This window comes from Stenotrophomonas sp. BIGb0135, assembly GCF_024810105.1.
Taxonomy (GTDB): domain Bacteria; phylum Pseudomonadota; class Gammaproteobacteria; order Xanthomonadales; family Xanthomonadaceae; genus Stenotrophomonas; species Stenotrophomonas maltophilia_AB.
On record NZ_JANUDX010000015.1, the window covers coordinates 1 to 52,817 of the forward strand.

Genomic DNA, 52,817 nt, shown 5'->3' on the forward strand with positions numbered 1-52,817 from the left:
GCGGGCCCGGGCCTTCCCCATACCTGGGGGGTTTGTTGGGCCCCACCCCCCCCCCCCCCCGGCCCCCCCCCCCCCCCCCCGCCCCACCCCCGGACAGTTGGCTGGTGACGGATGGGACGGCGAAGCCGAAGCCGGAGCCGAAGCCGGAGCCGGATCCAGAGCCAGAGCCGGAGCCGGAGCACCCAGGGCACGCCTTGAACCCATGTTTGGGGGACAGGGGCACCGCCACCCCACCCCGGCTCCCCCTGGACCGTTGGCTGGTGACGGATGGGACAGCGAAGCCGAAGCCTGAGCTGGAGCCGGAGCCGGAGCACCCAGGGCACGCCTTGAACCCATGTTTGGGGGACAGGGGCACCGCCACCCCACCCCGGCTCCCCCCGGACCGTTGGCTGGTGACGGGCGGGGAGGCCGAAGCAGGGCAGCCAGCGGAGGTCCCGGCCATTGGCCGGGGCGAGGCTCGGTACTGACCAGGTGGCGGCAGGTGTCGGACGTGGCTCGGCCACCAGCGTAAAATGGGCGGATGAATACCCCCCAGGACTCCAGCCTCGGTCGCGAGGTTGCTTACCCGTCGCAGTACGATCCCGCGCTGCTGTTTCCCATTCCGCGCCGTGGCGCGCGTGAAGAGATCGGGCTGGACGAGGCGGCGCTGCCGTTCGTCGGGCACGACCGTTGGCAGGCCTATGAGCTGAGCTGGCTGGACCGGCGCGGCAAGCCTCGGGTGGCGGTGGCCACGATCAGCGTGCCGTGCACGTCGCCGAACCTGATCGAATCCAAGTCGTTCAAGCTGTACCTCAATTCGCTCAACAGTACGCGTTTCGATGATGACGAGGCGGCGCGGCTGCGCATGGTGACCGATCTGTCGACGTGCGCAGGCGCGGTGGTGACGGTGCGCTTCGGGGTGCCGGTGCTGGTGGAGGATGCCGAGGGCGAGTCGCTGGACGACCTGGACGTGGCGATCGAGTGCTACGGCCCGCCGGCGCCGGGGTTCCTGTCGGCGGATGCGTCGCAGATCGTCACCGAGACGCTGAGCTCGGCGCTGCTCAAGTCCAATTGTCCGGTGACCGGGCAGCCGGACTGGGCCAGTGTGAGCCTCCGGTACCACGGGCCGCAGATCGACCGCGAGGGGCTGTTGAAGTACCTGGTCAGCTACCGCGAACACGCCGAGTTCCACGAGCAGTGCGTGGAGCGGATCTTCAGCGAAATCACCCAGCGCTGCGCACCGCAGTGGCTGGAAGTGGAAGCGCGCTACACCCGCCGCGGCGGCCTGGACATCAACCCGTGGCGGGCCAGCCCGGGCATCGATCTGCCGGCCCGCACCGTGCGCGACCTGCGCCAGTAACCGGCTGCCGGCCAGTGGCCGGCAACGGGCCGCCGCCGCCCCGGCCCGCCCGGGGCTGGGGGACCGCCACGCCCTGCGTGGCTGCGTGGGCGGCCTGACCTGATGGGTCCAGTCACACAGGGCGTGGCGCCGCCGTCGCCCCTCGTTCCGCACGTCTTCACATCCACGCCATGTCTCATTAACACGGGCTGTGACACCGTGCCTCCCATGTCGTCAATGAAGACGGGAGCGTGTGGATGAGTACCGATAAGAAAGCCGATTTCTCCGGTGTCACCTCGAGCGTGGACAGTACCGCGCAGAAGGTGGAAAAGGCTGATTTCTCCGGCGTCACCTCATCGGTGGATACCACCGCCGAGAAGGTGGGAGGCACCTACACCGTACAGAAGGGCGACTCGCTGTCGAAGATCGCCAAACAGGAGCTGGGCGACGCCAACGCCTGGCAGAAAATCTTCGAGGCCAACCGTGATGTGCTGGACGACCCGGACAAGATCTTCCCGGGCCAGACCCTCAAGTTGCCGCCCAAAGGCTGAGTCGTTCCACTTGCATTCCACAGATTCCCAGGGAGGAATTCCATGAAGAAGACGTCCATCAGTACCGCCGTACTCGCTGCCTTGCTGGCCACCGTTGCGCTGGTCGGTTGCAAGAAGAAAGAAGACACCGCCGACAATAATGCGCAGCCCGCCGCGGCGACCACGCCGGCTGCGCCGGAACCGATGACCCAGGCCGCGCCGCAGCCGATGGCCGCTGCTGCCGGGGTGACCGTGTCCACCGTCACCGTGGGCAAGACCGCTGCCGCCGACAAGAGCGTGGCCACCACGGCGCTGTTCGCCCCGAAGGACGACATCATCGTGTCGGTCCGCACCGACGGTGCCGCCAGCAACGCCAATGTCGGCGCCAAGCTGACCTTCCAGGATGGCCAGGTGGCCGGTGAGAACTCGCAGACGCTGAACACCACGGCGGCCGAGACCACCAACATCACCTTCAAGAATGCCAAGGGCTGGCCGGCGGGCAAGTACCGCGCGGAAGTCACGGTAGATGGTAAGGCGGCCGGAACGCCGCAAGAGTTCGAGGTCAAGTAAGCCCGCGCCGACTCTCTCCCGGCAACAGGCTCACGATGGACGCAGCCGCGAGGCTGCGTCTTTTTTATTTGAACTAGTAGTTGCGGTCGGAACTGTGTTAAGTGTTGCTCTCAGGTAAGAGCTCTCAGGAAGAGAAAATGAGTGTTGCTAGGTTGCTGCCGCTTCTGATGGTCCCGGTAATTTTTCCGGCAAATGCTCAAAAAGTGACGTACATACATACCGATGCTTTGGGTAGTCCGGTCGCAACTACGGATGAGCAGGGCAATCTACTCGAGCGATTCGCATATGAGCCTTTTGGCCATCCCGTTGGCGACGGTGATTCTGATGGGCCTGCATTTGCGGGCCATGTACGAGATGGTTCGACCGGCTTAAGCTACATGCAACAGCGATACTACGCACCTGACGTAGGGCTGTTTCTCAGCGTGGATCCTGTCACGCCCCATGGTGGCCGGCCGTCCCAGTTCAATAGATACCGCTACGCGAATGGGAACCCGTATTCCTTCACGGATCCAGACGGGCGCGTTGCGATCGTAACGCGCATGAAGGATGGATCTATAAACATAGATTTTCCTACCAAATTCACCGGCGCTGCCGCGTCGCCAGAGAACGTTGCGACCTTCAAGGAACAGGTGTCTTCGATGTCTGGCACATACAGCGTGGATGGCAAGCAAACCCGCGTCACAGTGGGGGTTTCGGACATCACCAAAAAGACGCCGCGCTCAGCTAGAAATGAGGTCAAGCTCGTTGAGGGTGAGACATCTCACCCAACAGGCAGAAGTTTCGCGGAGCTTGGTGGAAAACGCAGTGAGATCAACGTTCTTGATCGATTTTCAAGGGGTGTTGTTCCTCATGAAGTAGGCCATCTTGGCGGCGTGGATGACCTTTATGACAAAACTACTGGTCGGCCTGACCCAGCCCGAGGAAATGGGGTGATGAATAGAGTTCCTGGAATCGTCGATGATTTCCTGATTAACGGAATGATCGAGTCCAGTTCAAATGTTCAAAAACGGGAACGATAGGTATGAAGAGCTTCTATCGCTACGTCAGTCTTATCGCCGTCTTGGCGCCGCTTTCATCCTCCGCGCAAGATGCAAACCTCTGGGCCTACAGCTGCGACCACTTTCTCCATGGCGCCTGCTTGCGAATTCCCAGTGGGATGTCAGTGAATTACGAGGCGCCTGCGGACTTTGGACTCCATCGCGTGCAGGTGGAGGGGCGTGAGGTCGTACTTGTATACGAGGGGGATGCACCCAGTAGACGGCCAGCAGACACCCCCGCAGATCTGAAGCTGACTGCTCCCGGCTATCAGCTCTATGCGTTCAAGGTGAGCGAGGGAAAATCAGTTCGCTACGACCTGCACGTTTCTTCCGCCAAGTCAGAGGTGATGCCGTTGCACTTGGTGGCAAGAACGACAGGCGCAGTGGAGCAAGCTGCCTTGGCTGCAGTGCTTGGTGGCTTCCGTGTATGCAGTTTCAAACGAAATCGCACCGATCAGACGCTTGTGTGCCCCAGGCGCAGTATGTGGGGACAGGCGCTTTCCGAGTGGGCAACTGGCAAAGCTTCCGCGAAGGCGCCGACGGACTGAGTCTCCGACGATACACGCACACATCCAAGCCTGCACCGAACCCGGTCTGACGCCACTTTCGCGCCCGCCGCCATCTGGCCGCCAACCGCCGCGTAGATCGATGTGTTCCAATACGTTTGCGTATGGTCCGGCTTTGCTCCCGAGAGCTGAAAACGCGACAATGCGGGGGTTTCCCGCCGCACGCACCGCTGGGTGGCGCGCTCCTCGGGGAAAGTGCGGGCCACGCTCTGCGGTGCCCTGCGCGCGACACGGTTGCACGCGGCCCGGCATCGCCGTCGGCCATCATTCACGAGATCCGCAAGAGAGCCCTGATCCCCCATGTCCAGTTCGCCCAAGATTCTCTACACGCTCACCGATGAAGCCCCGTTCCTGGCGACCCAGTCGCTGCTGCCGATCGTCGAGGCCTACACCGCCACCGCCGGCATCGCCGTTGAAACCCGCGATATCTCGCTGTCCGGCCGCATCCTGGCGCTGTTCCCGGATTACCTGAAGGACGACCAGAAGGAGGCCGACCACCTGGCCGAGCTGGGCCAGCTGGCGACCACCCCGGACGCCAACATCATCAAGCTGCCCAACATCAGCGCCTCGGTGCCGCAGCTGAAGGCGGCGATCAAGGAACTGCAGGACCAGGGCTTCGCGTTGCCGAACTACCCGGACGTGCCGACCGACGACGTCTCGCGCGACATCAAGGCGCGCTACGACAAGGTCAAGGGCAGCGCGGTCAACCCGGTGCTGCGCGAAGGCAACTCGGACCGCCGTGCGCCGCTGTCGGTGAAGAACTACGCGCGCAAGCACCCGCACCGCATGGGCAAGTGGTCCACCGAATCCAAGTCGCACGTCTCGCACATGGACGGCGGCGATTTCTACGGCAGCGAAAAGTCGGCCACGCTGGCCAGCGCCGGCAGCCTGAAGATCGAGCTGCAGCAGGCCGATGGCACGACCGTCGTGCTGAAGGAAAAGACCGCGGTCAAGGCCGGCGAGATCGTCGATGCGGCGGTGATGAGCCGCAACGCGCTGGCTTCGTTCGTGCAGGCGCAGATCGCCGATGCCAAGGCCAAGGGCGTGCTGTTCTCGCTGCACCTCAAGGCCACCATGATGAAGGTCTCCGACCCGATCATGTTCGGCGTGGTCGTCGAAGAGTTCTACAAGGACGTGCTGACCAAGCACGCAGACGTGCTCAAGCAGGCCGGTTTCGATCCCAACAACGGCATCGGCGACCTGTTCGCGCGCCTGCCGCAGCTGCCCGACGCCACCCAGGAAGCGATCAAGGCCGACCTCGCAGCCGAGTACGGCAAGCGCCCGGGCCTGGCCATGGTCAATTCCGACAAGGGCATCACCAACCTGCACGTGCCGAGCGATGTGATCGTCGACGCCTCGATGCCGGCGATGATCCGTGACTCGGGCGGCATGTGGAACGCCGAAGGCAAGCTGCAGGACACCAAGGCGGTCATCCCGGACCGTTGCTACGCCGGTGTGTACCAGGCGGTGATCGATGATTGCCGCACCCACGGTGCGTTCGACCCGGCCACCATGGGCTCGGTGCCCAACGTGGGCCTGATGGCGCAGAAGGCCGAGGAATACGGCTCGCACGACAAGACCTTCCAGATCCCGGCCGATGGCACCGTGCGCGTTACCGACGAGGCCGGCAACGTGGTCTTCGAGCATGCCGTGCAGACCGGCGACATCTGGCGCATGTGCCAGACCAAGGACGCCCCGATCCAGGACTGGGTCAAGCTGGCCGTGAACCGCGCCCGCCTGAGCAGCACCCCGGCGGTGTTCTGGCTGGATGCCAGCCGCGCCCACGATGCGCAGGTGATCGCCAAGGTCGAAACCTACCTGAAGGACCACGACACCACCGGCCTGGATATCCGCATCCTGGCCCCCGTGGAAGCGACGGCCTTCTCGCTGGACCGCATCCGCAAGGGCGAGGACACCATCTCGGTGACCGGCAACGTGCTGCGCGACTACCTGACCGACCTGTTCCCGATCATGGAGCTGGGCACCAGCGCCAAGATGCTGTCGATCGTGCCGCTGATGGCCGGTGGCGGCCTGTTCGAGACCGGTGCCGGTGGTTCGGCGCCCAAGCACGTGCAGCAGTTCGTGGAAGAGGACTACCTGCGCTGGGATTCGCTGGGCGAGTTCCTGGCCCTGGCGGCCTCGCTGGAACACCTGGGCAACCGCTACGACAATGCGGGCGCAACCGTGCTGGCCAAGACCCTGGACCAGGCCAACGGCCAGTTCCTGGACAACGACAAGTCGCCCTCGCGCAAGCTCGGTGGCATCGACAACCGCGGCAGCCACTTCTACATCGCGCTGTACTGGGCCCAGGCCCTGGCCGCGCAGGATGACGATGCCGCGCTGAAGGCCCGCTTCGCTCCGCTGGCCAAGGCACTGGCCGACAACGAACAGAAGATCGTTGAAGAGCTGGCCGCGGTGCAGGGTAAGCCGGTGGACATCGGCGGTTACTACCGTCCGGACGTGGCCAAGGCGGCGGCGGCGATGCGTCCGAGCGCGACCCTCAACAGTGCGCTGGCCGCGCTGTAAGCTCCGCCTGCCGCACACGCGGTGATGGACGAAGAACCCGCGCCTCGGCGCGGGTTTTTTGTGCGCGGCGCACTAGCGGCGGTGCTGGCGCGGTGGCGTCGGGAACAGGGCCAGGATGCTGTCCACCGCGACGTCCAGCTGGTCCACGTCGCCCCCTCGACGGGCCACCTCGGCGCGGATGTACGCCTCCAGGTCCGACGGTGCGCACATGCCCGCCATGCAGAACTGGTCCATCAACGCGCTCCCTGCCGCGCAGTCCAGCCCGCGCCTGCACGCCGCGATCTGCCACGCATGACCCGCCACCTCGCCGCGGGTGAAGTCCACGGCCTCGTCCCCACCAGCCTCGTGGCGCATGTCGCCCAGGTAGAGCATCGCGGTGGGATCATCGGCCGCCACCACCTGTTCGATCAGGGTCAGGTAGGCGGCGTGTGTGGATCGGGTCCGGTTCGCCCCGTTGCAGCCAGATGATCGAGGCGACGTCGCCGTTGAGGGCGGCCATCGCCCGCCACCTCGGCAAGCGTGACGATGGTCGTGCCCGGGTCTCCGGCATGAAGGCCGCGTCAACGCGAATGGAACGGAACTTGCCTTGTCGCGACGGCGTCCGGACGGCCGCGCACGGTGCGCAAACGTCAACTCAATCTGTGCGATCCATCACTTATAGGCCGATATCGATGGCATAGCCTATCGACGATCTTTTCTGCAGTAAGTGTGAACTCTCACAGCGCAGGGGAAGGCGATGGCCAGGGTGCTGGTGGTTGGATCGGATATCCAGGGGGAGCACGCCTTGCTGCAGCGCCTGCGTGCGGCGGCGGCGTTGCCGGCCGATACCGTGCGCAGTTGCCGCGATCTGGACGATTGCGACCTGCTGGTGATCAAGGACACGCCCGCGCTGCGCAACGCGGCGATGCGGATGGTGCGCGAGCGGCCCAGGATCCAGTTCTGGATCGAAGACCAGCATGGCCACCTGCGGCATGGGCAGGGCGATGAACATGCCGTGCTCGACGACCACGCGATCGAGCATGCACTGCGGCAGATGCCGGCGGTATCGGCGCCGATCGAGGAGCCCATTGCGGCGCGCGCGGCCAAGGCCATCACCCGCGCGCTGCGCGAGAGCCTGCAGTCGCGGCATGGGCATGCCGTGCTTGCCCTGGATGGGTTGCCGTTGCTGCTGCTGGACTTCGAGCAGGACCAGATGGTGGTGCCCGATGGCAGCGGCAATGCCGAACTGGCGCAACTGCTGTCCGATGACTTCGAGCGCCTGGCACTGCACGGTATTGCGGCCAAGCGCTACCAGCAGCTGGCCGGCGACCTGCCGCGCCAGTCCTTGCGCCCGCTGTTGTGGCAATGGGGCCAGCACCCGGCGCACTGGGACGACCTGGATGCACGCCTGCAGCGGCACGCGCGCGTGCGCCTGTTGCGCTGGCCGGATTTCCGCGTACTGGGCCACCAGCACGACAGCTTCCGGCTGTGTTCGCTGCTGCTCAAGCGCGCCTGCAGCGTGGACGAATGCGCCTCGCTGCTGGACATTTCCGGTGCCGCGGTGCGTGCGTTCGTGCACCCGGCCTACCTGTGCGGCTACGCCGCGCTGGAGCCGGCGGCAGAGGGCAGCCGGCTGGCCAGCGTGGCCAGCGAAGGCGGCGGGCTGCTGGCCCGGATGTGGCGCAGCGTGCGCCAGCGTGGCGGGGGCTGAGCATGCGCGAACACAAGATCGTGGTGCTCGGCAGCATGGGCAGCGGCAAGTCGACGCTGGTGCGCGCGATCGCGGCCGGCGCGGTGATCGACACCGATGTGCACAACAGCGACCGCCAGGGCGCCGACAAGGCCTCGACCACCGTGGCCATGGACTATGCCGACATCGACCTGCCCAACGGCGACCGGTTGCGCCTGTACGGCACGCCCGGGCAGCAGCGGTTCGACTTCCTGTGGCCGATCCTGCTGCAGGGCGCGAGCGGGGTGGTGCTGCTGCTCGACGCCACCCGCGGCACGGCGATCGCCGAGCTGGAGGCCTACCTGGGCGTGCTGCTGCAGCACGCCGCGCAGGTGCCGGCGGTGATCGGGGTATCGCGGCTGGACCTGGCCCCGCAGTTCGACCTGGAGGCCTGCGCGGTCCGGGCCGGGCGCGAGGGGCGCTGGTTGCCGGTGGTGCCGCTGGATGCGCGTGACCGCGAACAGGGGCTGTGCCTGATGGACGTGCTGATGAGCGAGATGGAAGCCGGGGCACTGGTGGCGGCGCATGGCTGACGGACACGAGGTGCGCGGCCTGGATGCCGCACTGCGGACGCGCCTGGCCGGTCACCTGCAGCGCTTTGCCGACGACATCAACGGCGTGCGCAGCGTGGTGCTGGCCAGCGTGGATGGCTTCGCCCTGGTGCCGGCGGCCGGCACCCATGGCAACGGCGAACGGTTGGCGGCGATGACCAGCGCGATGTTGGCCCTGGCCGCGGCAGTCGGGCGCGAGCTGGCGCTGGGCGAGCTGGAGGTGCTGATGCTCGAGGCCGACGGCGGCAAGGTGCTGATGCTGGCGTTGCCTGCCGAGCCGGCCCCCCTGCTGCTGATGACCGCCTGCGATGCGCGCTGCGTGATCGGCAAGGTGCTGTGGAATGCCAAGGAATGTGGCCGGAACATCATGGCCGAACTCAGCGGATCACGAGCCGATCCGCAGGGGAAGACGGGGCTCGACAACCAACGGGGTGCAACATGGCAGGACTCGACGATACCTTGAACGCGCTGATGACCATCGATGGCGCCCAGGCAGTGGCGCTGGTCGATTACGAGAGCGGCATGCTGCTGGGGGAGGCCGGCTCGGGGATGGACATGGAAGTTGCCGCAGCGGGCAATACCGAAGTGATCCGCGCCAAGATGAAGACGGCGGCCTCGCTCAACCTCAACGACACCATCGAGGACATCCTGATCTCGCTGGGCAAGGCGTACCACATCCTGCGCCCCGTCTCGCGCAAGAAGGGCCTGTTCCTGTACCTGGTGCTGGATCGCAACAAGTCCAACCTGGCGCTGGCGCGGCGCAAGGTGCAGGACGTGGAGGCCGAACTGGCGCTGTAGCCTGCCGCCGCCGGGCGTGGCGCAGTGGCGTCCGGCGGCGCGTCTGTCCGTCCGGTGCAGCCGACCCACGGTCGGCTCTACCCGGGGCGGGGCCGGCTGTCGTATGGTTGGTGCAGGTCTTATGGGTCTGCCCGCATGCGTGGTGCCGATGGTGATGCTCGACTGCTGGCAGGCCTGATCCGCGACGGCTTCGAGGCCTACCACGCGCGCTTCGCGGCAGTGACGCGGCGGGCGCGCGGACGCTTCCAGCGCCGTGACTGGGCCGGTGCGCGGGCCGACGCGGTGGAGCGGATCGGGCTGTACGACCTGTGCATCGCGCAGACCGTGGATGCGGTGCGCCGCGCCGCCGGCGACAGCGTGGGCACCCGCGCGCTGTGGCTACAGATCCGCCCGGCCTATGCGGCGCTGCTGGACGGGCTGATCGATGCCGAGCTGTACAAGACCTTCTACAACACCCTGGCGCGGCGGCTGTTCGCCACCGAGGGCGTGGATGCGGCGATCGAGTTCATGGCGATGGACGTGGAGCCTTCCGACGCCATCACCCACCCGGTGGCGCGGCACAGCTACACGCTGTCGGCCACGCGCCCGGCCGAGGCGATCGTGCGGGTGCTCGGCGACTACCGCTTCGACATCCCCTATGCGCACCAGTTGCGCTGCGCGGCGGCCATCGCGGTGCGCCTGCAGGACGACCTGGCCCACTGGGGCGATTACCCGGTGCGCAGCATCGAACTGCTCGATACCGTGTTTTACCGCGAGCGCCGCGCCTACCTGGTCGGCCGGGTATTTGGCGAGCACCGTTTCTCGCCGTGCGTGATCGCGTTGGTCAACGATGGACAAGGCCTGCGCGCGGAAGCGGTATTGACGGGCCGCCGTGACGTGGCGCATCTGTTTGGCGTATCGCGCAGCTACTTCCAGGCCGACCTGGCCACGGTCGGTGACGCGGTGGTGTTCCTGCGCAGCCTGCTGCCGGCCAAGCCGATCGACGAGATCTACACCGTGCTCGGCCGTGCCAAGCAGGGCAAGACCGAGCGCTACCGCACGTTCTTCCGGCATTTCCAGGAGCAGGCCAGTGAGCAGCTGGTGCATGCCGATGGCACCCCCGGCATGGTCATGGCGGTGTTCACCCTGCCCAGCTACCCGCTGGTGTTCAAGCTGATCCGCGACCGCTTCGCCTGGCCCAAGTCCATGACCCGGAACCAGGTGGAAGAAAAGTACGCGCTGGTGTTCAACCTGGACCGGGTCGGTCGCCTGCTCGACGCGCAGCCATACCGCCACCTGCGTTTTCCGCGTGCGCGGTTTTCCCCGGCCTTGCTGGCGGAACTGCTGGGCCAGTGCAGCGGCAGCGTGCACGCGGAGGGCGATGAGCTGGTGATCGCGCTGTGCTATGTGCAGCGCCGGTTCCGCCCGCTCAACCTGTACCTGCGCGAGCAGGGCAGCGAGGCGCGGCGCCGGGCCGCGCTGGACTATGCGCAGGCGATCACCGACATGGCCCGCAACAACATCTTCCCGGGCGACATGCTGCCCAAGAACTTCGGTGTGTCCCGGCATGGGCGCGCGGTGTTCTACGACTACGACGAGCTGTGCCTGGTCAGCGACTGCCACTTCCGCGCGTGGCCCTCGCCGCGTAACGACGAGGAAGCCCTGGCCGACGAGCCGTGGTTCCAGATCGGCCCGCGCGATGTCTTTCCCGAGCGCTTCTGGATGTTCATGGGCCTGCCGGCCGCCGAGCTGGCGGCGGTTCGCGAGCACTTCGCGCATCTGTTCGACCCGGGCTGGTGGCAGGGCCTGCAGGCGCGCTTCGCTGCGGGTGACTTTCCCGACACCGCGCCGTACGCGTCCAGCCATCGGTTGGCCTGATTGGCGGGCGAGGCGTGCCTGCGCTACGCTTCGATGCATCCACAAGGAGCAGGTGCGATGCGTTCATCCCATATTCTTGCGCTGGCGCTCGCCGTCGGCGCTGCCAGCATGGTCATGCTTCCGGGCGCAGGCGCGCAGAGCCGGAGCCAGGTCCTGCAACAGGCCGAAGCCAGCATGGTGCTCACCGGCCACATCGATATCGGTCCCCAGGGCCAGGTCGAAGGCTTCACCCTGGACAAGCGCGACAAGGTCAATGACGCGCTTGCCGGCTTCGTCGAAGGCCAGGTGCAGCACTGGCGGTTCGAGCCGGTGCAGGTCGACGGCCACCCGGTCAAGGCACGCACGCCGGTCAGCATCCGCCTGGGCGGCAAGGTCACCGACGATGGCCGTCAACAGGTGACGCTGCTGGCGGCCAACTTCGAGCGCTACGACCCGGCCTCCACCGAAGACGTGACCCGGCTGAAGGCGTCGCCGCCGGCCTATCCCAAGGAGGTCTACAGCATCGGAGGGCGCGGCGACGTGCTGCTGCTGGTGCAGGTGGGGCGCGATGGCAAGGTGATCGACGTGGCCACCGAGCAGGTCAATCTGCGCCTGGCCACCAACGAAGCGGTGATGCGCCGGATGCGCGACAAGCTGTCCCAGGTGTCGATGGCGGCGGCGCGCAAATGGACCTTCAGGGTCCCCACCACCGGCGAGCGCAAGGACGATGCCAGCTGGACCATCCGCGTGCCGGTGCACTTCGCCCTCAACGACGACCGCGAGGCACGCTACGGCCGCTGGGATGCCTACATCCCGGGCCCGCGCCAGCAGGCGCCCTGGCGCGCCGACACCGCGCTGGGCGCCGATGCCAACGCGGACCTGCTGCCCGAGGGGGGCGTCTTCATGGCCGACGCGGCCAGCCGGGGCCCGCGGCTGTTGACCCCGCTCGGCGGCTGATCCGGCGCGCCGGTGCGGCGCGGATGTCGCCGAATCGATCGGCCTGATTTGCTAGGCTGTCGGTCCGATCAGGACAAGGAGTCATGGCAATGGCGTCATCGTTGCGTTGGATATTGGTCGCCGGGCTGGGCCTGGCTGGCGTGAGCGCAAGCCCCGGGAGCGTCGAGGCGGCGCCCAGCATGCGGGCGTTGCAGGACCAGGTGGAATCGAGCATGCGGATTCACGGCAGCCTGGATATCGGGGCCGACGGCCACGTGGTCGCGGTGCGCCTGAAGGACGAACAGGCCATCCCCGCCGGCGTGGTCGGCTTCGTCAAGGAATCGATGGCCGGCTGGGCGTTCGAGCCGACGCTGCAGGAGGGCAGGGCGGTGCCCATCACCACGCCGGTCTCGTTGCGCGTGGTCGGCAAGGTGCAGGGCGATGGCAGCGCCCGGATCGAGATCCGCAGCGCCAGTTTCATGGAGTATCGGGAAGACGACCTGACCCGGCCGGCACGGCTGAGCGGTTCGGTGCCGACCTACCCGGTGCGCACCGCCGGTCGCGGTGCCGCCGCCGATGTGTTCCTGCTGATCCAGGTCGGGCGCGATGGAAAGGTGCGCAATGTCGCCGCCGAGCAGGTCAACCTGCGCGTGCTGGTGCCGCCGCGCCAGCTCGACAGGGTCCGCACTGCATTTGCCGACAGCGCCATCCAGGCGGTCCGTGACTGGCAGTTCCGCATCCCCACGCAGGGCCCATTGGCCGATCGCGAGACCTGGGTGGTGCGCTTGCCGGTGCGCTATGCCGATCACTCCCCTTCGCGCGACGTGCCTGCGTGGGAGCCGTATCTGCCTGGCCCTCGCCAGCGGGCGGCATGGCAGCAGCCCGAGCCCGTGGTGGTAGCGCCGGACGCGCTGGGTGACGGCGTGTATGTGGCCGGCGACACGCGCGGGCCGGTCCTCAAGACGGTGCTCGGCCAGGGCTGAGCCACCCCTGTCGGCGTCGCTGTGGATCAGCGGCGCCGGCGTGGCCCCGGCGCCGCCCGCAAGCTCACGCCTGCGGGTACACCACGGTGCGGTTGCGGCCCTGTTCCTTGGCCATGTACAGGGCCTTGTCGGCCAGGCGCAGGGCCTGCTGCGGGTCGTCGTGGTAACTGGGGTAATGGGCCACGCCGAGCGACACCGTCACCGAGCCGACCTCGTCGAACACCTCCGCGGCCACCTGCACGCGCAGGCGCTCGGCGATGCGCGCCGAGGCGTCGGTGTCGATCCCCGGCAGCAGGATCAGGAATTCCTCGCCGCCATTGCGGCACAGCAGGTCGGTATCACGCGAGTCGTCGCGCATCAGCTGCGCGATGCGCAGGATCACGGCATCGCCCACGGCATGGCCGAAGCGGTCGTTGATGGTCTTGAAGCGGTCGATGTCCAGCGCGATGATCCCGAACGGCTGGCCACGCGCCTGCCAGTCCTCCAGCCCCTGCTGCAGCCCCCGGCGGTTCTGCAGGCCGGTGAGCGGGTCGGTCATGCTGGCCCGGTTGAGTTTGCCGATGCGGTCCTGCAGCAGGTTGAAGCTGTACAGCAGGGCCTGCTTGAGGTGGGACACCTCGTAGTACCAGGCGCGGATGCCGGTGACATGGCGGATGGCGATGCCGGTGTCGCGGTTCTGCACGTTGCGGGCCAGTTGCCACAGCGGCAGCGAGATGCGCCGCGCGCACCACCAGGTGACCAGCAGCGACAGCACGCCCAACGGGATGGCGTTCCAGATCACCGAGGTCATCAGGCTCGCCAGCGGTGCCAGGGTTGCCTCGGTGGGGCGTTGCGCCACCACGCCCCAACGCACCGCCGGCACCGGTGCGTACCCGGCGAGCATTTCCACGCCGTGGCTGTTGCGCACCTGCTGCGCGCCGGAATGGCCCTTGCCGACTGCCTGCACCGCCGGGTTCTCCTGCGCAAACTGGCCGACCCGGTCCGGCTCGACGTGGTACAGGATGCGGCCGTTGCGGTCGACCACGTACAGATAGGACCCGTCGCGGTAGTAGTGCTTGCCGAGCAGGGTCTGCAGGATGCTGCGTTCGCGCAGGTAGAGGGTGCCGCTGACATAACCCTTGTACTGGCCCTGCGCGCTGAAGATCGGGTGCGAAATGGCCACGATCAGGCGACCGGTGGCCGACTGGTAGGGGTCGCTGATGAACGGCTCGCGGCGGACCAGCGCTTCCTTGTTGCCCGGGCTGTTGAGGACCACGCCCTGCAGGGCCAGGCTCAGCGGCGAGGTGGCGAGCACGGTGCCGGCCGGGTCCACGATCAACACCGAATTGAAGCTGTTGGTCTGCAGTTGCAGGCGCGCCGCTTCGGCCTCCAGTTCGCCGCGGTCGTGCGCACGCTGGCCCAACGCGGTGGCGCTGTAGGCCAGCTGCTGCTGCGCGGACTGGATGAAATTCTGGGTGGTCTCGGCCAGCTTGCTGGCATACACCCGGTTTGCCTCCAGGGTATTGCCGATCAGCTGTTCGCGCTGCACGCGGTAACTGGCGTGCAGGGCGTTGGCCAGGGCGACCAGCGCACTGAGCAGGGCCAGGGCAAGGATGAGCTTGCCGAGGTTCAGACGGGTGGACAACGGGCGCATGCGGGCGATTCGGACTGGCAGGGTGCTGCGCCAGCCGAGGGACGGATGGAACGGCATCGATGGAGCAATCAGGAGCGCACGACTTCCCCGCTCCCGGGCGGACTACGGTCACGGCGCGGATTATTGCGGATTCCGCCGCCGCGTGGGTGAAGCGGTGCGTGCCGCAGCGCTCAGCGCTCCAGGCGCCTGCGCAGCACGCTGCGCACGTTGCCGGCCGTGGCGGCATCCAGCGGTGCCAGCACGCCGCGCGCGTGTGCGGGAATATGTGCGTGGGTTCCCGCGTCGGCCTCGAACACGTAGTGGTCAAACAGGGCCCGCCAGTGCGCGCGCTGCGCGGGTGGCAGCTCGCGCAGGGCCAGCATCGCCAGCATCAGGGCATTCATCGGCGCGTCCATCCACGCCGGCACCGGCCGCCACCAGCTGTTGACCAGCACGTTGAAGGCGTCCAGGCCTTCCATGTGGTGCCACCACAACGAGGGAATGAACACCGCATCCCCCGGTCCCAGCTCGGCGACCTGGGCCTGCGCAAGCGCCACGGGGAAGCGCGGGAAGCGCTGCAGGTCCGGCGAAGCGAAATCGACCAGGCTGACCGCCTGCCCGGCCGGGGTGAAATCCAGCGGCCCGATGTACAGGTTGTCGATCTGGTCGGGCGGAAACAGGGTGACCCGGCGCCGGCCGGCGGCCACGCAGGCCAGGTTGTCCGGCACGTCCTGGTGGGCGGCGATGCGCGAGCGGTTGCCGATCCAGATGCTGGTCAGCGGTTCGTCCACGCCCAGCACCAACGGGTTGGCGGCGGCGAAGCCGGGCAGGAAGCTGTCCAGCGTGGTCGAGGCCACGTAGATGGTGGGCGGTGCCGGTTCGGCCTGGTACTTGAGCAGCGTATCCAGCACCACCCTCAGGGCGATCTGTTCGCGGCGGAAATTGAAGCCGGTCATGTCCTCGTTGTAGAAGATCCGGCCCTGCGCCTGCGGTGCGGCGGTGGTGGCGGTGACCGGCATCCGGCCGTGGTCGAACTGCTTGAGGTGGGCTACCGCCTCTGCCGCCGAGTCACGCGCGGCGGTCACCATCGGCCAGTGCGCGACCAGGCCGCGCAGCACCTTCGGGGTGGTCCACGAACGCAGCAGCGCGGGTAGCTGCGCCGGATCCAGGTCCGGGATCTCGTCGATCGGGCCGGGCAGGGGGGACATGGACATCCTCGGCGGATGGGGTGGGTGGCGCCTACCGTAGCGCACGGCCGGCGCGTGAAGCGACCGGGCGCCGGCGGAGCGGCCGCTCGTGTCGAGCGACCGCCCCACCGGCGGCCCGGGTGGGATCAGAACGTGTAGCGGACCCCGAACATGTAGCGCGGGCCGGTCTGGGTGGCGTAGCGCAGCATGTTGGTGTGGCGCGAGTAGGTGCGCATGGTTTCGTCGGTCAGGTTGATCGCTTCCAGGCTCAGGGTGAGCTGGTCGCTGACCGCGTAGCTGATGTTGAGGTCGAGCTGGCCGTAGGCATCGGTGTAGTTCGGGTTGGGGCCCTGGCCGCCGATGCCGTTGAGGAACGTGTCGCGCCAGTTGTAGGCCGCCCGCACCTGCCAGTTGTACTTCTCGTAGAACAGCACCAGGTTGGCCGAATCGCTCAGGCCGATCATCGGGTACTGGTCGCCCAGGCTCAGGTTGTCGAAGGTCAGCCCGGATTTCACCTTGGTGTAGTTGGCGGCCAGGCCGAAGCCGGTCTGCCCGAACAACTGCTGCACGCTCAGTTCCCAGCCGTCCAGGTGGTCCGAACGCTGGTTGGCCGGCACGGTGATGTCGAACCCGGCCACCGGGTCGCCAGGCTGGCCGACGATGGTGCCGGTGCGCTGCCCGGCCGAGTTGGTGCCGGTGGCGGTCACGCCCGGATCGCCGTCGTGGTTGGCGAAGATGTAATCGCGGATGCACGGCATGTCGGTCACCCCGCAGCCCGATGCCAAGGCCTCGTTCCAGTAGGTGCCGCCCACCGGCGTATGCAGCCCGGCGCTGTTGTCGCGCACGATGGTGTTGCTGATGAAGTTCTTGATGTTCTTGCGGAAGAAGCCGACCGAGGCATAGCTGGATTCGCCGTAGTACCACTCCAGCGACAGGTCGATGTTGTCCGACAGCAGCGGCTCCAGGCCCGGGTTGCCGCGCGAGCCGGTGCCGCCCTGGGTGCGCACGATGGTGTCGAAGCGCCGACCGCTGTCGATCTGGGTCCAGCCGGGCCGGCCGATGCTGCGGCTGTAGCTGCCGCGCAGGGCGAGTGTTTCGGACAGGTCCAGCTTCAGGTCCACGTTGGGCAGCACGTAGTCGTACTTGCCCTTGCCGCCGATGAAGGTACCCTCGGCGGCGTAGCCCAGGTTGAACTCATTGGCCGAGCCCCAGTTGATGCTGGTCGGCACGCGCACCAGCGCGGTCGATTCCACCTCGGTCTGCTCGTAGCGCACGCCGGCGGCCACATGCAGCGGCATCGTCCAGTCGAAGGTGGTGCGGTACTGCAGGTAGGCGCTCTTGGAGGTTTCGGTGGTGCGGATGTCTTCGGTGTACTCGGTGGGCGCCAGGTAACAGGTGGGGCAGGGCGGCTCGCCGTTGGCGGCGACCTGGCCGGCACGTTCGCGCAGGCGGTCGAAATCGAACACCAGGAACTGCCCGGTCAGGCGCGGGTCGCCGTGGCCGGAGAACGCATCGAAGTACCTGGCCATGTCATCGGCGTACCAGATGCTGTCGTCGTAGTCGGCCGGCGTGCCGAGGCCGCCCCAGGTGTCGCGCTGCATGATCGCCGAGGCCGAGCGGTTCTCCACCTTGGTGTGGCCCACGCCGAAATCCAGTGCGGAATAGTCGGCGAACTTGAACGTGCCGCGGCCCTGGTACTGCTGCACCTTGGACTTGTTGTAGCTGTTCTGGAACACCGAACCGGTGACCAGCGCATCGGCGGCCTGCACGCCGCCCGGCGGCAGCGCGATGTTGATGATCGGCAGGTCGCCGCTGTAGTCCACGGTGGTCTTGCCGCGCACGAAAGCGGCCACGCCGAGCACGCCGGCCGAGCCGTACGGGCCGTCCGGCTGGGATTCGGCGGTCGAGTTGTGGACGTCGAAGGACAGGTCCAGCGCGTCGTTCACTGCCCAGTCCACGTTGAAGCCGAGCGAATCCATCGTGTTCTTGGTGGCCAGCTTCATGCCGCCCATGGACACGTCCGAGTTGGTCATGTCCTCGCTGTAGAGGATCGGCGCCGATATCGGGCCATTGGTCCAGTTGCTGTCGCCGGGCCCGTAGTTGAACCACACCGACAGCTCGCTGCGCTGCTGCTGCACTTTGTTTTCCACGTAGGTGTAATCCAGCGTGGTGGTGACGTTGTCGGCTGGCTTCCATTGCAACGTGGCCTGGCCATTGGTGCGCTGGCGCTGCACGCCGTTGACGTTGTAGGCGGTGTTCTGCGGGCGCGCGTACACGTCGGTGGGGCCGGGCCGGTTCTGGATGCGGTCCGCATACCCCTGGCCCGGCTGCGGCAGGGCGCGCCAGTCGGTGCTTTCATTGCCGTAGAACGTGGCCCAGCCTTCGGCCACGGTGGCCTGGTTGAAGCCGGAGTCGCGCTCCTGGTAGCTGCCGCTCAAGGTCACGCCGAAGCGGTCGTCGGCGTAGCGCTGGCTGAAGATGCCCGACAGTTCGCCGGTGACGCTGGCGCCCTGCAGCGTGCGCGGCAGGTTGTCGTTGGAGCTGTCGTTGACCGCCTTCAGGCCGAGGCTGATGACCGGCTCGGATTCCAGCGGGCGCATCGTCTTGATGTCGATGGTGGCGCCGATGCCGCCGGTGGGATTGTCGGCGCGGGTGGTCTTGTACACCTCCACCGCCGAGATCGACTCGGAGGCGATGTTGGCGAAGTCGAACGAGCGCGAGCCGGACAGTCCGCCACCGCCGTTGCCGAGGTTGGAGGACGGCATCTGGCGGCCGTTGAGCAGCACCAGGTTGAAGTCCGGGCCGATGCCGCGCACGGTCACCTTGGAGCCTTCGCCGCTGGACGTGCGGTCGATCGATACGCCGCTGATGCGCTGCAGCGATTCTGCCAGGTTGGTATCGGGGAACTTGCCGATGTCCTCGGCGACGATGCCATCGACGACGCCCTGGCTGTCGCGCTTGAGGTTCATCGACGAGGTGAGGCTGCCACGGATGCCGGTGACCTGCACCGCATCGAGCGTGGTCGGGTCGGGGCTCTGCGCCGACGGCGTGGCGGCATCCTGGGCCCAGGCCGGGCTGGCCAGCACGGCCAGCAGAGCCGAAGCAAGCATCGCTTTGCGAGGTACGACCTTGTACGTCTTCATGAAAGCTCCCTCCCCAGGGAAATCGATAATGGCGGTCCTACGGCGTGATGGCGCGGTTCCACTGCACAGTCGGCCGGATTGGGAGCCATGGCTGACAGCGTTGTCAACAAACACCCCTTCGCGTCCCCCCTCCATGCGCGGTGCGGGCGATGTCCAGCGCTGTCGTCGGCATGCACGGGAAGGCGGGCAAACGCCTGCGGCGCAGGCCTTGCCATGCGTTTTTCACCGCACGGGGTCGTGCGGTTTCAGCAGCGCAGCAGCGTTGTGCAGTGCAGAACGAAACTGCGCGAAGCACACCGCGCGCCGCGCCGGGCACCGTTCGTCCTGCCATGACCGATCGGCTGACAGCGCTGGACAATCGTGGACGAAGCGGGTTCCATGTGTGGCCGCCGCGTGGCCGGCACCCCCTTCCGGAAGGACATGCAATGGACAACCCTGCTGCAGTTCGCGGGCAACACGTGCAAAGCAATGGCGTGGCGCTGGCGGTGGTCACCGCTATTTTCTTCATGTGGGGTTTCCTCACCTGCCTCAACGACATCCTCATCCCGCACCTCAAGGCCGCGTTCGCCTTGACCTGGGTGCAGGCGATGCTGGTGCAGTTCACTTTCTTCGGCGCGTACTTCCTGATGTCGCTGCCGGCCGGGCGCCTGGTCGCCGCGGTGGGCTACAAGCGCGGCATCGTTGCGGGCCTGGCCATCGCCGGGGTCGGCGCGTTGCTGTTCTGGCCCGCCGCGCACGCGCACGTGTATGGGCTGTTCCTCGGTGCGTTGTTCGTGCTCGCCACCGGCATCACCGTGCTGCAGGTAGCGGCCAACCCCTACGTGGCGCTGCTCGGTCCCGAACAGACCAGTTCCAGCCGGTTGACTCTGGCGCAGTCGATGAATGCGTTGGGCACCACGCTGGCACCGCTGTTTGGCGGGTTGCTGATCCTGTCCGCCGAGCCGCGCACCGATGCGGCGCTGGCGCTGTTGCCGCAGGCCGAGGCCTTGGCGTATCGCGCCGCCGAGGCGCAGTCCGTGCAGCTGCCGTACTTCGGCCTGGCCGTGGCGCTGTTCGTGCTGGCCGCGGCGATCTGGATGTTCCGCCTGCCGGCCATCCCCGGCGTGGAAGAGGGCGCGGTCGGTGGTCGACTGCGTGATGCCCTGCGCCATCGGCACCTGCGTTATGGGGTGCTGGCGATCTTCTTCTATGTGGGCGCGGAAGTGTCCATCGGCAGCGTGCTGGTCAACTTCCTGTCCATGCCGGGCATCGGCGAAGGCCTGACCGAGCAGGAGGCCACCCGCTACGTGTCGTTGTACTGGGGCGGTGCACTGGCCGGCCGCTTGATCGGCACGGTACTGCTGGCGCGGCTGGACCCGCGGCGCCTGCTGGGCATCTTCGCGCTGGTGGTGATGGCGCTGCTGGCGGTGACCATGCTCGGCAGTGGCGGGCTGGCCAAGTGGGCGGTGGTCAGCATCGGCCTGTTCAACTCGATCATGTTCCCGACCATCTTCGCGTTGGCCATCAGCCGCCTGGGCGCGTTGACCGGGCAGGGTTCGAGCCTGCTGGTGATGGCGATCGTCGGTGGCGCGGTGGTGCCGCTGGCGATGGGCTGGCTGGCCGATCGCCACGGCCTGCAGCTGTCCTTCCTGCTGCCGATGCTGTGCTACCTGTACATCGTCTTCTACGCGTGGTGGGGCGCGCGCCGCAGCGCGTAAACGCGCCGCTCAGCGCCGACGGGGTGCGTGGGTGGACTCACGCACCAGGACCGCATGCTCGACGGTGACCATGCGCCCGCCGTCGGCCGACCGGATCCGGTCGATCAGCTGCTCGGTGGCCAGCGTGCCCATGCGCGCGGTGGGCTGCCGCACCGTGGTCAGCGCCGGGTAGATGTGCCCGGCGATGGGGGTGTCATCGAAGCCACACACCGACAGGTCCCTGGGCACGCGCAGGCCGCGCTGCCCGGCCACGCGGTAGACCGCGGCCGCCATGTCGTCGTTGGCGGCGAAGATCGCCGTCGGCGGTTGCGGCAGGTCGAGCAGCGTGTTGGCTGCCTCGATGCCGGACTCGAACGAAAACTGCCCGCTGGCCACCAGTGCCGGGTCGTAGGCGATGCCGTGCGCACGCAGCGCCTGGCGATAGCCGGCCAGCCGCCACTGGCAGGCACCGTGCGCGCGCGGCCCCTTGATGTGGGCGATGCGGCGATGGCCCTGCGCGACCAGGTGGCCGATCAGCTCGACCACCGCGGTGGTCTCGTCCATGCGCACCCCGATGCAGCCATCGGGATGGCGCGGGGCGATGCTGGCGAACGGGATCTCGTGCTCCTCCAGGTAGGCCAGCACCACGGCATCGTCGGTCAGCGGCGGGATCAGCACCACCCCATCGGGCCGCGAATTCTCGAACAGCGCGGCCAGGTCGGGGAGGGTGCTGCGGCCGACGCCGACCGGCCCCAGGATCAGGTTGTAGTGGCTGGCGTGGCAGGCCTCGAGCATCCCGTTCTGGATTTCCATCAGGTAGTTGCGCGAGGGGTTGTTGTAGACCAGCGCCAATGCGTAGGAGCGCTGCCCGGCCAGGCTGCGCGCGGACAGGTTGGGCTTGTAGCCCAGCCGCGCCACTGCCGCGGCCACGCGCTCGCGTGTTTCGGCGCGCACGTTGGGCTCGTTGTTGAGCACGCGGGACACGGTCTTGATCGAAACGCCCGCAACTGCGGCGACATCCTCGATTCGACTACGCATGGTGCGGTGGATCCTATGTGGGGGCAGGTCGGCAGATGCCGATGGTAGTGCGGCGGTGTCGAAACGGTGTTGCCGATGCAGGCGGATGTTGCCATGCCGCGATGACTTCTGGCGTACCCGCGCATTCCGTGCGGCATCGCAACACCGGCAGCATGATCCAGGCACGCGTTTGAACGCCAGCCCCCGTCGTTGCGGGACCGACGCGGCCACCGCGACGTTGCGCAGTTGACAGTACTGGCCGCGCTTTGTATGACAGCGCTGTCAGGCAGGGGCGTTGAACCGATCCAAATCGCGTCGGCATGACGTGCTGCGCACCGCGCAGTGCGCCCGACCGCGGCAACGCCCGCCCCGATCACGCGTCATTCCCACCGGAGGTAGATGTCAGTGAACAGCCCCAACAAGACCCTTCTTGGTACCTGCCTGCTGTTGGCCCTGGCCGCGCCGGTCGCTGCCGCGCCGGCCACCGGCGAGACGCTCAAGGACTGGCCGCGGGTGACCAGCGCGATCACGCCGGATGCCGCCATCGAAGCGCGCGTGCAGCAGATCCTGGCGCAGATGACCCTGGCGCAGAAGATCGGGCAGATGACCCAGCCCGAGATCAAGACCATCACCCCCGCGCAGGTGCGCCAGTACTACATCGGTTCGGTGCTCAACGGCGGCGGTTCGTGGCCGGGCATGGACAAACATGCCAGCGTGGCCGACTGGCTGGCGCTGGCCGATGCCTACCGCGCCGCGTCGCTGGCCACCGACGCGGCTACGCCGATCCCCGTGATCTGGGGCACCGACGCGGTGCACGGGCACAACAACGTCTACGGGGCCACGCTGTTCCCGCACAACATCGGGCTGGGCGCGGCCGGCGATGCCGCGCTGATCGAGCGGATCGGCGAAGCCACCGCGCGTGCGACCCGGGCCACCGGCATCGACTGGGTCTTCGCCCCCACCCTGGCAGTGGCGCACGATCCGCGCTGGGGCCGCACTTACGAAAGTTTCTCCTCCGACCCCGCCCGCGTGCGCGAGTACGCCCGTGCCTACGTCAAGGGCGCGCAGGGCCGCTTTGGCGATGACGGCAACGTGGTCGCCACGGCCAAACACTACATCGGCGACGGTGCCACCGAGCAGGGGCGCGATCAGGGCGAGGCGCGGGTGGACAAGGCCACGATGGTCAACGTGCACGGCCAGGGCTACTACGGCGCGCTCGGCGAGGGCGTGCAGACGGTGATGGCCTCCTTCAACAGCTGGAACGATCGCAGCGGCCGCGTGGACTACGGCAAGATGCACGGCAACAAGGCGCTGCTGACCGACGCGCTTAAGGAGAAAATGGGCTTCGATGGCTTTGTCGTCTCCGACTGGAACGGCATCGCGCAGGTGCCCGGTTGCCGTAACGACAGTTGTGCGCAGGCGATCAATGCCGGCATCGACATGGTGATGGTGCCCGACGACTGGAAGGCATTCATCGCCAATACCACCGCCCAGGTGGAACGCGGCGAGATCCCGATGGCGCGCATCGACGATGCGGTCACCCGCATCCTGCGGGTCAAGCTGCGCGCCGGCCTGTTCGACCACGCGCCATCGGACAGCCGTTACGCCGGCGACGCCAGCGCGGTGCAGCACCGCGCGCTGGCGCGGCGCGCGGTCAGCGAGTCGCTGGTGCTGTTGAAGAACCAGGGCAGCGCACTGCCGTTGCGTCGCGATGCGCGGGTGATGGTGGTGGGCAAGAGTGCCGACAGTCTTTCCGACCAGGCCGGTGGCTGGTCGCTGACCTGGCAGGGAACGGAGAACACGAATGCCGATTTCCCCCATGCCGATTCGGTACTGGGCGCATTGCGTGCCGAACTGGGCACGCGGCAGGTGACCTACAGCGCCGACGCTGCCGGGCTGGACCCCGCGCAGTTCGACGTGGTCGTGGCAGTGGTCGGTGAGACGCCCTACGCCGAAACCAACGGCGACATCCTCGCCTCCGATTCGGTCAGCCACAGTCGCGCCTACCCGCAGGACCTGGCCGTGTTGCGCGCCGCCCACGCCACCGGCAAACCGGTGGTCACGGTGTATTTCTCCGGCCGGCCGATGTACGTCAACGACCTGTTGAACCTGTCGCAGGCGTTCGTGGCCGCCTGGCTACCCGGTACCGAAGGCCGTGGCATCAGCGACGTGCTGGTGGCCGGCAAGGACGGCACGCCGGCGCACGATTTCCGCGGCCGGCTGAGCTTCCCGTGGCCGGGCGTGCCGTGCCCGGCGCCGATCGACCAGCCCGACGCGACGCGGCCGGCGCTGTTCAAGCTGGGCTACGGCTTGCGCTATGCCGCGGCGGGGAACGTCGCGCGCCTGCCCGAAGCCAACCCGGACAACTGTGGCGAGGTGACCACGCTGCCCATCTTCAACCGTGCCGACACGCCGCCGTTCTCGTTGCACGTCGCTGCCGGCGGCGTTACCCAGCCGCTGGGCAATGATCTCAACGCCACGCTGCGCTGGCCGGCCACCACGCCGGTGGTGCAGGTGCGGACCGTGCAGGTGAATACCCAGCAGGACGCCAAGGAAGTCACCTGGCTGGCGCCGGCGCAGCTGATCGCACGCAGCACCTCGCGGCGCAACCTCGCCGCGCTGGCGCGCAACCACGGGGCGCTGCAGTTCGACGTGCAGCTGGTGCAGCGCCCGGGCTCGCCGGTGAAAGTGACCATGCAGTGCGGTACCGGCTGCGAGGGCGGGGTGGATATCGCGCCGCTGCTGGCCAGGCGCGCGCCGGGGCAGAAGCAGACGGTGACGGTGCCGCTGGCGTGCTTCGCCAAACAGGGCGTGGACCTGGGCGCGGTGGAAGCCCCGTTCGTGGTCAGCGCGGACAAGCCGTTTGCGGCAGCGTTCACCCACGTGCGGGTGTCGGTGGATGCGGACAAGGCGGAAGGCGCAGTCCCCTGCCCGTGAGGCAACGGTAGAGCCGAGCCATTCTCGGCTGACGGCCCAGGATGGTCTCTGCACCGGCGGGGTTTTTGATGCACGGACCGGAGAGCAGCCGAGCATGGCTCGGCTCTACCCGGGCAACGGTGGAGGTCCCGCGTTGGTGCAACGAAGGAGGCCCCGCATTGGTGCAGCGAAAGAGGCCACGTACCGGTGCGACAAAGGAGCCCCATTGGTGCAACGAAGGAGGCCACGTACCGGTGCGGGTGTCGCTGGATGCGGACAAGGCGGAAGGCGCGGTCGGCGTCCCGTGAGGTCATGGTAGAGCCGAGCCATGCTCGGCTGACGGCCCAGGATGGTCTCTGCACCACCGGGTTTTCATGCGCGGACCGGAGAGCAGCCGAGCATGGCTCGGCTCTACCTTTTGCGACGCAAGAGTCCCCGCGCAGGTGCAACGAAAGAGTCCCCGCGCAGGTGCAACGCAAGAGTCCCCGCACAGGTGCAACGAAAGAGTCCCCGCCGCGATGCAACCAAAGGTGCTCCCATCGATGCAACGGAGGAGGCCCCACCGATGCAACGAAAAAGGCCCCGCAGTGCGGGGCCTTTTTCTATTTCGATGCAGCGCCGATCAGCGCTTCATCGAACCGAAGAACTCGTCGTTAGACTTGGTGTTCTTCATCTTGTCGAGCAGGAATTCCATTGCGGCCATTTCATCCATCGGATGCAGCAGCTTGCGCAGGATCCAGATCTTCTGCAGCAGTTCCGGTTCGATCAGCAGGTCTTCGCGACGGGTACCCGAGCGGTTGATGTCGATCGCCGGGAACACGCGCTTTTCAGAGATGCGGCGGCTCAGGTGCACTTCGCTGTTGCCGGTGCCCTTGAACTCTTCGTAGATCACCTCGTCCATCTTGCTGCCGGTATCGACCAGCGCGGTGGCGATGATGGTCAGGCTGCCGCCTTCCTCCACGTTGCGCGCGGCGCCGAAGAAGCGCTTCGGACGGTGCAGGGCGTTGGCGTCCACACCACCGGTGAGCACCTTGCCGGAGCTGGGCACCACGTTGTTGTAGGCACGCGCCAGGCGGGTGATCGAGTCGAGCAGGATCACCACGTCCTTCTTGTGCTCGACCAGGCGCTTGGCACGCTCGATCACCATTTCGGCAACCTGCACGTGACGAGCGGCCGGCTCGTCGAAGGTGGAGCTGATGACTTCGCCGCGCACGGTGCGCTGCATTTCAGTCACTTCTTCCGGGCGCTCATCGATCAGCAGCACGATCAGGTGCACGTCCGGATGATTGGTGGTGATCGCCGTGGCCACCTGCTGCATCATCATCGTCTTGCCGGCCTTGGGCTGGGACACGATCAGCGAACGCTGGCCCTTGCCCTGCGGTGCCATCAGATCGAGGATGCGGCCGGTGATGTCTTCGGACGACCCGTTGCCGCGTTCCAGGGTGAAACGCTTGCGCGGGAACAGCGGGGTCAGGTTCTCGAACAGCACCTTGTTCTTGGACGCTTCCAGCGGCTCACCGTTGATGGTGTCCACGATCGACAGCGCGAAGTAACGCTCGCCGTCCTTCGGGAAGCGGATGCGGCCGGACAGGTGGTCGCCGGTGCGCAGGTTGAAGCGGCGGATCTGGCTGGGCGAGATGTAGGTATCGTCCGGACCGGCCAGGTAGCTGGCTTCGGCCGCGCGCAGGAAACCGAAGCCGTCGGGCAGGATTTCCAGCACGCCGTCGGCGGCGACGCCGTCACCGTGGCGGGTAAGCACCTTGAGCAGGGCGAAGATCACGTCCTGCTTGCGGGCACGCGCCACGCCTTCGGAGATCTGCAGCTGCTCGGCGATTTCCAGCAGCTTCTGCGCCGGCATGCGCTTGAGGTCGCTCAGCGAATAGACCGGGAAGCCTTCGGGAACGTTGGGCTGCTGGCTGCGCACGAACGGCTGCTGTTCGCTGTTGTCCTGCGGCATGCCGTCGTCGTTGTAGCGATCGCCACCGCGGTTGCGGTCACGGTCGCGACGATTGCGGAAGCGGTCGCGGCGGTTGCCCTGGCCTTGACCCTGGCCTTGGCCCTGATTCTGGCCCTGGCCCTGCTGCTGGTACGGGTTCTGCCCGCCCTTGGCGTTGTGGTTGCCGTTCTGGTTGCGCTGGCCACCGTCGCCGGTGTCCTGCTGCGCACCGCCCTGGCCGGACGATGATTCGCCGGACGGCGCGGCCGGTGCCTGCTGGGGCGCGGCCGGTGCGGCGACCGGCGCCGGCGCGTCAGGCGCGGCAGCCAGGGGCAGGGCGGATTGATGCGTGGGGGAAGAACCGGTGTCGGCCGCGGTGTTGGCGGCGGCCTTGGCGACGCGCGGCTTGCGCACGCGCTTCTCGGCGGGCGCGTCGGCGCTCCCGGGTTCGGAAGTAGTGATATCGGACAAGTGCTGGATTCCTCGCTGGAAGGTGCGAGCGCCCGGCAGGGCGGCGAAGTTTGGGAAAGGATTCTGGAAAGAACGTCGTCCAGAAGATGCGGCGCGCGAATGCGGCCGGATGCTGCCGACACTAACACCGGCTCGCGGCGGCGCGCAAGCCGGGTGGGGCAGGGTCATTCATGCGGGCGCAGGGCCCGCGGCAGCCGGCGGGTGCCGGCTGCCTGCCTGGATCAGGCCAGGGCCTTGTCGAGCATGCCGGCCAGCTGGGCCTTGCCGACGGCGCCGATCTGCTGCGCCTGCACCTCGCCGTCCTTGAAGACCAGCAGCATCGGGATCGAGCGGACGTGGTACTTGGCGGCCAGGGCGCGGTTCTGGTCCACGTTGACCTTGGCGATCTTGGCGCGGCCGTTGTAGGCGTCGGCCAGTTCGTCCAGGGCGGGGGCGATCATCTTGCACGGGCCACACCATTCGGCCCAGAAATCGACCAGCACCGGTTCCTTGGAATTCAGCACTGCGCTATCGAAGTCGGCATCGCCGACATGTACAACCTTGTCGCTCATCTTGGATTCTCGTCTGGAAATGCACCCGGCCGGGCCGGAGGAGGTTGAATTTGGACGCCACCGACCGGTGCCGTCCGCGTCTGCTGCCTCGTGGCCGCGACGGCGGCCAGCGGTGCGCCAGGTGGATGCCTGGACGCTCACGGCGGGCAGTGTACCCCTATCGTCGCGGGCGGGCAGGTGCAGGCTGAAATCCAGCATCCTGTGATTGGCGTCGCGCGTTGATCGGGCCACTGGATCGGATATGCGGCCGTGGGCCGGCGCCCACCAGCCCCGCGATGGGGCCTGTTCAACTGGCGGCAGGCCCCGTGAAGCCTGCGATAAGAGCCATCAGGGACCCGTGTCGCAGCGGCGCAAGACGGCCCGTGGCAGGGCGTCTCGCCAGGGTCTGCGACGGTCGGCCCCGGTTTGGCGCCGACATTGCGCTAAACTGGGTCACTGTGCGGCGCCCGCAGACCTGATGGTCCGGCCCCGCCGACCCCGGCGCAGGGCCCGCAATGGCGACGGTGCCCCCAAGATTGCAAGCCTCCCGCGCACCGCTGCCGGGCCGGCCTTACCAAGACGGACACATGAGCGACAAACCGCTGACCGATTTGACCTTCTCCTCCTTCGAGCTGCATCCGGCCCTGCAGGCCGGCCTGGAAGGAGCCGGATTCACCCGTTGCACGCCCATCCAGGCGCTGACCCTGCCGGTGGCACTGCCCGGCGGCGATGTCGCCGGCCAGGCCCAGACCGGCACCGGCAAGACGCTGGCCTTCCTGGTCGCGGTGGTGAACCGCCTGCTGACCCGCCCGGCGCTGGCCGACCGCAAGCCGGAAGACCCGCGCGCGCTGATCCTGGCCCCGACCCGCGAACTGGCCATCCAGATCCACAAGGATGCGGTCAAGTTCGGCTCGGACCTGGGCCTGCGCTTCGCGCTGGTCTACGGCGGCGTGGACTACGACAAGCAGCGCGAGATCCTGCAGCAGGGCGTGGACGTGATCATCGCCACCCCCGGCCGCCTGATCGACTACGTCAAGCAGCACAAGGTGGTCTCGCTGCACGCCTGCGAGATCTGCGTGCTCGACGAAGCCGACCGCATGTTCGACCTGGGCTTCATCAAGGACATCCGCTTCCTGCTGCGCCGCATGCCCGAGCGCACCACGCGCCAGACGCTGCTGTTCAGCGCCACGCTCAGCCACCGCGTGCTGGAGCTGGCCTACGAGCACATGAACGAGCCGCAGAAGCTGGTGGTGGAAAGCGAGTCGATCACCGCCGCACGCGTGCGCCAGCGCATCTACTTCCCGGCCGACGAAGAGAAGATTCCGCTGCTGCTGGGCCTGCTGTCGCGCAGCGAAGGCGCGCGCACCATGGTCTTCGTCAACACCAAGGTGTTCGTCGAGCGCGTGGCGCGTTCGCTGGAGAAGGCCGGTTATCGTGTCGGCGTGCTGTCCGGTGACGTGCCGCAGAAGAAGCGCGAGAGCCTGCTCAACCGCTTCCAGAAGGGCCAGCTCGAGATCCTGGTGGCCACCGACGTGGCCGCGCGCGGCCTGCACATCGATGGCATCAAGTACGTCTACAACTACGACCTGCCGTTCGACGCCGAAGATTACGTGCACCGTATCGGCCGTACCGCGCGCCTGGGCGAAGAGGGCGATGCGATCAGCTTCGCCTGCGAACGCTATGCGATGGGCCTGCCGGACATCGAGGCGTACATCGAGCAGAAGATCCCGGTCGAGCCGGTCACCAGCGAGATCCTGACCGCGCTGCCGCGCCCGGAGCGCGCACCTGCTGCGCCGGGTGAGGAAGGCGACGAGAACGAGAGCGTGGGCCAGATCTTCCGCGAAGCGCGCGAAGCACGTGCCGCTGAAGAACAGCGCCGTGGCGGCGGTAGCAGCAGTGGCCGCGGCGGCAAGCCGTCCGGTGGCCGTGGCGAACGCCGCGCCCCGGGCGAGCGCAGCGCCGATGGCGCGCCGCGCCGCGAGCGCAAGCCGCGCGTGCAGGGTGAGGCGCCGGTCGTCGCCGCTGCCGCCGAGGCCGCGCCGCAGGCTGCACCGGCCGTGGCCCCGTCCGTGGCCCCGACTGCCGACGGCAGCCCGGCCGTGGAAGGCGAGCGTGCCCCGCGCAAGCGTCGTCGTCGTCGCCACGGCCGTCCGGTCGAAGGCGCCGAGGGCGCGGCAGCGACCGGCCCGGTGACCCCGGTGCAGGTGGCCGCCAAGCCGATGCGTGCCACCCCGGCCGCCGATCCGGGCGCGTCGTTCCTGACCCGCATCGGGCGCAAGATCCGCCGGATGCTGTCCGGTTCGTAAGACCTGACGCCTGACCCGCGCGGTCCGATGTCCCGCCCCCTCGGCAAGGGGGCGGTCGCGAAGCGACGGGGGGATCGGGTGCTGATGAAGCGGACCCACGGTTGGCGCAGCCAATCGTGGGGCGACAGCGCGAAGGCGATGTTGCGTCCCCCGGCCAACGGCCGGCACGACCGATGCACCCCCCACCTGCACGTCGTCACCCTCGTCCTGCATAATCAGGGGATGAGCGTCCTGCGTTTTGACAATGTCAGTAAACAGTATGCCGGCGGCCACCAGGCCCTGGTCGACGTCAGCTTTGATGTCGCCCCCGGCGAAATGCTGTTCGTCACCGGCCACTCCGGTGCGGGCAAGAGCACCCTGCTCAAGTTGATCCACCTCGACGAGCGGCCCAGCCGCGGCGCGGTGATCTTCAATGAGCGCAACCTGCTCAAGGTGCGCGGCGGCAATATCCCGCGGCACCGTCGCGAGGTGGGCGCGGTCTACCAGGACCATCGCCTGCTGATGGACCGCAGCATCGCCGAGAACGTCGCGTTGCCGCTGATCCTGCGTGGCACCCGTCGCGCCGACATCGGCAAGCGGGTGCGCTCGGTGCTGGAACGCATGGGCCTGGGCCACCGCGAAAAGGCCTTGCCCTCGCAGCTGTCGGCCGGTGAGCAGCAGCGTGTCGGTATCGCCCGTGCGATCGTCAGCGAGCCCAAGCTGCTGGTCGCCGACGAACCCACCGGCAATCTGGATCCGACCCTGGCGGCGGAAATCATGGCGCTGTTCGCCGAACTGCCCGACCGCGGCACCAGCGTGCTGGTGGTCAGCCACGACCTGGCGCTGCTGCGGCACATGCGCAAGCGCGTGTTGATCCTGGACCACGGCAAGCTGATCGACGACATCTCGCCGCAGGACCTGGCCGAATGAACGCACCGACCAACAAGGAAGCTGCAGCGCCGTCGCGCCTGGGCGTGTGGCTGCACCACCACGGCCACAGCGTGGTGTTCAGCCTGGGCCGCGCGTGGCGCAAGCCGTGGGCCACGCTGCTCACCATCATGGTGATGGCGCTGGCCCTGGCGTTGCCGCTGGGCCTGTCGATCGCACTGGACAACCTCACGCATTTCGCCGGCAGCGTGCAGCAGTCGCGCGACATCAACCTGTTCCTGAAGACCGACGTGGCCGCGGCCGCCGCCGGCGAGGTGGCCGATTCGCTGCGCGGCCGTGCCGACGTGGCCAACGTCACCGTGCAGACGCCCGAACAAGGCCTGCAGGAGTTGCGCGAAGGCGCCGGGCTGGGCGAGGCGATCGATGCGCTGCACGACAACCCGCTGCCCACCCTGCTGATCGTGACGCCCAAGGCCGGTGCCGACGATGCCCGCCTGGCGCAGTCGCTGGAGGGCCTACCGCAGGCGGACCTGGTGCAGCACGACGCGCTGTGGCGCAAGCGCCTGGATGCCTGGCTGGGCTTCGGCTCGCGGCTGGTGCAGGTGTTGTCGGTGCTGCTCGGCCTGGGCGCCGCGCTGGTGGTCGGCAACACGGTGCGGCTGGACATCCAGGCGCGTCGCGACGAGATCGGCGTGCTGCAGCTGCTGGGCGCCAGCGATGGCTTCATCCGCCGCCCGTTCCTGTACCTCGGCGCCTGGTACGGCCTGGGCGCCGGTGCGGTGGCGCTGGGCCTGATCGGCGTGGCCGGGCTGGCCCTGCGCCCGCCGTTGGCGGCGCTGTCGGAAAGTTATGCCAGCCCGTTCGTGCTGCACGGGTTGGACCTGCTGCATTCATCGTTCGTGCTGGTCGGCACCGTGGTGCTGGGCTGGCTGGGCGCGTGGCTGGTGACGGGGCATTTCCTGCGCCAGACCCGACCGACCGAAACCTGAGGCCCGCATGCGCCCGCAAGCTTTGAAGCACCTGGTCGACGACGCACCGCGCGTGATGGTGGTCGACGGCTCCAAGCTGGTCCGCAAGTTGATTGCCGATGTGCTGCAACGCGAACTGCCGGCGGTGGACGTGGTGGGCTGTGCCAGCATCGAAGAGGCACGCCGCGCGCTGGAAGCCGGGCCGGTGAACCTGGTGACCACCTCGCTCACGCTCAGCGACGGCGATGGCCTGGCGCTGGCGCGGCTGGTGCGCGAGACCGCGGGGCAGGCCTACGTGCCGGTGATCGTGGTATCCGGCGATGCGCAGCAGCATCTGGAACAACGCCGCTTCACCGAATACGTCACCGACTATTTCGACAAGGCGCTGGGGCATGAAGCGTTGGCCACCTTCATCCGTGGCTACGTGCAGCCGGAAACCATTCCCGGCGCGACCATCCTGTATGTCGAGGACAGCCGCGTGGTGGCCGAGGCGACCAAGCGCATGCTCGAACGCCAGAGCCTGCGCGTGCTGCACGTGATGACCGCCGAGGAAGCCTTCGCGCTGCTCACCGCCGAATCGCTGGGCCGCAGCAGCCACCGCATCGACCTGGTGCTGACCGATGTCACCCTGAAGGGCGAGCTCAGCGGCCTGGACGTGGTGGAGCGCGTGCGCGTGGATTTCGGATACGGCAAGCGGCGCCTGCCGGTGCTGGTGATGACCGGCGACGGCAACCCGCTCAACCAGTCGGGGCTGCTGCAGGCCGGTGCCAACGACCTGGTGCAGAAGCCGATCGAAGAACGCCTGCTGGTGACCAAGGTGCTGTTCCAGCTGCGCCTGGCCCGGCTCAACGACCGACCCGTGGTGCGATGAACGACGAAGCAACCCCGAGCATCCAGCTCGAACCGAGCTGGAAGGCGCGCATTGGCGAGTGGCTGCTGCGACCGGAGATGCGTGAGCTGTCCAGCTTCCTGCGCCAGCGCAAGGCCGCCGGCGCGCACGTGTTCCCGCCGGGGCCGCAGATCTTCGCGGCCTTCGATGCCACCCCGTTCGAGCAGGTCAAGGTGGTGATCCTGGGCCAGGACCCGTATCACGGCGCGGGGCAGGCGCATGGCCTGAGCTTCTCGGTGATGCCGGGGGTACCGGTGCCGCCCTCGCTGGTCAACATCTACAAGGAAATCGAGGCCGACCTCGGGATCCCGCGGCCGGACCACGGCTGCCTGCTGCCGTGGGCGCACCAGGGCGTGCTGCTGCTCAACGCGGTGCTGACCGTGGAAGAGGGCCAGGCCGGCGCGCACCAGAAGCGTGGCTGGGAAGGCTTCACCGATCATGTGGTGGAGACCCTCAACCGCGAGCGCGACGGAGTGGTGTTCATGCTCTGGGGCAGCTACGCGCAGCAGAAGGGCAAGGTGATCGACACCAGCCGCCATCGCGTGCTGAAGGCGCCGCATCCGTCGCCGCTGTCGGCACACCGCGGTTTCCTCGGCTGCCAGCATTTCTCGATGGCCAACACCTACCTGCAGCGCCGGGGCCAGGCGCCGATCGACTGGGCATTGCCGCCGCGCGCGGCGCTGTAACCCACCTGGGCCGCTGGCCAGGCGCGGTGGCCCGCGATCAGTCGGTGAGCATTTCCATGATTGCGCGCGCCACCTGGCGTTTGCGCGCGGGCATGCGCCGCAGCAGCGAGAGAATCTCGGTTTCCTGGACGGTGCGCGCCGCCTCCACCGGCAGGCTTTCCGGCAGGGGCAGGTCGACGCCATCCTCCGGTCGTCCCGGTCCGCGCCCGGTCGCCAGCCATTCAAAATGGACTTGCGTCACAATTGCGATGCAGGCAAGGTGTTGCACGCTCGGGAATGTGCCGCCTTCCCGTTCCCACTGCGCCACGGCGCTGCGGCGCACGCCGGCCTCCAACGCCAACTGTGATTGAGACAGGCCAGCCGTTAGTCGGGCTCGCCGGATTCTGTCGCACATCGCCTTCATTTACTGCCCCCTTTCCCTGTTCGGTAAGTGTTGCTTCCCTGAAAGCGATTCTTTTGCCGCCTGTACAGAAGCGCTTTCTCACACTGCTGCTGCAAGGGTATTGCGTGGACGCCGGCCCGCCAGCAAGCGTTACTGCCCTCCATTTTCACGCCGTCGTGTTTGACGGAATTTTCGTTGCCTCGCATTAATCGTCCCGAACCGGACATAAACGCTTTCCCAAGCGGAAAACGACACCGGCAGGGACGACCAGAACGGCGATGGAGTAAATCCACCGTCACGGTCGGTTTCTGCCCAGAAACGGCGGAGACGCATGTATGGTTAATGTGAAAGGCGTGAAAGATTCGTCATTGCGGTGGCAGGCGTTGGCCCTGCTGGCCCTGCTGGCGGTGCTTTCATGCCTGGGTCGGGCACAGGCCCAATCTGCATGCACCGCCGGCGCCTGCGTCAGTGCGGGGCCGCGCCTGGCCTCGGTCGACTCCACCCAGAGCCCGGTACTGAACCTGCTGTTCGGCGCGCTGCTGCCGGGCACCACCCTCAACCTGAGCGTGGCCGACTGGAACAACCTGGCCGGTGCCAACATCAACCTCAACGCACTGCTGACCCAGCTCAACGGCGGGGTGGTGGTGAGCGATCCCAGCCAGGTGCTCAACACCAACATCACCCTCGGCCAGTTGCGCGCGGCGATGGTGCAGGTGCTGCAGGCCGACAACCAGTCCGCGGCCGCCAACGTGCTCAACGCCCTGCCGCTCGGCGTGGCCGGCGTCACCGGCAGCATCCGCCTGGCCGACATCCTGCAGATCGCCCTCCCCACCGGCTCGCTGGCGACCGTGCGGCTCAACGTGCTCGACCTGCTCACCGGCGGCGTGCAGCTGTACAACTTCCGCAACGTGCTGACCACGCCAACGCCGATCACCGTCAACACCGCCGCGCTTGGCCTCAATGGCGTGGCCAACGTGCGCCTGTGGGCGCAGGTGATCGAGCCGCCGGTCTACAACTGCGGTGCAGTGGGTGCGGCGTTCCACAGTGCGGCCATCCGCATCAAGCTCGATCTGGACCTGGTGCAGGGGCTCAACACCGGCACGCTCAGTGCCGCGCTCAGTGGCCTCAACCTGCTGGGGGTGTCGCTGTCCAACACCAGTATCAGCGCCGACGTGCTGCACCTGCAGCTGTATGCCGACGTCGCCCGCGCCGAAGGCTCGATCTCGGCGATCAACCTGGTCGGCAACGCCGTCACCCTGCAGGCGCGGCCGGGCCTGGTGAACCTGTACGTCGGGCAGATCAGCGACGCCACGTTCTTCAATCGCAGCACGGTGCTGAGCGACACCGCACTCACCGCGGCCACGCTGACCTCGCTGAGCGTGCGCGTGCGCGTGTCGGCCAACGTGCTGGGGCTGCTCACGCCGATTGCCGACATCACCATTCCCCTGACGGTCAGCGTGCGCAGCTACGCCACCGCGACCCCGGGGCTGCAGAGTGCGAGCTTCACCGGGCCGTACCCGCAGACCCGCACGCTGACCGCCGGCACGGTCAGTGCGGCCACGATGGTGTCCACGCTGGTCAACTCGCTGAGCATCCAGGTGACCAGTGGCAACCCCACCGTGACCCTGCTCGGCGGCATCGCCTTGCCGTTGCCGGTGGCCGACCTGGTGAATGGCATCGTCAACACCCTGCTGACCCCGATCCGCACCCAGGTCAACGCGCTGGTCACGCCCGTGCTGACCGCGTTGCTGGGCGGCCTGGTCGACAACCTGCTGGCGCTGCTGGGCATCCGCATCGGCCAGGCGGTGTTCACCGTGGAGGGCATCACCCAGGCGTGCGCGGCCACGCTGCAGCTGGTCAAGCTGCTGCAGCCGACCAGCGACACCGGCCGCTTCAACCTGTCCATCGCCTACAACGGCAGCACCGTGGGGTCGGCCAGCAACGTCGGTAACAACGGCGCCACTGCCGCGGTGATCACCGTGCCCGGTGGCAGCTACGCGCTGGCCGAAGCGGCCGCGGCCGGCACCACGCTCACCCGCTATGCCAGCAGTTGGCAATGCGTGGACCAGAACAACACGGTGGTGTCCTCCGGCAGTGGCGGCACCTTCACCCTGCAGGCACCGGCGATGACCGCCACCGCGGTAACGCTGGTGTGCAGCATCACCAACCGCACGCGCCAGGCCGACCTGTCGATCACCAAGACGGACGGCAGCGGCAGCTACACGCCGGGCGGCACCGCCACGTACACGCTGCTGGTGCGCAACGACGGCCCCGATCCGGTCACCAATGCGGTGGTCACCGACAGCCTGCCCAACGGCACCACGCTGCGCGGCGCATGGACCTGCAGCGCCAGCAGTGGAAGTGCCTGCGCGGCCGCCAGCGGCGGCGCGGTCGGTGGCAACGCGGTCAACGTCGGCGTGACTCTGATCAACGGCGGACAGGCAACGATCAGCGTACCGGTCAGCTTCAGCAACAGTCCCGGCGCGTATTAGCGCCGGGTGCAGCAGCGTGGGTAGCGCAGGCAATGCCCTGCGTGGGGATGGGATGGACCACCAGAGCCGAACGGACCCGTGCAGGGGGCGTCGGCCGCATTCGAGGATGAGCGCATGGCAGCAACGGGCACGCACCGCAGGGCAGGCATGGCGTCGGCCAGCATCGCGTATGCGGTGAGCCTGCTGTCCCTGCTGCTGTCGCCGCCGCTGCTGGCGCAGAGCTACCCCAATCCACTCAACAACACCGCCACGGTGACCGCACCGACCGACGTGGCCGATCCCACGCCGGGCAACAACAGCGCCACCGACACCAATGCCCTGGCATTGCAGGCGCAGTTGAGCGTGACCAAGAGCCTGCTCAGTGCCACGCCGGTGGCCGCCGGCGGCGCGGTGCAGTACCGCATCCAGGTCAGCAACGCGGGGCCGTCGGTGGCCTCGGCGGTCGCGGTGGTCGACAGCGTGTCGCCGCTGCTTGCCAACGTGACCTGGACCTGCCAGCCCGGCACGGGCGCATCCGCGTGCGCGCAGGCCAGCGGCACCGGCAATGCGATCAACGTGCAGGTCAATGTCGCCGTCGGCGACAGCGTGGTGCTGCTGGTCAATGGCACCGCGCCCACCAGCACCCCGGCCACGGTGCCGGCCAACAGCGTGTCGCTGGTGCTGCCCACCGGCACCACCGACCCGACCCCGGGCGACAACAGCGCCACCACGCCGGCGGTACCGGTGCAGGCCAATGCACTGATCGCCAACAACGATACCTTCGCCACCGCGATCTCCTCGGCCACCGGCGGCAGCACGCCCACGGTGCTGGCCAATGACACCCTCAACGGTGCGCCGGTGAACGGTGCCACCCTGATCATCGCGCTGCAGAACGCGCCGGCCGGGTTCACCATCAACAGCGCCGGCGTGATCACGGTGCCTGCCGGTGCCACCGCCGGCGCCACCACGCTGACCTACCAGATCTGCGAAAACACCTCGCCGACCAACTGCGCCACGGCCACGGCCAGCCTCATCATCGGCCCGACGGCGGTGAACGACAGCTTCAACGCCACCGGTGGCGCGCCATCGTTCAGCGGCACCGTGGCCAGCAACGACAACGCCCCGGCCGGTGCGGTGTTCAGCGCCATCGGCACGCCGCCGGCCGGCCTCACCGTGAGCAGCAACGGTAGCTTCGTCTATGCGCCGGCCGGTGGCATCGTCAGCGCCAGCGCGTTCCAGTACCAGGTGTGCCTGCCGGCACCGGATGGCAGCGTGTGCGCCACCGCGACCGCCTCGATCGTGGTCAATGCCAACGCCCTGGTGGCCGCCGACGACACCTTCACCACGCCCTTGCCCGCCGGCGCGGGCGGGCTCACCCCGAGCGTGCTGGCCAATGACACCTTCAACGGTGGCGCGGTGCCGCAGGCACAGGTGACGATGAGCCTGGTGGGGGCGCCGACCGGCTTTGCCATCACCGGCAACGGTGCCATCCAGGAGCCGGCCACCGCGGCCGCCGGCCCGCTGGCGCTGACCTACCGCTTCTGCGAAAACGCGCTGCCGGCCAACTGTGCAACGGCCACCGCGAACCTGGTGGTGAGTCCCGACGCGGTCAACGACACGGTGACCACGCCCGGTGGCGGCCAACCGGCCACCGGCAGCCTGGCCGGCAACGACAACATCGCCAGCGGATCGGCCTACACGCTGGGCACCGCGCCCACCCGTGGCACCGCGGTGGTCAATCCCGATGGCACCTTCACCTACACGCCGACCAACGCCAACACCGGGCCGGACTCCTTCACCTACCAGGTGTGCCTGCCCGCGCCGAACGCGACCGTCTGCGATACCGCCACGGTCAGCGTGAACGTGCAGGCCAACCAGATCGCCGCGGTCAACGACGTGTTCGCCACGCCGCTGCAGCCAGGCACCACCACCACGATCAGCCTGCTCGGTAACGACACGCTCAACGGTGCGGCGGTCCTGCCCGCCGCGGTCACCGTGGCCCTTACCGGTGCCCCGGCCAACTACACCGTCAACGCGGCCGGGCAGATCTCGGTGCCGGCGGGTGCGGCGGCCGGCGCGGTGAGCTTCGGTTATCAGATCTGTGAACTGGCCGCGTCGAGCAACTGCGCCACCGCCAACGTGCAACTGGTGGTCGCGCCCGATGCGGTCGACGACACCTTTGCCGCCACGGCCGGCATCGCCCTGGCGGGCAGTGTCGCCGGCAACGACAACGTGCCGGTGGGCGCACAATTCAGCCTGCTGGCGGTGGCCGCGCACGGCACGGTGGCGTTCAATGCCGATGGCAGCTTCAGCTACACCGCGCAGTCTGCCTATACCGGGCCGGACACCTTCCGCTACCAGGTGTGCCTGCCCGCACCGAATGCCGGTGTCTGCGATGCGGCCACTGCCACGATCAACGTCAGCCCGGGTGCGATCGTCGCGGGGAATGATGATTTCAGTGGCACGCCGTTGACCGGCGCGGGCGGCCTGACCGCCAGCGTGCTCGGCAACGACACCCTCAATGGCGTCGCGATCCAGCCGGCGCAGGCCACGCTGTCGCTGATCAACGCGCCGCCGGCCGGCTACACGCTCGAGCCGAACGGCCAGCTGCAGGTGCCTGCCGGCGCCCCGGCCGGCCCCATCAGCCTGACCTACCAGCTGTGCCAGGCCGGGACCAGCAACTGCGCCACGGCCAGCATCGCCGTGGTGATCGCCCCGGATGCAGTGGCCGATGCCTACACCACGCAGGTGGCCACGCCGGTCAGCGGCAACGTGGCAGTGAACGACAACGTCGCCGTCGGCACCACGTATGCGGTGTCCGGCGCCACGCCTGCCGGGCTGCTGTTCAACGCCGATGGCAACTTCACCTACACCCCGCCGGCGCAGTACACCGGCACCACCACGTTCACCTACCAGGCCTGCCTGGCCGCGCCGTTGGCCACCGTGTGCGATACCGCCACGGTCACGCTCAACGTCAATGCCGGCACCCTGGTCGCCAACGACGATGATTTCCGCAGCGCGATCCTCAATCCCGCCACGGGCGGCACCACCAACAGCGTGCTCGGCAACGACACCATCAATGGCGCGATCCCGCCGGCGCCGGCCCAGGTGATCCTGAGCCTGATCGGTGCGCCGGCCGGCTACGTGATCAACGGCAACGGCACGCTGTCGATCCCCGGTGGTGCAGCGGCGGGCGCGGTGGGCTTCACCTACCAGCTGTGCGAAGCGGCATTGCCCGGCAACTGCGATACCGCAGCGGTGCAGCTGCTGCTGGCGCCGGTGGCGGTCAATGACACGGTCAGCACGGCCGTCGGCGTGGCGGTGAGCGGTAGCGTGGCCGCCAACGACAACGTGCCGGCCAATGCGGGCTTCAGCCTGAGTGGCGCCGCCCCGGCCGGGCTGGTGTTCACTCCGGATGGCAGCTTCACCTACACGCCGCCGGCAGGTTCGCAGGGGCCGGTGACGTTCGCGTACCAGGCGTGCCTGCCGGCACCGGACACCGCCGTCTGCGCGGGTGCCACGGTCACCGTCAACGTCAACGCCGGCACGCTGGTCGGCAACGATGACGACTTCCGCGGCACCCCGATCAATCCCGCCACCGGCGGCAGCACCGCGTCGGTGCTGGGCAACGACAGCCTCAACGGCACGGTGCCGCCGGCCTCGGCCGATGTGCTGCTGAGCCTGGTCGGTGCGCCGGCGGGCTACACCCTGCTTGCCGATGGCACCCTGACCATCGGCAGCGGTGTGCCGGCCGGTGCGGTGACGCTCACCTACCAGCTATGCGAAGCGGCGCTGCCTGGCAACTGCGATTCGGCCCAGGTCCAACTGCTGGTCGCTCCGCTGGCGACCGCCGATGTGTTCTCCACGCCGGCCGGGCAGTTGCTGGCCGGCAATGTCGGCAGCAACGACAACGCGCCGGCCGGCGCGGTGTTCACGCTGACCGCAGCGGCGCCGACCGGTCTGCAGTTCGGGCCCGATGGCAGCTTCCTCTACACCCCGCCGGTCGGGTTCACCGGCCCGGTCGCCTTCACCTACCAGGTCTGCCTGCCCGCACCGGACGGCGCCCAATGCAGCACCGCCACCGCCACCCTCAACGTCAACGCCGGCACCCTGGTGGCGCTGGACGACGACTTCAGTGCCACGCCGCTTGCGCCCGGCGGCGGCAGTGCCACCAGCGTGCTGCTCAACGACAGTCTCAACGGCAGCACGCCACCGGCTGCCGGCAGCGTGCTGCTCAGCCTGGTCGGTGCCCCGGCCGGCTACACGCTCGATGCCAACGGCCTGCTGCAGGTGCCTGCCGGTGCCGCCGGCGGCGCGACGGTGCTCACCTACCAGATCTGCGAAGCGGTGCTGCCCAGCAACTGCGCCAGCGCGACCATCCGCCTGGTGGTGACTCCCTCGGCCAGCAATGATGCCTATTCAACGGCGGCAGGGCAGGCGCTCAACGGCAACGTGGGCGACAACGACAACGTGCCGGCGGGCGCGGTGTTCAGCGTCACCGGCAGCGTGCCGGCCGGGCTGTCGTTCACCCCGTCGGGCAGCTTCAGCTACGTGCCGCCGGTCGGCGTCGCCACGCCGGTGACCTTCACCTACCAGGTGTGCCTGCCCGCGCCGAACGCGGCCCTGTGTGCCACCGCCAGCGCCAGCATCGCCATCAGCGTGGGCACGCTGGCCGCCAACAACGATGATTTCAGCACGACCCCGATCAACCCGGTCACCGGCGGCAGCACCACCTCGGTGCTGGCCAACGATGCGCTCAACGCGGCGACGCCGCCGGCCGTGGCCGATGTGCAGTTGACGCTGGTAGGGGCGCCGGCCGGGCTGGCGATCACCGACGAAGGCGCGGTGACGGTTGCGCCGGGCACCCCTGCGGGGGTGAAGAACCTGACCTACCAGCTGTGTGAAGCGGTGGCGCCGGGCAACTGCGCCATCGCCACGGTCCGCCTGGTGGTCGCGCCGTCCGCGCTGGACGATGCGCTGTCCACGCCGGCCGGGCAGGCACTGAGCGGCTCGGTGGCCAGCAACGACAACGCGCCGGCGGGGGCACAGTTCACGGTGCTCAATCTCCCGCCGGCCAACCTCGCGCTGGCGGCCGACGGTACCTTCAGCTACACGCCACCGGCCGGCTTCACCGGGGCCATCACCTTCGATTATCGGGTCTGCCTGCCCGCACCGGATGCGGCGGCATGCGCCACCGCGACCGCGACGATCAACGTCAACAGCGGCACCCTGGTCGCGGTCGACGACAGCTTCGCCACGCCGCTCGCGCCGGGTGCCGCGTCGCCGTCCGTGCTGGCCAACGACACCCTCAACGGCGCCACGCCACTGCCCGCCGAGGTGCAGCTGTCGCTGGTCGGCGCACCGACCGGCATTGCGATCGCCGCTGATGGCACGGTCACCGTCGCGGCTGGCACGGCGGCCGGTGCCACCACGCTCACCTACCAGATCTGCGAAGCGGCCGCGTCGACCAACTGCGCCACCGCCAGCATCGCGCTGGTGGTCGCCCCGGCGCCGGCCGACGATGCCTTCACCGTGCAGGCCGGGCAGACGCTCAGCGGCAACGTGTCCGGCAACGACAACATGCCGATCGGTGCGCTCTACACGCTGCAGGGCACGCCGCCGGCAGGCGTGACCTTCGCTGCCGACGGCAGCTTCACCTATGCGCCGCCGGCCGGCACCACCAGTCCGGCCAGCTTCGTCTACCAGGCCTGCCTGCCGGCGCCGAACAGCGCCGTGTGCGGCACCGCGACCGCGACGTTGAACATCAACAATGGCCTGCTGGTGCCCGCCGACGACAGCTTCGGTGCGATCGCACCCGGGGGCAGCACGCCCAGCGTGCTCGGCAACGACGCGCTCAACGGCGTCACCCCGCCCGCCGCCGCCAGCGTGTCGCTGTCGCTGGTCGGTGCACCGGCCGGCTTCACCCTCAATCCCAACGGCACGCTGACCGTCGCGGCCAATGCGCCGACGGGCGCCAACGCGCTGGTCTACCAGATCTGCGAAACCGCGGCCGCCAACAACTGCGCCATCGCCAACATCGCGCTGGTGGTGGGCCCGACGCCGGTCGACGATGCGATCACGGTCCAGTCCGGCCAGCCCAACAGCGGCAACGTATCGGGCAACGACGCCATGCCCGCCGGCTCCAGCTGGAGCGTGGCATCGCCGCCGCAGGGCCTGGTGTTCAACAGCAACGGCAGCTTCACCTACACGCCGCCGGCCGGCACCATCGGCCCGGTCACCTTCGCCTACCAGGCCTGCCTGCCGGCACCGGATGCCGCGGTGTGCGGCACGGCGACCGCGACCTTGACCATCAGCGTCAATGCGGTGGTGGCCAACGACGACACCTTCGCCGCCCCGGTCAGCGTCGGCGCGGACACGCCCAGCGTGCTGGCCAACGATTCGCTCAACGGGGTGACCCCGCCTGCGTCGGCCAGCGTGCAGCTGCTGCTGGTCGGTGCGCCGGCCGGCTACGTGATCAACAACGACGGTACCGTGCAGGTGCCGGCCGGAGTGACTGCCGGGGCCACGCTGCTGACCTACCAGGTGTGCGAGGCCGCCTCGCCGACCAACTGCGATACCGCCACGATCCGCTTCGTGGTCACGCCGATGCCGCAGAACGATGCGTTCGCGGTGCAGGCGGGCGGCACGATCGCCAGCGGCAGCGTTGCCAGCAACGACAGCATGCCGGCCGGGTCGAGCTGGGCCGTGCAGGGCACGCCGCCGAACGGGCTGGTGTTCAACACCGACGGCAGCTTCAGTTACACCCCGCCGGTGGGCACCGCCGGCGCGATCACCTTCACCTACCAGGCTTGCCTGCCCGCGCCCAATGCGGGGGTGTGCGGCCTGGCCACGGCCACCGTGAACGTCAACCTGGGCACGCTGGTCGCCGGCGATGACAGCTTCGTCGGCATCGCCCCGGGCGCAGCCACGCCCAGCGTGCTGGGCAACGATGCGCTCAACAGCGTGACCCCGCCCGCACCGGGCAGCGTGCAGTTGAGCCTGGTCGGTGCACCCACCGGTTACGGCATCGCCACCGACGGCACGATCAGCGTTCCGCTGACGGTCACCTCTGGCCCGGCCACGCTGACCTACCAGATCTGCGAAACCGCGGCGCCGTCCAACTGCGATACCGCCACGGTATCGCTGGTGATCGCGCCCGCACCGCAGGACGATGCGTATGCGGTGCAGGTCGGCGGCACCCTCAGCAACGGCACTGTCGGCGCCAACGACAGCCTGCCCACCGGGTCCACGTGGGCGGTGCAGGGCGCCGCGCCGGCCGGCCTGGCGTTCAACGCGGACGGCACGTTCACCTATACGCCGCCGCTGGGCACCACCGGCCCGGTGACGTTCACCTACCAGGCCTGCCTGCCCGCGCCCAATGCCGCGCTGTGCAACACCGCCACGGTCACGCTCAACGTCAACACCGGTACGCTGGTGGCCGTTGACGACACCCTCAGCGGCATCGTCGCCGGCGGTACGTCCGGCACCAGCGTGCTGGCCAACGACACGCTCAACGCGGTCAGCCCGCCCGCACCGGGCGACGTGCAGCTGAGCCTGGTGGGCGCGCCGTCCGGCTTCACCATCAGCGCCGCCGGCACCATCAGCGTGGCCACCGGCGTGGTGTCGGGCAGCACCACGCTCACCTACCAGATCTGCGAGACGGCGGCGCCGAGCAACTGCGACACCGCCACCGTCACCGTGATCGTCACCCCGACGCCGCAGGACGACGCGTTCACCGTGCAGGCCGGGCAGACCCTGGCCAACAGCGTGGCCGGCAATGACAGCATGCCGGTCGGTGCGACGTTCGCCGTGCAGGGCCCGCTGCCGACCGGCCTGGTGTTCAATCCGGACGGGTCGTTCACCTATGCACCGGGCGTCGGCACGCCGAGCCCGGTCACCTTCACCTACCAGGCCTGCCTGCCGGCGCCGACGTCCCTGTGTGCCCCGGCCAACGTCACCCTCAACATCGCCAATGGCACCCTGCTTGCCGGCAACGACACCCTGAGTGGCGTGGCGCCGGGCACCACCTCGGCCGCCAGCGTGCTGGCCAACGACAGCCTCAACGGGGTCTCGCCGCCGGCACCGGCCAGCGTGGTGCTCAGCCTGGTCGGCGCGCCGGCCGGGTTTGCGATCACACCCAGCGGCACCCTCAGCGTGGCCACCGGCGTCAGTGCCGGGCCCACCACGCTGACCTACCAGGTCTGCGAAGCGGCGGCGCCGGGCAACTGTGCCACCGCCAGCGTCACCGTGATCGTCAGCCCGACCCCGCAGAACGACGCGTTCTCGGTGCAGGCCGGGCAGACGCTGAGCAACAGCGTGGCCAGCAACGACAGCATGCCGGCCGGCTCGACCTGGGCGGTGCAGGGCACGCCGCCAGCGGGGCTCACGTTCGCGACCGACGGCAGCTTCACCTACACCCCGCCGGTCGGCGCGGTGTCGCCGGTGGGCTTCACCTACCAGACCTGCCTGCCCGCCCCGAACAACAGCCTGTGCGCCATCGCGACGGTCACCTTGAACGTCAACAACGGCACGTTGAGCGCCGGCGATGACAGCCTGGTCGGCGTATTGCCCGGCGCGACCACGGCCACCAGCGTGCTCGCCAACGACAGCCTCAATGGCGTATCGCCGCCGGCCGCCGGCGATGTGATCCTGAGCCTGGTCGGCGCACCGGGTGGCTTCACCCTCAATCCCGACGGCACCGTCAGCGTCGGCAGTGGGGTGACGTCTGGCCCGACCACGGTCACCTACCAGATCTGCGAAGCGGCCGCGCCGTCCAACTGCGATACCGCCAGCGTCACCGTGGTGGTGACCCCCGCACCGCAGAACGATGCCTTTGCCGTGCAGGCCGGGCAGACCCTGGCCAACAGCGTGGCCAGCAATGACAACACCCCGCCCGGCGCGCTCTACACCCTGCAGGACACTGCGCCGAGCGGGCTGCTGTTCAACCCCGATGGCAGCTTCAGCTACACCCCCGCCATCGGCGTGATTGGTCCAGTGAGCGTGGCCTACCAGGTCTGCCTGCCGGCCCCGAACGCCAGCCTGTGCGGTCGGGCGATCATCACCATCAACATCAACAACGGCCAGCTCGTCGCGGGCGACGACACCCTCACCGGGGTCGCACCCGGCACCACGTCCGGCGCCAGCGTGCTGGCCAACGACAGCCTCAACGGGGTCTCGCCGCCGGCCGCCGGCAACGTCGTGCTGAGTCTGGTTGGCGCGCCGGCCGGCTTCAGCATTGCAACCGATGGCAGGATCAGCGTGCCCACCGGCGTCACCTCCGGTGCAACCGCCATTACCTACCAGGTCTGCGAAGCCGCCGCGCCGACCAATTGCGATACCGCCAGCGTAACCGTGGTGATCAGCCCGGCACCGCAGAACGATGCGTTCTCGGTGCAGGTGGGGCAGACCCTGAGCAACAGCGTGGCCAGCAACGACGCCATGCCGGTCGCGGCGGTCTACACCGTGCAGGGCACCGCGCCGGCCGGGCTGGCGCTGGCCAGCACCGGTGCGTTCACCTACACCCCGCCAGCGGGCACGCCCAGCCCGGTCGGCTTCACCTACCTGGCCTGCCTGCCCGCACCGTATGCGGGTACCTGCGGCACCGCCACGGTCACCATCAACATCAACACCGGCACGCTGGTGGCCGGTGACGACGTGCTGACCGATGTGCTGCCGGGCGCAGGCTCGTCCAGCAGCGTGCTGGGCAACGACCGTCTCAACGGGGTCAGCCCGCCGCCGCCCGGCGATGTGCTGCTGAGCCTGGTGGGCGCACCGGCAGGGATCACCGTCAACACCGATGGCACCATCAGCGTGGCCAGCGGCGTCGCCTCCGGCGCCACCTTGCTCACGTACCAGATCTGCGAAGCGGCCGCGTCCGCCAACTGCACCACCGCCAGCGTCACCCTGGTGATCACCCCGGCACCGCAGAACGATGCCGTCACCACGCCGGCCGGGCGCCCGACCACCGGCAACGTGTCGAGCAATGACAACGTACCGGTGGGCGCGCTGTATACGCTGACCAGCGGTCCCGTCGCCGGCCTGGTGTTCAACGCCGACGGCAGCTTCAGCTACACCCCGCCGTCGGGCACTACCGGGCCGGTCGGCTTCACCTACCAGGTGTGCCTGCCGGCGCCGTACAGCGCGCAGTGCGGCACGGCCAGCGTCACCCTCACCCTGGCCGGCTCGGCCAACGTGGTGCTGGCGGTCAACGATGACTTCACCAGCACGCCGGTGGACCCGGCCGTGGGCGGCACCATCGCCCGCTCCGTGCTCGACAACGACAGCTACAACAACGTCTCCCCGCCGCCGGTGGGCAGCGTGGTCGCCAGCCTGACCGGCAGCACCCCGGGCTACACGATGAACAACCTGGGCCAGATCATGGTCGCGGCCGGGGTGCAGCCGGGCCAGGTCCAGTTGGCGTACCAGCTCTGCGAGAACGGGGTGCCGACCAACTGCACCACCGCCATCGCCACCGTGCGCGTGCAGGGCGCGGTCGGCGCGCTGCTGGCGGTGGACGACAGTGCGGGGCCGGTGGGCCCGGCCGGGCGCGCGCGCCTGCTGAACGTCTTCGCCAACGATACGTTCAACACCGCACCGCTGGACCCGGCCCAGGTGAGCTTCGCCCCGGTGGGCACCAGCGCGCTGACCTTCAGTGCCGACGGCTGGGTGGATGTGGCCGCCGGTCTGGCGGCAGGCAGCTACAGCACCCCCTACACGATCTGCCTGGTCAGCCAGCCGACCGTCTGCGACACCGGCACGGTGACCGTGACCGTGATCGCCGGCGATCCCGGCGTGGATGCCACGGATGATCGCGTGGAGATCCCACAGGACGGGGTGATCGAAATCGACGTCCTCGGCAACGACCGCGTCAACGGCACGCCGATCGATCCGGACACCGTCACCGTCACCATTACAGCGCCGCCGCCGTATGGCACCGCCACGGTACTGCCGCGTGCGCGCATCCGTTTTGCCGCGCTGACCAACTTCTCGGGCGAGCAGCGCTTCGACTATGAGGTCTGCGACGTCGCGGACCCGGCGATGTGCGCGGGTGCCACGGTCACGGTGATGGTCGAGCCGAACGTGCTGACCCTGTCCGACGACGCCATCACTGCCCAGACCGCCGGGCCGCAGGTGATCGACGTGCTGGCCAATGACAGCGCCCGCAGCGCGCCGCTGGATCGGGCCTCGCTGCAGGTCGCGGCGGCACCCGCGCACGGCAGCGTGCAATGCAGCAACGGCCTGTGCACCTACACGCCGGCGGCCAATTTCGCCGGCACCGACAGCTTCCGCTACCGCGTCTGCGATGTGTCCATCCCGACCCCGATGTGCGCCGAGGCCAATGTCGCGGTCACCGTGGCCGGCCAGCAGGCCGTGCTGCGCCTGACCAAGGTGGCGGCCAAGCGCAGTGCGCAGATCGGCGACCTGGTGCGTTACACCGTCACCATCGACAACGTGGGTGAGGTCGATGCCAACGGCGCCACGCTGCTGGATACGCTGCCGCCGGGCTTCACCTTCGTGCGCGGTGGCTTCGCGGTGCAGGATGCGGACAACGATGCACGCACCAGCGGCGTGCAGCCGCTGCGCATCGACGGCATCGACGTGCCGGTCGGCGAACGCGCCACGGTGGTGTACTACCTGCGCGTCGGCGCGGGCACGGGCACCGGCGTGCACACCAACCGCATCACCGCCATCGATGGCGAGAACCGCACCATCGGCAACGTCGCCTCGGCCGAGGTGGACGTGACCACCGATCCGCTGCTCGACGAGAGCCTGATCATCGGCAGCGTGTTCGATGACCGCAACGGCAATGGCATCCAGGATGACGGCGAACGCGGCATCCCGGGCGTGCGCGTGGCCGCGGTGGAAGGCCTGCTGATGGAGACCGACGCGTTCGGCCGCTATCACCTGGTGGGCATCCCCGGCGGGCAGGCACGCGGGCGCAATTTCATCCTCAAGGTGGACCCGGCCACGCTGCCTGCCGGCACCCGCTTCACCACGTCCAACCCGCTGGTACGGCGTATCACGCCCGGCTTGCCGGCGCGCTTCGACTTCGGCGTGCGCCTGCCCGAGGGCTCACTGGGTCCCGCCGCCCCAGGTCCGGCCCTGCCCATGCGAGCGGCCCGGATCGAACTGGGCGAGGCGCTGTTCGCGCCGGGCAGCGCCCGACTGGAGGCCGATCGCAGCCCGGTCCTGGACAAGGCTGCCCAGGCGCTGGTCGCGCGCGGTGGCGGCCGCCTGCTGCTCACCGCCACCGCCGGCCAGGAGGCACTGGCGCGGCAGCGCGCGCAGGTCCTGCAGGCCGCGCTGCGCAGCCGGGTGCCGGCGGCGGTGGCCGCTGCCAGCCGCATCGAGATCGTGGCCGCCGACGGCAGCACCTTGCACCACCTGCAACTCGACGATCCACCCGCGCCGCTGCCTGGCACGGACCGCACCGGCAGGGAGGGGCGCTGACATGATGGAGAACACCCTGAGCCCGACCCCAACCACCGCGCCCCTCGTGCGCCGCGTCGCCCGCCTCGCTGCGCTGCTGCTGCTCGCCGCGCCGGCCTTCGCGCAGCAGCCCACGCCGGCCACCGCTGCGGCGCCGATCCGCTGCGAGGGCGACAGCTGCCGCAATGATGACGGGCTGTTGCTGCGCATCGGCGACGATGCCGACCCGGCGCCGCTGCCACTGCCGGCCCACGCCGATCCGCGCGCGGCCGGCACGGTGCCGGCAGGCCCGTCCACCACGCCGGACGTGGCCGCGCCGGGCGGCCAGTTCATGGCCGAGCTGCCCAACGGCGGTGTGGTCTGGGCGACCGAAGACCCGACCATGGTCCCGCCCAGCCTGAGCGTGCAGGCCGCGGCCACCGTGCCATTCGAGAATGGCCGGGTGATCCGCCCGCTGCGCTTCCACAGTTACAACAACTACGCCTCCTTCATCCAGAAGCTGGAGGTGACCCTGTACCGCGGCACCGACACCGACCTGGTCACCCCGCTGGCGCGCATCGACCTGCCGGTGGACTACGTGGGCGATGCCGAGTGGAGTGGCGAGCTGCCGGCGCAGATCAAGCTGCGCACCGGCGACGACCTGATCTACGTGGCCCGTGCCTACGGTGCCGGTGGCGCGTTCGATGAAACCCGCCTCCAGCGCATCCAGCTGGTGACGCCGGCCGACTTCGACCGCGGCCTGCAGGTGACCCGCGAGAACGTGCAGAAGACCCTGGGCCAAGCCCTGGATGGCGACAGCGCGCAGGACCTGCAGGTCAGCAACAGCATCTACGGCCAGAGCACGCTGCGCCTGCAGAACATCCCCATCCATGGCTCGCGCGTGCGCCTGTACGGCCGCAACCTGGAGCCCAACAGCCGCGTGCGCATCAACGGCCAGGACTTCCCGGTCGACCTGGAGCAGAAGTTCGCCGCCGAGTTCCTGGAGCCGGTCGGCCAGCACCGCTACGACGTCCGCGTGGAATCGCGCGACGCCCCCGCGGCGCAACGCCAGCTGGACGTGGATGTCACCGGCCGCTATCTGTTCCTGGTGGGCATCGCCGACGTGACCCTGTCCAGGAACACGGCCAGCGGCAACGTGCAGCCGCTGGCGGCCGACGACCGCGATACCGACGGCTTCCTCAGCGAAGGGCGGTTGGCGTTCTATCTGAAGGGCAAGATGCGCGGCAAGTACCTGGTGACCGCGCAGGCCGACACCCAGGACCGCGAGCTGAAGTACCTGTTCCGCGACTTCTCCGACGCCGACGCGCAGGATGTGTTCCGCCGCCTCGACCCGGACCTGTACTACCCGGTGTACGGCGACGACTCCACCACCTATCGCGACGTGGACACGCAGGGCCGCCTCTACCTGCGCGTGGACTGGGACCAGAGCCAGGCGCTGTGGGGCAACTACGCCACCGGCATCACCGGCACCGAGTATGGCCAGTACGTGCGCTCGCTGTACGGCGGCGCGTTGAACTGGCGCTCGCTGGCCGCCACGCCGCTGGGTGATGCACGCTCGCAGTTGAAGCTGTTCGGCTCCGAGGCGCAGTCCGCGCCGGGCCACAGCGAATTCCTCGGTACCGGCGGCAGCCTCTACTACCTGCGCCACACCGACGTGCTGCCCGGCTCGGAGCAGGTGGTGCTGGAAGTGCGCGACCGCACCACCGGCCGCACCGAAACCCGCGCCACCCTGCAGGAAGGCGTGGACTACGAGATCGACAACCTGCAGGGCCGCCTGATCCTGACCCGGCCGCTGGCCCAGCTCACCCGCGAGAACGTCCGCAGCATCACCCGCGACATGCCGCTCGATGGCTACGACCAGTTGTTGCTGGTGGACTACGAGTACGTGCCGCTGGGCTTCAGCAGCGACGACGTCACCTACGGTGCGCGTGGCCGGCAGTGGATCGGCGACCACGTCGCCATCGGCGGCACCTGGATCGACGAAAACCGCAGCGGCGAGAACTACAGCCTCAAGGGCGCCGACCTCACCCTGCAGGCCGGGCGCGGTACCTACCTGAAGGTCGAGCAGACCCGTACCGACGCCACGGCTGCCCCGGTGTTCTATTCGGACAACGGCGGCCTGAGCTTCATCCGCCGCAACCCGTACGAAGGCCGGCGCTCCGGCACCGCCAGCGCAGTGGAAGCGCGGGCCAACCTGCGCGAGGTGGGCTGGACCCGCCGCGACTGGAGCCTGGGTGCCTGGTGGCGCGATGTGGACGCCGGCTTCTCGGTGGCCCGCCAGGACACCGGCCAACCCATCCAGGAGTATGGCGCGGAGTTCCTCGGCTACCTCACCGACGATCTCAGCCTGTATGGCCGGCACACCCGCACCGAGCAGGGCGACCTGGCGCTGGAGCAGAGCCAGCTCACCGCCGAGTGGCGGCTGGGCAACGACGGCCAGCTCACCGGCGAACTGCGTCGCGTGCGCGAAGAACAGGCACTGCAGGACGTGTCCGCGCTGCTGGCGGCGGTTGGCTATCGGCAGCGCTTCGGGTCCTCGTGGGAGTTGTACGGCACCGGCCAGGTCACGCTGGACGATGATGGCGGCGCGTACGAGAAGAACGATCTGCTCACCCTGGGCGCGCGCTATCTGTTCGGCGACCGCAGCAGCGTCGGCGCCGAGCTCAGTGGTGGAAGCCGCGGCCACGGGGCCAAGGTGGATGCCGAGTACCGCATGGCCCCGGACCACAGCCTGTACGGCAGTTACAGCTACAGCACCGACCGCACCGGCACCGATCCGCTGTTCGACACCGGCCTGCAGAGTGGCTGGACGCTGGGCCAGCGCTGGCGCCTGAGCAACCAGGTCAACGTCTACAACGAAAGCCAGTACCTCAAGGATCGCCGCCAGGACAGCGCCGGGCTGGTGCACACCTTCGGCATGGATTTCTATCCCGCACAGGGCTGGAACCTGGGCTTCACGGTCATGGACGGCGAGCTGGATTCCAGCGCCGGCCGCATCGACCGCCGCGCCTACAGCGTCAGCGGCGGCCGTACCGATGCGGTGGCGCAGTGGAGCAGCAAGCTGGAGTACCGCCGCGACAGCGGGGCCGAACAGCGCGAGCAGTGGGTGACCACCAACCGGCTGCTGTACAAGCTCAACGAAGACTGGCGCTTCGCGCTGCGCGCCAACTACGCCGACACCGACGATCGCATCAATCCGCTGGCCGACGCCAAGCTGGTGGAGACCAACGTCGGCTTTGCCTGGCGACCGCACGACAGCACCGGTTGGGCGGGCTTCGGCAAGTTCACCTATCTCTACGACGTGGCCTCGCTGGGCCAGGAAGGCGGCAACCTGTACGACCAGCGCTCGCAGGTGCTGTCGCTGGAAGGCATCCGCCAGCTCGGCGCGCGCTGGGAACTGGCCGGCAAGCTGGCCTCCCGCTGGGGCGACTACCGCACCGGCCGCGGTGAAGGGGCCTGGCTGGACAGCCGCGCCGATTTCGCCGCGTTGCAGGTGCGTTATCGCCTGTTCGAGAAGTGGGAAGGGCTGGCCGAACACCGCTGGCTGAAGGTGCGCGACGGTGGCGTGCGCAAGGGCTGGCTGGTGGGCCTGGACCGGCGGGTAGGGGAGAACTTCAAGGTCGGGGTGGGGTACAACTTCACCGAGTTCAGCGATGACATGACCGAGCTGCGGTATGACCAGAAGGGGTTCTTCTTGAATATGGCGGGGTATTACTAGGCTTCGGCGGTCGGCTTCGGTGGGGGGGGGTTGGTAGAGCCGAGCCATGCTCGGCTGGGCCACCGACAAACCTGGCGTTGTCTGGCTGGCACGCATTCGTCTTCGTCATTGTCTGGCGTGCCACGCATCTGTCTTCGTCGTTGTCTGGCCTGCCACGCATCTGTCTTCGTCATTGTCTGGCCTGCCACGCATGGCGTGGCACTACCGGAGATGGCGGCTTCGGCGGTCGGCTTCGGCGGGTGGGCTGTTGGTAG

At 68.4% G+C, this 52,817-nt stretch carries 31 protein-coding genes; 23 read left to right on the forward strand and 8 right to left on the reverse strand.

Going from position 1 to position 52,817, the window contains the following annotated elements; translation table 11 throughout:
• The first annotated feature begins 520 nt into the window (after positions 1 to 520).
• From queF to M2421_RS20300, 6 genes are all read left to right on the forward strand, one after another.
• A complete protein-coding gene (gene queF, locus M2421_RS20275) occupies positions 521 to 1,339 on the forward strand; it encodes an NADPH-dependent 7-cyano-7-deazaguanine reductase QueF (protein WP_259210165.1) in 819 nt (272 codons plus the stop codon).
• A 236-nt stretch (positions 1,340 to 1,575) separates the two neighbouring features.
• The gene (locus tag M2421_RS20280) at positions 1,576 to 1,869 is read left to right on the forward strand and encodes a LysM peptidoglycan-binding domain-containing protein (protein ID WP_259210166.1); all 294 of its coding nucleotides are present in this window, start codon (positions 1,576 to 1,578) and stop codon (positions 1,867 to 1,869) included.
• A gap of 42 nt (positions 1,870 to 1,911) precedes the next feature.
• Entirely contained in the window at positions 1,912 to 2,418 is a 507-nt protein-coding gene (locus M2421_RS20285; protein ID WP_259210167.1) for a hypothetical protein, read from the forward strand.
• Positions 2,419 to 2,555: 137 nt separating this feature from the next.
• Positions 2,556 to 3,437 (forward strand): RHS repeat-associated core domain-containing protein, encoded by an 882-nt coding sequence (locus tag M2421_RS20290; protein WP_259210168.1) that lies wholly within the window; start codon positions 2,556 to 2,558, stop codon positions 3,435 to 3,437.
• A gap of 2 nt (positions 3,438 to 3,439) precedes the next feature.
• Positions 3,440 to 4,003: a hypothetical protein gene (locus tag M2421_RS20295; protein ID WP_259210169.1), complete on the forward strand. Its 564-nt coding sequence runs from the start codon at positions 3,440 to 3,442 to the stop codon at positions 4,001 to 4,003.
• A 318-nt stretch (positions 4,004 to 4,321) separates the two neighbouring features.
• Positions 4,322 to 6,547 carry an NADP-dependent isocitrate dehydrogenase gene (locus M2421_RS20300; protein ID WP_259210170.1) on the forward strand — a complete coding sequence of 742 codons (2,226 nt, stop codon included), beginning with the start codon at positions 4,322 to 4,324 and terminating at the stop codon, positions 6,545 to 6,547.
• 72 nt (positions 6,548 to 6,619) lie between these two features.
• Here M2421_RS20300 and M2421_RS20305 read toward each other — a convergent pair whose 3' ends face one another.
• A complete protein-coding gene (locus M2421_RS20305) occupies positions 6,620 to 6,946 on the reverse strand; it encodes a hypothetical protein (RefSeq protein WP_259210171.1) in 327 nt (108 codons plus the stop codon).
• A gap of 337 nt (positions 6,947 to 7,283) precedes the next feature.
• Here M2421_RS20305 and M2421_RS20310 point away from each other — a divergent pair, with 337 nt between their 5' ends.
• From M2421_RS20310 to M2421_RS20340, 7 genes are all read left to right on the forward strand, one after another.
• Positions 7,284 to 8,237 carry a hypothetical protein gene (locus tag M2421_RS20310; RefSeq protein ID WP_259210172.1) on the forward strand — a complete coding sequence of 318 codons (954 nt, stop codon included), beginning with the start codon at positions 7,284 to 7,286 and terminating at the stop codon, positions 8,235 to 8,237.
• Between the two features lie 2 nt (positions 8,238 to 8,239).
• Positions 8,240 to 8,788 carry an ATP/GTP-binding protein gene (locus M2421_RS20315; protein ID WP_259210173.1) on the forward strand — a complete coding sequence of 183 codons (549 nt, stop codon included), beginning with the start codon at positions 8,240 to 8,242 and terminating at the stop codon, positions 8,786 to 8,788.
• Positions 8,781 to 9,269 (forward strand): roadblock/LC7 domain-containing protein, encoded by a 489-nt coding sequence (locus M2421_RS20320; RefSeq protein ID WP_259210174.1) that lies wholly within the window; start codon positions 8,781 to 8,783, stop codon positions 9,267 to 9,269. Before M2421_RS20315 ends, M2421_RS20320 begins: the two co-directional genes overlap by 8 nt.
• Positions 9,245 to 9,604, forward strand: coding sequence for a hypothetical protein (locus M2421_RS20325; protein WP_038685821.1), 360 nt, complete (start codon positions 9,245 to 9,247; stop codon positions 9,602 to 9,604). Before M2421_RS20320 ends, M2421_RS20325 begins: the two co-directional genes overlap by 25 nt.
• A gap of 135 nt (positions 9,605 to 9,739) precedes the next feature.
• Positions 9,740 to 11,461 (forward strand): bifunctional isocitrate dehydrogenase kinase/phosphatase, encoded by a 1,722-nt coding sequence (gene aceK / locus M2421_RS20330; protein WP_259210175.1) that lies wholly within the window; start codon positions 9,740 to 9,742, stop codon positions 11,459 to 11,461.
• A gap of 57 nt (positions 11,462 to 11,518) precedes the next feature.
• The gene (locus M2421_RS20335) at positions 11,519 to 12,397 is read left to right on the forward strand and encodes an energy transducer TonB (protein WP_259210176.1); all 879 of its coding nucleotides are present in this window, start codon (positions 11,519 to 11,521) and stop codon (positions 12,395 to 12,397) included.
• Positions 12,398 to 12,486: 89 nt separating this feature from the next.
• A complete protein-coding gene (locus M2421_RS20340; protein WP_259210178.1) occupies positions 12,487 to 13,359 on the forward strand; it encodes an energy transducer TonB in 873 nt (290 codons plus the stop codon).
• A gap of 64 nt (positions 13,360 to 13,423) precedes the next feature.
• On the opposite strand, the gene M2421_RS20345 is transcribed toward M2421_RS20340, so the two are convergent.
• From M2421_RS20345 to M2421_RS20355, 3 genes are all read right to left on the reverse strand, one after another.
• On the reverse strand, positions 13,424 to 14,992 hold the full coding sequence (locus M2421_RS20345) for a sensor domain-containing diguanylate cyclase (RefSeq protein WP_259210180.1): 1,569 nt from the start codon (positions 14,990 to 14,992) through the stop codon (positions 13,424 to 13,426).
• A 170-nt stretch (positions 14,993 to 15,162) separates the two neighbouring features.
• Positions 15,163 to 16,179, reverse strand: coding sequence for a cupin-like domain-containing protein (locus M2421_RS20350; RefSeq protein WP_259210182.1), 1,017 nt, complete (start codon positions 16,177 to 16,179; stop codon positions 15,163 to 15,165).
• Between the two features lie 125 nt (positions 16,180 to 16,304).
• Positions 16,305 to 19,301, reverse strand: a complete 2,997-nt coding sequence (locus M2421_RS20355; RefSeq protein WP_259210184.1) for a TonB-dependent receptor — start codon at positions 19,299 to 19,301, stop codon at positions 16,305 to 16,307.
• A gap of 425 nt (positions 19,302 to 19,726) precedes the next feature.
• Between M2421_RS20355 and M2421_RS20360 the strand changes: the two genes are divergently transcribed.
• Positions 19,727 to 20,998: a sugar MFS transporter gene (locus M2421_RS20360; protein WP_259210185.1), complete on the forward strand. Its 1,272-nt coding sequence runs from the start codon at positions 19,727 to 19,729 to the stop codon at positions 20,996 to 20,998.
• A gap of 9 nt (positions 20,999 to 21,007) precedes the next feature.
• Here the strand turns inward: M2421_RS20360 and M2421_RS20365 are convergent, their stop codons facing one another.
• Positions 21,008 to 22,015, reverse strand: coding sequence for a LacI family DNA-binding transcriptional regulator (locus tag M2421_RS20365; RefSeq protein WP_259210186.1), 1,008 nt, complete (start codon positions 22,013 to 22,015; stop codon positions 21,008 to 21,010).
• Positions 22,016 to 22,393: 378 nt separating this feature from the next.
• Here M2421_RS20365 and M2421_RS20370 point away from each other — a divergent pair, with 378 nt between their 5' ends.
• Positions 22,394 to 24,931: a glycoside hydrolase family 3 protein gene (locus tag M2421_RS20370; protein ID WP_259210187.1), complete on the forward strand. Its 2,538-nt coding sequence runs from the start codon at positions 22,394 to 22,396 to the stop codon at positions 24,929 to 24,931.
• A gap of 601 nt (positions 24,932 to 25,532) precedes the next feature.
• Here the strand turns inward: M2421_RS20370 and rho are convergent.
• Positions 25,533 to 27,317 carry a transcription termination factor Rho gene (gene rho, locus M2421_RS20375; RefSeq protein ID WP_259210188.1) on the reverse strand — a complete coding sequence of 595 codons (1,785 nt, stop codon included), beginning with the start codon at positions 27,315 to 27,317 and terminating at the stop codon, positions 25,533 to 25,535.
• 221 nt (positions 27,318 to 27,538) lie between these two features.
• Positions 27,539 to 27,868, reverse strand: a complete 330-nt coding sequence (gene trxA / locus M2421_RS20380; protein ID WP_019183509.1) for a thioredoxin TrxA — start codon at positions 27,866 to 27,868, stop codon at positions 27,539 to 27,541.
• Positions 27,869 to 28,434: 566 nt separating this feature from the next.
• Here trxA and rhlB point away from each other — a divergent pair.
• The 5 genes from rhlB to ung all read left to right on the forward strand — a co-directional run bounded on the left by rhlB (position 28,435) and on the right by ung (position 33,563).
• Positions 28,435 to 30,153: an ATP-dependent RNA helicase RhlB gene (gene rhlB / locus M2421_RS20385; RefSeq protein WP_259210190.1), complete on the forward strand. Its 1,719-nt coding sequence runs from the start codon at positions 28,435 to 28,437 to the stop codon at positions 30,151 to 30,153.
• A 222-nt stretch (positions 30,154 to 30,375) separates the two neighbouring features.
• Positions 30,376 to 31,062 (forward strand): cell division ATP-binding protein FtsE, encoded by a 687-nt coding sequence (gene ftsE / locus M2421_RS20390; protein WP_259210193.1) that lies wholly within the window; start codon positions 30,376 to 30,378, stop codon positions 31,060 to 31,062.
• Complete coding sequence (gene ftsX / locus M2421_RS20395; protein WP_259210194.1) at positions 31,059 to 32,009, forward strand: permease-like cell division protein FtsX; 951 nt, start codon at positions 31,059 to 31,061, stop codon at positions 32,007 to 32,009. Before ftsE ends, ftsX begins: the two co-directional genes overlap by 4 nt.
• Positions 32,010 to 32,016: 7 nt before the next feature.
• Positions 32,017 to 32,859 carry a response regulator gene (locus M2421_RS20400; RefSeq protein WP_259210195.1) on the forward strand — a complete coding sequence of 281 codons (843 nt, stop codon included), beginning with the start codon at positions 32,017 to 32,019 and terminating at the stop codon, positions 32,857 to 32,859.
• A complete protein-coding gene (gene ung / locus M2421_RS20405) occupies positions 32,856 to 33,563 on the forward strand; it encodes a uracil-DNA glycosylase (protein ID WP_259210196.1) in 708 nt (235 codons plus the stop codon). Before M2421_RS20400 ends, ung begins: the two co-directional genes overlap by 4 nt.
• A gap of 37 nt (positions 33,564 to 33,600) precedes the next feature.
• Here ung and M2421_RS20410 read toward each other — a convergent pair whose 3' ends face one another.
• A complete protein-coding gene (locus tag M2421_RS20410; protein WP_310440441.1) occupies positions 33,601 to 33,966 on the reverse strand; it encodes a helix-turn-helix transcriptional regulator in 366 nt (121 codons plus the stop codon).
• Between the two features lie 332 nt (positions 33,967 to 34,298).
• Between M2421_RS20410 and M2421_RS20415 the strand changes: the two genes are divergently transcribed.
• The 3 genes from M2421_RS20415 (at position 34,299) to M2421_RS20425 (ending at position 52,563) form a co-directional block, all read left to right on the forward strand.
• The gene (locus M2421_RS20415) at positions 34,299 to 36,437 is read left to right on the forward strand and encodes a hypothetical protein (RefSeq protein WP_259210197.1); all 2,139 of its coding nucleotides are present in this window, start codon (positions 34,299 to 34,301) and stop codon (positions 36,435 to 36,437) included.
• Between the two features lie 114 nt (positions 36,438 to 36,551).
• On the forward strand, positions 36,552 to 48,866 hold the full coding sequence (locus tag M2421_RS20420) for an Ig-like domain-containing protein (RefSeq protein WP_259210198.1): 12,315 nt from the start codon (positions 36,552 to 36,554) through the stop codon (positions 48,864 to 48,866).
• A 1-nt stretch (position 48,867) separates the two neighbouring features.
• Positions 48,868 to 52,563 (forward strand): TonB-dependent receptor, encoded by a 3,696-nt coding sequence (locus M2421_RS20425; RefSeq protein ID WP_259210199.1) that lies wholly within the window; start codon positions 48,868 to 48,870, stop codon positions 52,561 to 52,563.
• Positions 52,564 to 52,817: the final 254 nt, after the last annotated feature.

Bases quoted from the DNA above. Each gene is read 5' to 3' on its own strand.
- queF (WP_259210165.1), top strand. From the start codon at position 521: ATGAATACCCCCCAGGACTCCAGCCTCGGTCGCGAGGTTGCTTACCCG.
- M2421_RS20280 (WP_259210166.1), top strand. From the start codon at position 1,576: ATGAGTACCGATAAGAAAGCCGATTTCTCCGGTGTCACCTCGAGCGTG.
- M2421_RS20285 (WP_259210167.1), top strand. From the start codon at position 1,912: ATGAAGAAGACGTCCATCAGTACCGCCGTACTCGCTGCCTTGCTGGCC.
- M2421_RS20290 (WP_259210168.1), top strand. From the start codon at position 2,556: ATGAGTGTTGCTAGGTTGCTGCCGCTTCTGATGGTCCCGGTAATTTTT.
- M2421_RS20295 (WP_259210169.1), top strand. From the start codon at position 3,440: ATGAAGAGCTTCTATCGCTACGTCAGTCTTATCGCCGTCTTGGCGCCG.
- M2421_RS20300 (WP_259210170.1), top strand. From the start codon at position 4,322: ATGTCCAGTTCGCCCAAGATTCTCTACACGCTCACCGATGAAGCCCCG.
- M2421_RS20310 (WP_259210172.1), top strand. From the start codon at position 7,284: ATGGCCAGGGTGCTGGTGGTTGGATCGGATATCCAGGGGGAGCACGCC.
- M2421_RS20315 (WP_259210173.1), top strand. From the start codon at position 8,240: ATGCGCGAACACAAGATCGTGGTGCTCGGCAGCATGGGCAGCGGCAAG.
- M2421_RS20320 (WP_259210174.1), top strand. From the start codon at position 8,781: ATGGCTGACGGACACGAGGTGCGCGGCCTGGATGCCGCACTGCGGACG.
- M2421_RS20325 (WP_038685821.1), top strand. From the start codon at position 9,245: ATGGCAGGACTCGACGATACCTTGAACGCGCTGATGACCATCGATGGC.
- aceK (WP_259210175.1), top strand. From the start codon at position 9,740: ATGCGTGGTGCCGATGGTGATGCTCGACTGCTGGCAGGCCTGATCCGC.
- M2421_RS20335 (WP_259210176.1), top strand. From the start codon at position 11,519: ATGCGTTCATCCCATATTCTTGCGCTGGCGCTCGCCGTCGGCGCTGCC.
- M2421_RS20340 (WP_259210178.1), top strand. From the start codon at position 12,487: ATGGCGTCATCGTTGCGTTGGATATTGGTCGCCGGGCTGGGCCTGGCT.
- M2421_RS20345 (WP_259210180.1), bottom strand. From the start codon at position 14,992: ATGCGCCCGTTGTCCACCCGTCTGAACCTCGGCAAGCTCATCCTTGCC.
- M2421_RS20350 (WP_259210182.1), bottom strand. From the start codon at position 16,179: ATGTCCCCCCTGCCCGGCCCGATCGACGAGATCCCGGACCTGGATCCG.
- M2421_RS20355 (WP_259210184.1), bottom strand. From the start codon at position 19,301: ATGAAGACGTACAAGGTCGTACCTCGCAAAGCGATGCTTGCTTCGGCT.
- M2421_RS20360 (WP_259210185.1), top strand. From the start codon at position 19,727: ATGGACAACCCTGCTGCAGTTCGCGGGCAACACGTGCAAAGCAATGGC.
- M2421_RS20365 (WP_259210186.1), bottom strand. From the start codon at position 22,015: ATGCGTAGTCGAATCGAGGATGTCGCCGCAGTTGCGGGCGTTTCGATC.
- M2421_RS20370 (WP_259210187.1), top strand. From the start codon at position 22,394: ATGTCAGTGAACAGCCCCAACAAGACCCTTCTTGGTACCTGCCTGCTG.
- trxA (WP_019183509.1), bottom strand. From the start codon at position 27,868: ATGAGCGACAAGGTTGTACATGTCGGCGATGCCGACTTCGATAGCGCA.
- rhlB (WP_259210190.1), top strand. From the start codon at position 28,435: ATGAGCGACAAACCGCTGACCGATTTGACCTTCTCCTCCTTCGAGCTG.
- ftsE (WP_259210193.1), top strand. From the start codon at position 30,376: ATGAGCGTCCTGCGTTTTGACAATGTCAGTAAACAGTATGCCGGCGGC.
- ftsX (WP_259210194.1), top strand. From the start codon at position 31,059: ATGAACGCACCGACCAACAAGGAAGCTGCAGCGCCGTCGCGCCTGGGC.
- M2421_RS20400 (WP_259210195.1), top strand. From the start codon at position 32,017: ATGCGCCCGCAAGCTTTGAAGCACCTGGTCGACGACGCACCGCGCGTG.
- ung (WP_259210196.1), top strand. From the start codon at position 32,856: ATGAACGACGAAGCAACCCCGAGCATCCAGCTCGAACCGAGCTGGAAG.
- M2421_RS20410 (WP_310440441.1), bottom strand. From the start codon at position 33,966: ATGAAGGCGATGTGCGACAGAATCCGGCGAGCCCGACTAACGGCTGGC.
- M2421_RS20420 (WP_259210198.1), top strand. From the start codon at position 36,552: ATGGCAGCAACGGGCACGCACCGCAGGGCAGGCATGGCGTCGGCCAGC.
- M2421_RS20425 (WP_259210199.1), top strand. From the start codon at position 48,868: ATGATGGAGAACACCCTGAGCCCGACCCCAACCACCGCGCCCCTCGTG.